This window comes from Photobacterium indicum (genome assembly GCF_003026215.1).
GTDB lineage: Bacteria > Pseudomonadota > Gammaproteobacteria > Enterobacterales > Vibrionaceae > Photobacterium > Photobacterium indicum.
Map to the genome: position 1 here is coordinate 229,408 of NZ_PYOC01000006.1, position 49,483 is coordinate 278,890.

The 49,483-nt window shown below is 42.9% G+C and carries 65 protein-coding genes and 1 rRNA gene (1 of these 66 cut by a window edge); 47 read left to right on the forward strand and 19 right to left on the reverse strand.

Annotated features, from left to right (window positions below; genetic code table 11):
- Window positions 1-287 carry the 5' end (the start) of a cAMP-activated global transcriptional regulator CRP gene (crp, locus tag C9J47_RS17160; protein WP_006233834.1) on the reverse strand. The gene continues 346 nt to the left of window position 1, outside the view, so only the first 287 of its 633 coding nucleotides appear in the window; it begins with the start codon at window positions 285-287; its stop codon lies off the left edge, out of view.
- Between the two features lie 249 nt (window positions 288-536).
- On the opposite strand from crp, the gene C9J47_RS17165 reads away from it, so the two are divergent.
- Window positions 537-941: an OsmC family protein gene (locus tag C9J47_RS17165; RefSeq protein ID WP_107254605.1), complete on the forward strand. Its 405-nt coding sequence runs from the start codon at window positions 537-539 to the stop codon at window positions 939-941.
- A gap of 88 nt (window positions 942-1,029) precedes the next feature.
- Here C9J47_RS17165 and C9J47_RS17170 read toward each other — a convergent pair whose 3' ends face one another.
- From C9J47_RS17170 to C9J47_RS17185, 4 genes are all read right to left on the reverse strand, one after another.
- On the reverse strand, window positions 1,030-1,899 hold the full coding sequence (locus C9J47_RS17170) for a phosphoribulokinase (protein WP_011217107.1): 870 nt from the start codon (window positions 1,897-1,899) through the stop codon (window positions 1,030-1,032).
- 121 nt (window positions 1,900-2,020) lie between these two features.
- Window positions 2,021-2,236, reverse strand: a complete 216-nt coding sequence (locus C9J47_RS17175) for a YheU family protein (RefSeq protein ID WP_107254606.1) — start codon at window positions 2,234-2,236, stop codon at window positions 2,021-2,023.
- 82 nt (window positions 2,237-2,318) lie between these two features.
- Entirely contained in the window at window positions 2,319-3,281 is a 963-nt protein-coding gene (locus C9J47_RS17180) for a hydrolase (protein WP_107254607.1), read from the reverse strand.
- Between the two features lie 37 nt (window positions 3,282-3,318).
- On the reverse strand, window positions 3,319-4,719 hold the full coding sequence (locus C9J47_RS17185) for an aminotransferase-like domain-containing protein (protein WP_107254608.1): 1,401 nt from the start codon (window positions 4,717-4,719) through the stop codon (window positions 3,319-3,321).
- A gap of 148 nt (window positions 4,720-4,867) precedes the next feature.
- Here C9J47_RS17185 and C9J47_RS17190 point away from each other — a divergent pair, with 148 nt between their 5' ends.
- Complete coding sequence (locus C9J47_RS17190) at window positions 4,868-5,467, forward strand: LysE family translocator (RefSeq protein WP_107254609.1); 600 nt, start codon at window positions 4,868-4,870, stop codon at window positions 5,465-5,467.
- Window positions 5,468-5,488: 21 nt separating this feature from the next.
- Here C9J47_RS17190 and C9J47_RS17195 read toward each other — a convergent pair whose 3' ends face one another.
- Both C9J47_RS17195 and C9J47_RS17200 read right to left on the reverse strand, forming a co-directional pair.
- Window positions 5,489-5,962, reverse strand: a complete 474-nt coding sequence (locus tag C9J47_RS17195; protein ID WP_107254610.1) for a TIGR02444 family protein — start codon at window positions 5,960-5,962, stop codon at window positions 5,489-5,491.
- Window positions 5,949-7,874, reverse strand: a complete 1,926-nt coding sequence (locus tag C9J47_RS17200) for an ABC transporter ATP-binding protein (RefSeq protein ID WP_107254611.1) — start codon at window positions 7,872-7,874, stop codon at window positions 5,949-5,951. The genes C9J47_RS17195 and C9J47_RS17200 overlap by 14 nt, the downstream gene beginning before the upstream one ends.
- Before the next feature lie 242 nt (window positions 7,875-8,116).
- Between C9J47_RS17200 and kefG the strand changes: the two genes are divergently transcribed.
- The 4 genes from kefG to slyD all read left to right on the forward strand — a co-directional run bounded on the left by kefG (window position 8,117) and on the right by slyD (window position 11,466).
- A complete protein-coding gene (kefG, locus tag C9J47_RS17205; protein WP_107254612.1) occupies window positions 8,117-8,716 on the forward strand; it encodes a glutathione-regulated potassium-efflux system ancillary protein KefG in 600 nt (199 codons plus the stop codon).
- Entirely contained in the window at window positions 8,706-10,508 is a 1,803-nt protein-coding gene (gene kefB / locus C9J47_RS17210; protein ID WP_107254613.1) for a glutathione-regulated potassium-efflux system protein KefB, read from the forward strand. The genes kefG and kefB overlap by 11 nt, the downstream gene beginning before the upstream one ends.
- A gap of 96 nt (window positions 10,509-10,604) precedes the next feature.
- Entirely contained in the window at window positions 10,605-10,814 is a 210-nt protein-coding gene (locus tag C9J47_RS17215; protein ID WP_006233822.1) for a YheV family putative zinc ribbon protein, read from the forward strand.
- A gap of 79 nt (window positions 10,815-10,893) precedes the next feature.
- On the forward strand, window positions 10,894-11,466 hold the full coding sequence (gene slyD, locus C9J47_RS17220) for a peptidylprolyl isomerase (protein WP_107254614.1): 573 nt from the start codon (window positions 10,894-10,896) through the stop codon (window positions 11,464-11,466).
- A 95-nt stretch (window positions 11,467-11,561) separates the two neighbouring features.
- On the opposite strand, the gene C9J47_RS17225 is transcribed toward slyD, so the two are convergent.
- Together C9J47_RS17225 and C9J47_RS17230 are read right to left on the reverse strand one after the other, a co-directional pair.
- Window positions 11,562-11,783 (reverse strand): SlyX family protein, encoded by a 222-nt coding sequence (locus C9J47_RS17225; RefSeq protein ID WP_107254615.1) that lies wholly within the window; start codon window positions 11,781-11,783, stop codon window positions 11,562-11,564.
- A 51-nt stretch (window positions 11,784-11,834) separates the two neighbouring features.
- Window positions 11,835-12,812 carry a WD40 repeat domain-containing protein gene (locus C9J47_RS17230; RefSeq protein ID WP_107254616.1) on the reverse strand — a complete coding sequence of 326 codons (978 nt, stop codon included), beginning with the start codon at window positions 12,810-12,812 and terminating at the stop codon, window positions 11,835-11,837.
- 180 nt (window positions 12,813-12,992) lie between these two features.
- On the opposite strand from C9J47_RS17230, the gene fkpA reads away from it, so the two are divergent.
- The 40 genes from fkpA (at window position 12,993) to C9J47_RS17430 (ending at window position 36,432) form a co-directional block, all read left to right on the forward strand.
- Entirely contained in the window at window positions 12,993-13,811 is an 819-nt protein-coding gene (fkpA, locus tag C9J47_RS17235) for an FKBP-type peptidyl-prolyl cis-trans isomerase (protein WP_107254617.1), read from the forward strand.
- A gap of 223 nt (window positions 13,812-14,034) precedes the next feature.
- Window positions 14,035-14,724, forward strand: a complete 690-nt coding sequence (locus tag C9J47_RS17240; protein WP_373456046.1) for a helix-turn-helix transcriptional regulator — start codon at window positions 14,035-14,037, stop codon at window positions 14,722-14,724.
- Window positions 14,721-15,113: a sulfurtransferase complex subunit TusD gene (gene tusD / locus C9J47_RS17245; RefSeq protein ID WP_107254618.1), complete on the forward strand. Its 393-nt coding sequence runs from the start codon at window positions 14,721-14,723 to the stop codon at window positions 15,111-15,113. The genes C9J47_RS17240 and tusD overlap by 4 nt, the downstream gene beginning before the upstream one ends.
- Before the next feature lie 37 nt (window positions 15,114-15,150).
- Window positions 15,151-15,507, forward strand: a complete 357-nt coding sequence (gene tusC / locus C9J47_RS17250; protein ID WP_107254619.1) for a sulfurtransferase complex subunit TusC — start codon at window positions 15,151-15,153, stop codon at window positions 15,505-15,507.
- A gap of 7 nt (window positions 15,508-15,514) precedes the next feature.
- Window positions 15,515-15,808 carry a sulfurtransferase complex subunit TusB gene (gene tusB / locus C9J47_RS17255; protein WP_107254620.1) on the forward strand — a complete coding sequence of 98 codons (294 nt, stop codon included), beginning with the start codon at window positions 15,515-15,517 and terminating at the stop codon, window positions 15,806-15,808.
- A 179-nt stretch (window positions 15,809-15,987) separates the two neighbouring features.
- On the forward strand, window positions 15,988-16,362 hold the full coding sequence (gene rpsL / locus C9J47_RS17260) for a 30S ribosomal protein S12 (protein ID WP_006233900.1): 375 nt from the start codon (window positions 15,988-15,990) through the stop codon (window positions 16,360-16,362).
- Window positions 16,363-16,454: 92 nt separating this feature from the next.
- Window positions 16,455-16,925, forward strand: a complete 471-nt coding sequence (gene rpsG / locus C9J47_RS17265) for a 30S ribosomal protein S7 (RefSeq protein ID WP_006233899.1) — start codon at window positions 16,455-16,457, stop codon at window positions 16,923-16,925.
- Window positions 16,926-17,003: 78 nt separating this feature from the next.
- Window positions 17,004-19,100 carry an elongation factor G gene (gene fusA / locus C9J47_RS17270; RefSeq protein ID WP_107254621.1) on the forward strand — a complete coding sequence of 699 codons (2,097 nt, stop codon included), beginning with the start codon at window positions 17,004-17,006 and terminating at the stop codon, window positions 19,098-19,100.
- A gap of 101 nt (window positions 19,101-19,201) precedes the next feature.
- Window positions 19,202-20,386, forward strand: a complete 1,185-nt coding sequence (gene tuf, locus C9J47_RS17275; RefSeq protein ID WP_107254622.1) for an elongation factor Tu — start codon at window positions 19,202-19,204, stop codon at window positions 20,384-20,386.
- A 241-nt stretch (window positions 20,387-20,627) separates the two neighbouring features.
- A complete protein-coding gene (locus C9J47_RS17280) occupies window positions 20,628-20,816 on the forward strand; it encodes a (2Fe-2S)-binding protein (RefSeq protein ID WP_107254623.1) in 189 nt (62 codons plus the stop codon).
- An 85-nt stretch (window positions 20,817-20,901) separates the two neighbouring features.
- Complete coding sequence (gene bfr, locus C9J47_RS17285) at window positions 20,902-21,378, forward strand: bacterioferritin (RefSeq protein ID WP_107254624.1); 477 nt, start codon at window positions 20,902-20,904, stop codon at window positions 21,376-21,378.
- A gap of 364 nt (window positions 21,379-21,742) precedes the next feature.
- Complete coding sequence (gene rpsJ / locus C9J47_RS17290) at window positions 21,743-22,054, forward strand: 30S ribosomal protein S10 (protein ID WP_006232338.1); 312 nt, start codon at window positions 21,743-21,745, stop codon at window positions 22,052-22,054.
- Window positions 22,055-22,066: 12 nt separating this feature from the next.
- Window positions 22,067-22,696 carry a 50S ribosomal protein L3 gene (gene rplC, locus C9J47_RS17295; protein ID WP_006232339.1) on the forward strand — a complete coding sequence of 210 codons (630 nt, stop codon included), beginning with the start codon at window positions 22,067-22,069 and terminating at the stop codon, window positions 22,694-22,696.
- Window positions 22,697-22,711: 15 nt separating this feature from the next.
- A complete protein-coding gene (gene rplD / locus C9J47_RS17300) occupies window positions 22,712-23,314 on the forward strand; it encodes a 50S ribosomal protein L4 (RefSeq protein WP_006232340.1) in 603 nt (200 codons plus the stop codon).
- Window positions 23,311-23,613: a 50S ribosomal protein L23 gene (gene rplW / locus C9J47_RS17305; RefSeq protein WP_006232341.1), complete on the forward strand. Its 303-nt coding sequence runs from the start codon at window positions 23,311-23,313 to the stop codon at window positions 23,611-23,613. Before rplD ends, rplW begins: the two co-directional genes overlap by 4 nt.
- 18 nt (window positions 23,614-23,631) lie before the next feature.
- Entirely contained in the window at window positions 23,632-24,459 is an 828-nt protein-coding gene (rplB, locus tag C9J47_RS17310; RefSeq protein WP_006232342.1) for a 50S ribosomal protein L2, read from the forward strand.
- A gap of 17 nt (window positions 24,460-24,476) precedes the next feature.
- A complete protein-coding gene (rpsS, locus tag C9J47_RS17315) occupies window positions 24,477-24,755 on the forward strand; it encodes a 30S ribosomal protein S19 (RefSeq protein WP_007469141.1) in 279 nt (92 codons plus the stop codon).
- A gap of 10 nt (window positions 24,756-24,765) precedes the next feature.
- Entirely contained in the window at window positions 24,766-25,098 is a 333-nt protein-coding gene (rplV, locus tag C9J47_RS17320; RefSeq protein ID WP_005302797.1) for a 50S ribosomal protein L22, read from the forward strand.
- Window positions 25,099-25,113: 15 nt separating this feature from the next.
- Window positions 25,114-25,803: a 30S ribosomal protein S3 gene (rpsC, locus tag C9J47_RS17325; protein ID WP_006232345.1), complete on the forward strand. Its 690-nt coding sequence runs from the start codon at window positions 25,114-25,116 to the stop codon at window positions 25,801-25,803.
- Window positions 25,804-25,814: 11 nt separating this feature from the next.
- Window positions 25,815-26,225 (forward strand): 50S ribosomal protein L16, encoded by a 411-nt coding sequence (gene rplP, locus C9J47_RS17330; RefSeq protein ID WP_107254625.1) that lies wholly within the window; start codon window positions 25,815-25,817, stop codon window positions 26,223-26,225.
- The gene (rpmC, locus tag C9J47_RS17335) at window positions 26,225-26,416 is read left to right on the forward strand and encodes a 50S ribosomal protein L29 (protein WP_006232347.1); all 192 of its coding nucleotides are present in this window, start codon (window positions 26,225-26,227) and stop codon (window positions 26,414-26,416) included. Before rplP ends, rpmC begins: the two co-directional genes overlap by 1 nt.
- On the forward strand, window positions 26,416-26,670 hold the full coding sequence (gene rpsQ / locus C9J47_RS17340) for a 30S ribosomal protein S17 (RefSeq protein ID WP_006232348.1): 255 nt from the start codon (window positions 26,416-26,418) through the stop codon (window positions 26,668-26,670). Before rpmC ends, rpsQ begins: the two co-directional genes overlap by 1 nt.
- A gap of 164 nt (window positions 26,671-26,834) precedes the next feature.
- A complete protein-coding gene (gene rplN / locus C9J47_RS17345; protein WP_006232349.1) occupies window positions 26,835-27,206 on the forward strand; it encodes a 50S ribosomal protein L14 in 372 nt (123 codons plus the stop codon).
- 11 nt (window positions 27,207-27,217) lie between these two features.
- On the forward strand, window positions 27,218-27,532 hold the full coding sequence (gene rplX, locus C9J47_RS17350; protein WP_107254626.1) for a 50S ribosomal protein L24: 315 nt from the start codon (window positions 27,218-27,220) through the stop codon (window positions 27,530-27,532).
- 17 nt (window positions 27,533-27,549) lie between these two features.
- Window positions 27,550-28,089 carry a 50S ribosomal protein L5 gene (gene rplE / locus C9J47_RS17355; RefSeq protein ID WP_006232351.1) on the forward strand — a complete coding sequence of 180 codons (540 nt, stop codon included), beginning with the start codon at window positions 27,550-27,552 and terminating at the stop codon, window positions 28,087-28,089.
- A 15-nt stretch (window positions 28,090-28,104) separates the two neighbouring features.
- Entirely contained in the window at window positions 28,105-28,410 is a 306-nt protein-coding gene (rpsN, locus tag C9J47_RS17360; protein ID WP_107254627.1) for a 30S ribosomal protein S14, read from the forward strand.
- A gap of 34 nt (window positions 28,411-28,444) precedes the next feature.
- The gene (rpsH, locus tag C9J47_RS17365) at window positions 28,445-28,837 is read left to right on the forward strand and encodes a 30S ribosomal protein S8 (RefSeq protein WP_006232353.1); all 393 of its coding nucleotides are present in this window, start codon (window positions 28,445-28,447) and stop codon (window positions 28,835-28,837) included.
- A 12-nt stretch (window positions 28,838-28,849) separates the two neighbouring features.
- A complete protein-coding gene (gene rplF / locus C9J47_RS17370; protein ID WP_107254628.1) occupies window positions 28,850-29,383 on the forward strand; it encodes a 50S ribosomal protein L6 in 534 nt (177 codons plus the stop codon).
- Window positions 29,384-29,392: 9 nt separating this feature from the next.
- Window positions 29,393-29,746, forward strand: a complete 354-nt coding sequence (gene rplR, locus C9J47_RS17375; RefSeq protein WP_107254629.1) for a 50S ribosomal protein L18 — start codon at window positions 29,393-29,395, stop codon at window positions 29,744-29,746.
- A gap of 13 nt (window positions 29,747-29,759) precedes the next feature.
- The gene (gene rpsE, locus C9J47_RS17380; RefSeq protein WP_006232356.1) at window positions 29,760-30,257 is read left to right on the forward strand and encodes a 30S ribosomal protein S5; all 498 of its coding nucleotides are present in this window, start codon (window positions 29,760-29,762) and stop codon (window positions 30,255-30,257) included.
- 5 nt (window positions 30,258-30,262) lie between these two features.
- Complete coding sequence (rpmD, locus tag C9J47_RS17385) at window positions 30,263-30,442, forward strand: 50S ribosomal protein L30 (protein ID WP_006232357.1); 180 nt, start codon at window positions 30,263-30,265, stop codon at window positions 30,440-30,442.
- A gap of 5 nt (window positions 30,443-30,447) precedes the next feature.
- A complete protein-coding gene (gene rplO, locus C9J47_RS17390) occupies window positions 30,448-30,882 on the forward strand; it encodes a 50S ribosomal protein L15 (RefSeq protein WP_006232358.1) in 435 nt (144 codons plus the stop codon).
- Between the two features lie 22 nt (window positions 30,883-30,904).
- A complete protein-coding gene (secY, locus tag C9J47_RS17395; protein ID WP_006232359.1) occupies window positions 30,905-32,221 on the forward strand; it encodes a preprotein translocase subunit SecY in 1,317 nt (438 codons plus the stop codon).
- Window positions 32,222-32,257: 36 nt separating this feature from the next.
- Window positions 32,258-32,371: a 50S ribosomal protein L36 gene (rpmJ, locus tag C9J47_RS17400; protein ID WP_006232360.1), complete on the forward strand. Its 114-nt coding sequence runs from the start codon at window positions 32,258-32,260 to the stop codon at window positions 32,369-32,371.
- Window positions 32,372-32,515: 144 nt separating this feature from the next.
- Complete coding sequence (gene rpsM / locus C9J47_RS17405) at window positions 32,516-32,872, forward strand: 30S ribosomal protein S13 (protein WP_006232361.1); 357 nt, start codon at window positions 32,516-32,518, stop codon at window positions 32,870-32,872.
- A gap of 19 nt (window positions 32,873-32,891) precedes the next feature.
- Window positions 32,892-33,281, forward strand: coding sequence for a 30S ribosomal protein S11 (rpsK, locus tag C9J47_RS17410; RefSeq protein ID WP_005370963.1), 390 nt, complete (start codon window positions 32,892-32,894; stop codon window positions 33,279-33,281).
- Between the two features lie 27 nt (window positions 33,282-33,308).
- A complete protein-coding gene (gene rpsD, locus C9J47_RS17415; protein WP_006232362.1) occupies window positions 33,309-33,929 on the forward strand; it encodes a 30S ribosomal protein S4 in 621 nt (206 codons plus the stop codon).
- Window positions 33,930-33,952: 23 nt separating this feature from the next.
- Window positions 33,953-34,942, forward strand: a complete 990-nt coding sequence (locus C9J47_RS17420; protein ID WP_006232363.1) for a DNA-directed RNA polymerase subunit alpha — start codon at window positions 33,953-33,955, stop codon at window positions 34,940-34,942.
- 33 nt (window positions 34,943-34,975) lie between these two features.
- Window positions 34,976-35,359, forward strand: a complete 384-nt coding sequence (gene rplQ, locus C9J47_RS17425; RefSeq protein ID WP_006232364.1) for a 50S ribosomal protein L17 — start codon at window positions 34,976-34,978, stop codon at window positions 35,357-35,359.
- A gap of 92 nt (window positions 35,360-35,451) precedes the next feature.
- Window positions 35,452-36,432, forward strand: coding sequence for a glycosyltransferase family 4 protein (locus C9J47_RS17430; protein WP_107254630.1), 981 nt, complete (start codon window positions 35,452-35,454; stop codon window positions 36,430-36,432).
- A gap of 56 nt (window positions 36,433-36,488) precedes the next feature.
- Here C9J47_RS17430 and C9J47_RS17435 read toward each other — a convergent pair whose 3' ends face one another.
- The 10 genes from C9J47_RS17435 to C9J47_RS17480 all read right to left on the reverse strand — a co-directional run bounded on the left by C9J47_RS17435 (window position 36,489) and on the right by C9J47_RS17480 (window position 48,568).
- The gene (locus C9J47_RS17435; RefSeq protein ID WP_107254631.1) at window positions 36,489-37,184 is read right to left on the reverse strand and encodes a CpsD/CapB family tyrosine-protein kinase; all 696 of its coding nucleotides are present in this window, start codon (window positions 37,182-37,184) and stop codon (window positions 36,489-36,491) included.
- Entirely contained in the window at window positions 37,181-40,135 is a 2,955-nt protein-coding gene (locus C9J47_RS17440; protein WP_107254632.1) for an SLBB domain-containing protein, read from the reverse strand. Before C9J47_RS17440 ends, C9J47_RS17435 begins: the two co-directional genes overlap by 4 nt.
- Window positions 40,132-40,914 carry an OmpA family protein gene (locus tag C9J47_RS17445; RefSeq protein ID WP_107254633.1) on the reverse strand — a complete coding sequence of 261 codons (783 nt, stop codon included), beginning with the start codon at window positions 40,912-40,914 and terminating at the stop codon, window positions 40,132-40,134. The genes C9J47_RS17440 and C9J47_RS17445 overlap by 4 nt, the downstream gene beginning before the upstream one ends.
- Window positions 40,911-41,222: an STAS domain-containing protein gene (locus C9J47_RS17450; protein WP_107254634.1), complete on the reverse strand. Its 312-nt coding sequence runs from the start codon at window positions 41,220-41,222 to the stop codon at window positions 40,911-40,913. Before C9J47_RS17450 ends, C9J47_RS17445 begins: the two co-directional genes overlap by 4 nt.
- 57 nt (window positions 41,223-41,279) lie before the next feature.
- A complete protein-coding gene (locus tag C9J47_RS17455) occupies window positions 41,280-43,073 on the reverse strand; it encodes a sugar transferase (protein ID WP_107254635.1) in 1,794 nt (597 codons plus the stop codon).
- Between the two features lie 24 nt (window positions 43,074-43,097).
- Window positions 43,098-44,171 (reverse strand): glycosyltransferase, encoded by a 1,074-nt coding sequence (locus C9J47_RS17460; protein WP_107254636.1) that lies wholly within the window; start codon window positions 44,169-44,171, stop codon window positions 43,098-43,100.
- A 10-nt stretch (window positions 44,172-44,181) separates the two neighbouring features.
- A complete protein-coding gene (locus tag C9J47_RS17465; protein ID WP_006232372.1) occupies window positions 44,182-45,609 on the reverse strand; it encodes a GumC family protein in 1,428 nt (475 codons plus the stop codon).
- 1 nt (window position 45,610) lies between these two features.
- Window positions 45,611-45,949, reverse strand: a complete 339-nt coding sequence (locus C9J47_RS17470; RefSeq protein WP_107254637.1) for a hypothetical protein — start codon at window positions 45,947-45,949, stop codon at window positions 45,611-45,613.
- Between the two features lie 63 nt (window positions 45,950-46,012).
- The gene (locus C9J47_RS17475; protein WP_107254638.1) at window positions 46,013-47,149 is read right to left on the reverse strand and encodes a glycosyltransferase; all 1,137 of its coding nucleotides are present in this window, start codon (window positions 47,147-47,149) and stop codon (window positions 46,013-46,015) included.
- An 84-nt stretch (window positions 47,150-47,233) separates the two neighbouring features.
- Window positions 47,234-48,568, reverse strand: a complete 1,335-nt coding sequence (locus C9J47_RS17480; protein WP_107254639.1) for an O-antigen ligase family protein — start codon at window positions 48,566-48,568, stop codon at window positions 47,234-47,236.
- A gap of 731 nt (window positions 48,569-49,299) precedes the next feature.
- Here C9J47_RS17480 and C9J47_RS17485 point away from each other — a divergent pair.
- Window positions 49,300-49,483: ribosomal RNA gene (locus C9J47_RS17485) — 16S ribosomal RNA — on the forward strand; the annotation flags it as partial.

Sequence of the window (49,483 nt, forward strand, 5' to 3'; positions counted from 1 at the left end):
GCCACTTCACAAGGTGATTTAGCACGTACCCATGCAGTACGTTCTTGGTCTTCTTCAAATAAGCCAAGCTCACCAATGAAGTCACCTTGATTAAGGTAAGAAAGGATCATTTCTTTACCTTCTTCATCTTTAATCAATACGGCAACAGAGCCTTTCACGATGTAATAAAGCGTTTCTGCTTTTTCACCAGCATGAATCAAAGTACTCTTTGAAGGGTACTTGTGGATGTGGCAATGGGAAAGAAACCACTCTAGAGTAGGATCTGTTTGAGGTTTACCTGGTACCATATTACTAACTTCCTCTGCGTTTGTTGCCCAACAACGACATCCCTATAGTTTGACGGTGGGCCTAACAATAGTATTGTTCGCTGATTAGGATATTCATTCAGCCGCTGTGCTGCAAGCTAACCTGAATAATTACCCTTGAGTTTATCTTTTTTCGACGGGTATTTCTTGATATTGATCTATCTGGAGCCGTCATTTGGTACTCATAAGTGTGCACATGATCACACAGTCATTAGTTAATTGGAGAATGCGATGAAATCACGCGTGAAATGGGTAGAAGGAATGACTTTCCTTGCTCAATCAAATTCGGGTCATAGTGTTGTGATGGACGGTAATAGTGGCGAAAAAGCACCAAGCCCAATGGAACTTGTTTTGATGGCTGCTGGTGGATGTAGCTCGGTAGATGTCGTCGACGGATTAAAATCTGCGGGACAAAAAATCACAGCCTGTGAGGCACAAATTGACGCCGAACGCCGAGAGCAATCCCCTCGATTATTTACCGGTGCGAATCTGCATTTTGTTGTAACTGGCTATGATTTGGATGAATCGCTGGTGGCTAAAGCGGTTAGTGATTCATTAGAAAAATATTGCTCAGTGTGCTTAATGTTAGGAAAAGGGGTTGAATTAACCCATTCCTATGAGGTCGTTAACGCCTAAAAAATCGAGTAACGGACTGATAGTGCCGTTACTCGTTTTTAGCTATTGTTTTTGTCAGATTTAATTGGCTATATTTAGCTAACGTCGTTTACCCGACTTTGCCGGTATCAATCAGTTGCTGGATGAGTGGACGGACAATAAGCTCCATCGCAAAACTCATTTTACCGCCCGGCACAACTAAAGTATTGTGGCGTGACATGAACGAGCCTTGGATCATCGACAGCAAATAAGGGAAATCGACATTCTCGATGCCACGGAAACGGATCACCACAAAACTTTCATCTAGGCTTGGGATCCCCTTGGCACTAAATGGGTTGGATGTGTCTACCGTGGGGACGCGTTGAAAATTAATGTGGGTACGAGAAAATTGTGGTGTGATGTAATTAAGATAGTCGTCCATCGACCTGACGATCGATTCCATCACGGCTTCACGTGAATGACCGCGATCACGGGTATCACGAACGATTTTTTGAATCCACTCTAAGTTTACAATCGGTACCATGCCGATTAGCAAATCAACGTGTTCAGCCGCATTTACCTCACCATCAACCACGCCACCGTGTAAACCTTCATAGAATAAGACATCGGTATTTTCTGGTAGCTTTTGCCATGGGGTAAAAGACCCCGGCATTTGATTGTACGGTACGGCTTCATCGAATGTGTGCAAGTAACGTCGGAACTGACCGCTACCATCATCGCCATATTGGCGAAAGAATTTTTCGAGTTGTGGAAAGTCGTTGGCCTCAGGGCCAAAGTAACTGATATGACGACCTTGCTCTTTCGCTTTGCGAATTTCAACATCCATTTCTGGACGGGTATAACGATGGAAGCTGTCGCCTTCAAGCCACGAGGCATTGATGTTCATCATATTGAACATTTTACGAAAAGCTTCAGAGGTGGTGGTGGTTCCCGCACCAGACGACCCTGTCACTGCAATAATGGGATGTTTTGCAGACATGAAATATCCTGTCGTTAAGATTACGCTACAAGTTATTAACAGGATGTTAAGTCTAGGTCAAGGTAAAGTCGTTCTCAAATATTGAAAATGCTATCAGTCGCATATCTTGAGTTGTTAATAACTACCCCAGTTCGCTACGTAATTTAATATCGACAGATTCATGTAATTCAGAGAATACTATCACCACATCTCCTGCATCTAATTGTTGGCGAACATGCTGTACTTTTTGCTCCATGGTGAGCTCATTATCACCGTAATCAGTGCCTTCACGTAGAACGAAATGTTCAATTAAGCTAGTAAGTGTATCAGGGGTAAGGTCTTGCCAAGGTATGATCATAATGCGCACAAATAAAGAGAGTGATTTAAGCTGACTATTTTATCAGTTGTTTTAGTTAGCTGTTAGGCTTCAGCGCTCGGTTTTAGCTTATATGTCGATGAAACCATTCCGGCACTGTTTTTTCTAACCAAAAGTTTGGGTTTCGCCACGAACCAGACACAAAGCCAACATGCCCACCATTAGGCGTTAAGTGGTAATCCACGTGAGAAGGCAGGGGTTGTGCTGGAATAACGGCCTCGGTCATGAAAGGGTCGTCTTTGGCGTGAATAACACGTAGCGGAATTTTGACGTGTTGTAATTTATCAATACCACTGCATTGTTGATAGTAATCAGCCGCATCTTTGAAGCCATGCAAAGGGGCGGTGACCAGTTCATCAAATTGCCATAACGACTGAATTTTTTCGACTTGTTGTGGAGCAATCGGCATTTCATCGGCTAGGTTCATAATCTTTTTGATTAGATTTTTTTTCATCGAGTTTAATAAATATTGCTGATAAACCTTAGAAAAGCCTTGTTGGATTCGTTCTGAACATGACGCTAAATTTAAGGGGGGTGAAATAACCTGTGCTGCGGTGAGCCCTGATTGGTCACCTGCGGCGGCTAAATAGTTCACCAGCATATTGCCACCGAGCGAGATCCCAACGGCAAAAAAGGGTCGGTTAGGAAATTGTTGTTTTAGCCATTGGATAAAAAATGTGGCGTCATTGATCTCACCTGAATGATAACTGCGAGGCTGGCGATTAATCTCTCCACTGCAACCTCGAAAGTGCATCATAACCCCGAGCCAATTTTGTTGTTTAGCAGCGTGCAATAAACCATTGGCATACGGGCTACCGAAACTGCCCTCTAAACCATGAAAAAGGATCATCAAGGGTTGTTGGTGATCGTTATTGGGTTGCTCTGTCCATGCTAAATCCAAAAAGTCTCCATCGGGTGTTTCGAGCCGCTGAGTAACGGGCGTAAACAATGGCTTGCGACGAATAAAACGCGGTAAAAGGGTTTGAAGGTGTGCGTTCTTGAGACCGCTCGCTGGCTTAAAAGGCATAGGGCTCTCCGTTTAATACATTAGCTCGTGTATAGATTCAGAGCGTGAAATCGTTAATGGGATCTTTTTTAAGTAACTCAGAAAGTATAAGCAATCCTTGTTCCAACTTCCTATGTGTAAATGGGGCACTGATGGCAAGTCTAATGGCTGGTGGAATGGTACTGCCTGGCGGCGAGAACAATTCCCCAGATTTAACCACGACACCTTGCTGATTAGCGACCTGAACAAAGTCGCTCAATAGCCAGTAGTCGGGCAGTGTCAGCCATACATGAAAGCTATGAGGGCTATGTTGAATATCAAAGTGCCCAAGGTGTTGAGCCACGAGTTGCTGGCGCTGAGTAATATCAGTACGTATTTGACGCAAGATACGATCAGCATCCCCGCTAATAATCAACTCACAGGCGATGCCTGTTAGCAAAGGGCTGATCATTAAGCTGTGATTATGCAAGGCGGCGTTTAAGCGTTTTTGTAATCGTGTGGGTACTTGAATATAACCAAGGCGCAATCCAGGAGCTAGACATTTAGATAGCCCACCAATATGGATCACTTGTTCTGAATTGATGTTCACCATTGGTGTCGGGCGCTCAGTTGGCAATAGCCCATTCACGTCGTCTTCAACAAATAATACTTGGTGCTGTTGGCAAATCGCGAGGATGTCTTGGCGGCGTTGCTCGCCCATCGTTACTGTTGTTGGGTTTTGTAAGGTTGGGGTGCTGTAAATAATACGCGGTTGATACAAACGGCAAGCGGCTTCTAAGCTTGCAGGTATGAGCCCTTCTTCATCCATTTCAACAGGTTTTATCGATATTTGTTGCTGGCGTGCCAAGCTTAAAAATCCGGGGTATGACACATGCTCAACCAATACCGTATCCCCACTACGGCAAAAAGCGGCGAGCACTAATTGGGCTGCATGCTGCCCGCCAGAGGTAAAATGTACGCGCTGTGGGTCAAGTTCAAATCCTTTCTGCTGAAGCCACCCACACACAATGTCACGGTGCTCGGCTAGCCCCTGCGGATCTTGATACAGCATCATTTGATTCAGTTGCTCAGGGTGCGCAGCAATATTCGCCATTGCGTGTTTGAGCATGTCCGATCGATCAAGGCGCGGGGGAATGTTGTAGCCGAAGTTACATTCCTCTTCTTCTTGCTCTGAATAGTTATAAACCCAGCTTGGTTGATTTGCCTGACACACATAAGTGCCTGCACCGATACGCGCTTCGACCAGACCTCGTCGCTCTGCTTCTGCATAAGCGCGGGTAATTGTTCCAACAGTGACAGTGAGCTGATCGGCTAATGCGCGATGGGTGGGCAATTTGCTACCAGGCTGTAATTGCCCAGAATCTACCTGCAATGCAATCGCATCGGCAATTTGACGGTAGATAGGATCACTTTTGTGCTCACTGGTAGTGGGTTTTAATACAATATTCATGATTGTCATGGTGACAATAAACCTTTTGATCACTGTTAAGCCAACTGTTAGGGTTAATTGTGCGTGAAAAACAATCAAAACACAAAGAGTACTTGAATTGTATCGATACAATTTGAGTTAGGTTGGTAATGAACCATAAATCAGGAGGGTGACAGTGATGTTAGAATGGCAGTTTATTATGTCTTTAGCGGCTTTTGCGGCAACGATGACCGGTACACCTGGTCCGAATAATTTGATGGTGACGGCATCGGGGGCGAATTTTGGTTACTGGCGTACGTTACCCCACATGATGGGGATCGGTTCTGGCTTAGTTTCGATGATTGTATTGGTTGCGGCTGGGCTTGGTGTTATGTTTACCCGTTTTCCGATTTTGCATGAAATCTTACGTTGGGCCGGTAGCGCGTACTTATTCTATCTCGCGTGGAAAATTGCGACTGCCAAGCCAAGCATCCGAGCGGATCAGCAAGATGGCGAGCCGATGACGTTTATGGCTGCGGCGATGTTTCAGTATGTGAACCCAAAAGCGTGGATGATGTCGGTAACGGCTATTAGTACCTTTACCATGGCGGGCGACAATTATTGGCAATCTGCAGGTTTGGTTGCGGTGATTTTTTTCTTAGTGTGTTTTCCGAGTGTATCTATTTGGGCAAGTTTTGGCACTTTGATTGGCAGGTGGCTCAATAGCCCTCAAACACGTCGTGTTTTTAATATTGCTATGGGTATATTAACTGCCAGCTGTGTGGTGATGATTTGGTAAGGCATTTATGTAGATAAGTGATTATTCGGCTTGGAGTTTAGATAGCAATACAGTCGCTTTTTGTTGCAAGCAGTAACGCTCTAAATTATTGGTAAGTAGTGAAGAGGAGATTACTTTTGGTGGTGAGACGTTAAATTGATTGAATTGGGTGATAAGTGCATGCTGTTGGTCTTGCTCCAGTGCTAGCTCAAATGCTAGTAACTGCTGGTAACCCACAAGATCTACTTGCGGTTTAAGCTGTTTACGCATTGCCCGGTACTGCTGCAACCGACAATCATTTGATACAAGGCTTACCACCAGAGAGTGTAGCTTAGCATCGCTAAGTTGAATCTTCTGGATATCAAACCAATGTAATAGCAGGGCAAGATTAACGTTGCCCTGATAGGAATCTTGCAACGTGAGACACGCAGGTTGCACCCCAGCCTGAGCATAATGGCTCAGGCTGAACTGCCAAAAATCCTGCGAGTTCAGTATTACAGTACTAGCTGTCTGCATTCAGCGCAGCTTCCATTGATTCCAGCTCTTCTTGCAGATCCATCCACTCCATCTCAACATCCTCTAATGTTGATTTAGCATCTCCCTGACGTTTAAGTTGCTCGTGCAGTAGGGCTTTATTATCTGCTTCATAGATAGTTGAATCAGCTAGCTTCTCTTCCGCATCGCTAATATCGGCACTGAGCTTTTCCATCTGCTTATCAAGTTGCGTGATTTTTTTGCGCAATGGTGCTGTTTGCTTACGTAACTCGGCTTCTAATCGTTTCTGTTCTTTACGTGATGCGGCACTGTTTTCTTTGCTTACTTCAGGCTTAGCGGCTTGTAGTTCTCGGCGCTCATTACGTTGCTGTTCGGTTAACCATTTATGGTAATCCGATAGATCACCATCAAATGGCGTTACTTGGCGATCATGCACCAGATACAGATCATCCGTTGTCGCACGTAATAGGTAACGGTCGTGACTAACGATAACCATCGCACCTTCATAAGATTGCAGCGCAAAGGTTAATGCTTGGCGCATATCCAAATCAAGGTGGTTGGTTGGTTCATCGAGTAGCAATAGGTTAGGGCGTTGCCATACAAGTAAAGCTAATACTAAGCGTGCTTTCTCGCCGCCGGAAAAAGGTCCGACTTTATCAAGGGCTTTTTCACCATTGAAACCAAAGCTACCGAGGTAATCACGCAGCTGTTGCTCGGTAGATTGCGGTGCGAGTCGGGCTAAATGCTGCAATGGCGTATCGTCAAGGCGCAGTGTTTCTAGTTGATGCTGAGCAAAGTAACCAATCTTCACACCTTGTGAATAGGTTAAATCACCGGCTTGTGCTGGAAGCTCACCCGATAACAATTTGATCAGAGTCGATTTACCGGCACCGTTACGCCCTAATAAGCCAATACGACTACCTGGTACGAGGTTCAGGCGGATTTTTTCTAAGATAAGGTTGTTGCTATAACCCGCAGCGACTTGGTCCATCATTAAAATTGGATTTGGTAACGCTTGTGGCTCTCGGAATTCAAACAAAAATGGGTTATCAAGCTGAGCTGGCAATACTTTTTCCATTCGGTCGAGCGCTTTAATTCGACTTTGTGCTTGGCGCGCCTTGCTCGCTTTGTAACGGAAGCGGTCAATATACGATTGCATGTGAGAAACTTGCTTCTGCTGTTTCTGATACATGGCTTGTTGCAGTACCAACTTTTCTGCCCGTTGTACTTCAAACGATGAATAGTTACCGGTGTAACTGTTTAGCGTTTGGTTTTCTACATGGATAATACGATTAACCACAGGATCAAGAAAATCACGGTCATGAGAAATCAGTACTAAGGTGCCGCGGTAGCTTTGTAACCATTTTTCTAACCACATAACAGCATCGAGATCTAAGTGGTTAGTCGGTTCATCGAGTAGGAGTAAATCGGAGCGGCATAGCAGTGCTTGGGCTAGGTTCAAACGCATACGCCAACCACCAGAAAACTGGGTGAGGTGCCATTGCATTTGTTCTTGGGAAAACCCTAGGCCGTCGAGTAATTCAGACGCGCGCGCATTGATTGTGTAACCGCCAATGGTATCTAATTTGGCATGGAGTTCGGCTACTTTAATGCCGTTATTACTTTCTTCAGCGGCGGCTAATTCACGTTCAAGTTGACGGTATTCACGATCACCGTCAATCACGTAGTCAATGGCATTGCGTTCAAGTGCGGGTGTTTCCTGTGCTACCCAGGCTAATTCCCAGTTAGATGGGAATTGGCAATTACCGGCATCTAGACTCAGTTCATTTTTTAATAAAGCAAATAAGGTGGATTTACCACAGCCGTTTTTCCCTACTAGCCCGACTTTGTCACCGGGATGAATTGTCGCCGTGGCGTTATCGAGAAGGACTTTACCGCCTCGTAAAAGTTGCATGTCCGAAAAGGTAATCATCGATAGTGTCGGGGTAGCCCGCTCCGCAAAAAAAAGTGCTCGAAATTAGCGGCAGTCTATACCAAACTGGCATTGACTGCTAACACCGTAATAATTATGCGGCTAAATCTAGTAAGAAGAATTGGGCAATCTCACGATCAATATCCCGTACAAGTTATAATTATGTATTATGTGCATATTAGTTAAGAATATTTTGGCTATATAGCAGAGCACTTTTACTCAAGGATATAGCAAGGGACGTTATGACCAAACAAGGACAGCCAAAAATTCTGGTGATTTATGCGCACCCAGATCCACAAGAATCGGTGGCGAATCAAGAGATGCTAGCAAGCATTGCCGACTTGTCGAATGTTACTGTCCATGATTTATATGCCGCTTATCCTGATTTCTTTATTGATGTGGTTTTCGAGCACCAGCTGCTGGAGCAACATGACATCATTGTCTTCCAACATCCACTTTATATGTATTCTTGCCCTTCTTTATTGAAAGAGTGGATCGATGTAGTGCTAAGCAAAGGCTATGCCCACGGTGAAGGGGTATCCACCAAAGGGAAATACTGGCGTTCAGTGGTCACAACCGGTGGCGCGGCAGAAGCATATACCCCTGACGGCTATAACCGATGCAGCATTGCTGAAATTCTACGACCGTTCGAACTAACGGCTGATTTATGCCAGATGACATGGATGGAGCCGTTGATTTTACACTGGGCTAGGCGTATACCGCTTGAAGAACGACAGCAGCATTGTGCAGATTATCGAGAGTGGTTACAGCATCCGTTAGTGGATAGTGAGCAAATTCCATCAGATGATGGAGAAGGTAAGGAGAATAACGATGGCGAATGATGTTTTGTCTGTAACCGTTATTTTCCTCGCGGCTGCCGTTGTTGCGGTGCCTATTGCTCAGCGTTTAGGGTTAGGTTCGGTATTGGGCTACCTTATCGCGGGTATTGCGATTGGTCCTTGGGGATTAGGGCTGATATCAGATGTGGAAGCGATCCTGCACTTTTCTGAATTTGGTGTCGTATTACTTCTGTTCTTGATTGGCTTAGAGCTAAACCCCAAAAAACTCTGGCAAATGCGCAGCCCAATATTGGGGCTGGGCGGCGGGCAAGTATTGGTGACGAGTTTAGTGATTGCAGGCATTGTTATGGCCTGCAGTAGCCTGATGCCTTCTATTTCTTGGCGAGATGCATTGGTAATCGGTATGGGGTTAGCACTTTCTTCTACTGCGATTGCATTGCGGGTTATTGAAGAGAAGAGCCTCGACGGTAGCGAAACCGGTCAATCGAGCTTTTCCGTTTTATTATTCCAAGATATTGCCGTAATCCCAATGCTGGCGGTACTGCCGATTTTAGCGGGAGGCGGAGGGGGCAGTTGGCTTGATTTTGCTTGGATGATCGGTGGTATTGCGGCTTTATTGGTTGGCGGTCATTTTTTATTGCGCCCATTATTTCGTTGGGTGGTACTTAGTGGGGTGCGTGAACTATTTAATGTCGCGGCACTCTTGCTGGTTATTGGTATTGCATTAGGTATGCAGTCTCTAGGGCTATCTATGGCACTAGGGGCATTTTTAGCCGGGGTGTTATTGGCTGAAAGTGAATACCGTCATGAATTAGAAATTGCGATCGAACCGTTCAAAGGGTTATTGCTGGGGCTGTTTTTTATCTCTGTCGGCATGGCGGTTAATTTGGGGCTGTTATTCGAGTTCCCTTTACAAATTTTAGCTGCAGTTGCTGCCTTAGTAATAGTGAAAGGTTTACTCTTGTACGGACTCGCTCGACTATTCGGTATTCGGGCTAAATCGCGTAGTCAGATGGCAGCAATTTTAAGTCAAGGTGGTGAATTTGCGTTTGTCTTATTTACCGCCGCTCAAGGTGAAGGATTATTAGGGACGCAGTTGTCGTCATTCCTATTAGTGGTTGTTAGTATTTCAATGATGACAACGCCTTTAATTCTCTTACTGCAAGACCGTTGGTTTATTCATACCTTTAAATCAGAAGATGAAGCTTTAGAAAGCGATGTGATTGATCGTGAGCCTCGAGTGATTATTACAGGCTTTGGGCGTTTTGGTCAGGTGGTAGGGCGTCTATTATTTGCCAATAAAATACGCGTTACGGTATTAGAGCGTGACCCTAGCCAAATTCAGTTTTTACGTAAGTTTGGCTACAAGGTGTATTATGGCGATGCAACTCAGCTGGATCTATTACGGGCAGCAGGGGCAGATAAAGCAGAAGCTATCATAATTTGTACTGATGAGCCCGATGAAGTGATGGAAGTCGTTACCCTTTGCCAGCAGCATTTTCCAAAGCTGAAAGTACTGGCGCGCGCACGCAGCCGGGTAGAGGCGCACCAGTTATTGAGTCATGGGGTTGATAACTTCTCGCGTGAAACTTTTGCTGGTGCTCTTGATTTAGGTCGACAAGCCCTCATATCTTTAGGCATGCACCCATACAAAGCCAAGCGCGCTGAAGCACACTTCCGTAAACTAGACACTACGGCATTACGAGATTTATTGCCGCAGCATTCGGAAGATGTTCATCTTGCTTCTCGTTCCAAAGAAGCCCGCAAAGAGCTCGAAGAAATTTTTGACCGAGAGATGCGTGGTGAGCGAGATAGACACAATGGCTGGGATTGATGTGTTTATAACAAGGCACACATCATACTCAATGCAGAATCGTTGTTATTCAGCGAGTTGTAGCAAAGGGACGCGTGCAATAAAGGGATGAGTAGTATGGCAAAGAAAAGATTTATTGCTGGTGCGGTATGTCCTGCTTGTAGCAAGCAAGACACCTTGCGCTGGTGGAAAGAAAATGAAATTGAGATTGTCGAATGCGTAGAGTGTCATCACGTAGATCGTCGTCTTCCTAAGTCTGTAGAGCAAAGTGAACACCTTGCTGAAGATAAGGGCCAGCAGGTTATCGGTATTTTTAAACCTGAATAGATCGCTTATGATTAGCATCTTGGTACAAGAATTCGGTATCATGCAGCCTTAACACCTAGCTCAAATTTTCGGAGTAAACATGAAAGTCGCTAAAGACATCGTAGTAAGCTTGGCATATCAAGTAAAAACTGAAGAAGGCGCTGTAGTTGATCAGTCAACTGTTGACGCACCACTTGATTACCTACACGGCCATGACAACCTAATCGTTGGCTTAGAAAAAGCATTGGAAGGCCGTGAAGCGGGCGACAAATTTGAAGTAACTGTTGCTCCTGAAGATGCATACGGCGAACACGTAGATGAAATGGTACAACGTGTACCTGCAGACGTATTCCAAGGTGTTGATGAAATCACTGTTGGTATGCGTTTCTTAGCAGATACTGATCAGGGACCAATCCCTGTTGAAGTAACTGAAGTTGATGGCGACGAAGTTGTTGTTGATGGTAACCATATGCTTGCAGGTCAAACACTGACTTTTACTGCTGAAGTTGTTGCTGTTCGCGCAGCTACGGAAGAAGAGATTTCACACGGTCACATTCACCAAGGTGGTGGTTGTTGTGGCGGTGGTAGCTGTGGCGATCACGACCACGGTGAAGAAAAAGAAGAAGGCTGCTGTGGCGGCGAAGACAAAGGCGGCTGTGGCTGTTCTCACTAATAGCTTTATTTATTAAGTATTACTCTTAATGAACAACAAAAAACGGGAAGCATTTGCTTCCCGTTTTTTTATTTGAATTTTGCTTGCGAGAACACTTAATAGTGTGGCGGCGGAGTCTCTTCCGATTCTTCGGCCATATTTGATGACTGAAAGCCTTTAACCTTACCCACCAAGAATTTAAGCTGAACCTGCATTTTATCAAATTGAAATTGTTGATCCGTTAGTGCTTCATTAAGATCATCGATTGTTTGTTCTTGAAAAGCTTGCTTCATTTCTAGCTCGTCAACTTGAGCTTGTAGTTTTTCAATATCAGTCATGAGGTTAGGTACCAAAAATGTTATACCGCTCAGAGAATACTCTGATGGGATTTAATCTGTTGTCCAGGTTTGGGCAATACCAGCTGATGTACCAGAGACTACCTGCCCTGAAGGCGAAATAGCAACATCATACACCACTGCTGACGGTGGTCGAGCATCTTGTAGTGGTGCCGCTTCCCATCGGCCTATGTTCTTGCCTGTTGTGGTATCCCAAAGTTCCACCCTGCGAGAAGGGGTGCCAGTTGCTAACCTTGTTCCATCATCAGAAAAGCGTGCGCTAGATAAATTTTGTTGACGTAAATGAATGGAAAGCGCTGTTTGTTTCTTCCCTGTTTGCAAATCCCAAATAAAAATATCATTCCCCCCATCTGCCGTCATCGCTAATTTACCATCACGCTGAAGGGCGACTCGATTTATTCGTGAAGTATGCTCAAAGGTATGAATGATCTGCCCTGAACGGGTATCCCATAGATAAGCAAAGTAGTCATTTCCGCCTGATAGCACATATTGCCCATTGGCAGAAATCGCGACTGAGTTCACTTTTTCTTGATGAGCAAGGAACTCTAAGCGTCGCCCAGTGCCCAAGTCGATGTATAAGGCTTTACCGTTAGATAAAGCTAATACAACATGCTGACCATTGTTAGCGATATCAACATCACGAATAACGCCATCAGAAAGAGACCATAATCCGTCAGACTTTCCCCATGCTAAATCCCATACGGCAAAGTTTTGGGCTGTGGCGGTTATGGCGAATTGGTTGTTATCAGAAATACTACTAGAAATGACGGTATTGTGATGTGGGTCTTGAGAACCAAAATCAGCTAACTTTTTGTTTTGCTGTAAGTCCCATAGCAAGATACCTTGTTTAGTTGAGTGTAATAAAGCGAAGCGACCATCACGGCTGAGACTAAAGCTGGTGGCACCATCAGAGGCTAATACCCAACGGTTAACCTCTGACGATGAAAAAAAACAGCCACTAAGTGATGTGAGTGCCAAAATGAAGCCTACTATAAGGAATACTTTGCGCATTAAGGTCTGGTTCCGGTTCACTTTATTATTATGTAAGAAAATATTATTTGATTAACGTACTGACTAAGCAGCAATTTAATCAGATTGGTATTAGTATATTAATATGGCAAGTTTTTCACATCTACAGTGAAAGGCAAAGCGAGAAATGAGGGTAAGCCTCATCGAATGACGGAGAAATACATGAAACCTGTTCTAAAGATGTCTCTTTTGGCTGCAACTATTTTATTAGCTGTTGGCTGTCAAGATGAAAAAACGACGGAAACAACACCTGCAGAGCCTGCAAAAGTAGAGCAGGTAGCAGCTGAAGCAACCTCTGAGAAAGCGACAGAAGCGTTTGCATCTGAAGATCAAAAATCAGCGTATGCTATTGGTGCATCACTTGCACAATACTTATCAGCTAATTTAGACCAGCAGAAAGAACTTGGTTTAGAGCTAAATCGTGATGATGTACTTGCTGGTGTGAGCGATGTATTCGCTAATAAGAGCCGTATGACGCCAGAAGAAACACAACAAGCGCTTCAAGATCTTGATAAGCGTGTATCTGATATTGTTGCTGAGAAAGCAAAAGTAGAATCAGAGAAAAGCATTAAAGCGGGTGAAGAATTCCGTGCCGAGTTTGAAAAACAAGAAGGCGTAGCAAAGACTGAATCAGGTCTACTATACCAAGTAGAAAAATCAGCTGAAGGTGAGAAACCAGCAGCAACAGATACTGTTCAAGTTCACTACAAAGGTACATTAACTGACGGAACTGAATTTGATAGCTCATATAAGCGTAATCAACCAGCAACGTTCCCGCTGAATCAGGTGATTCCTGGTTGGACTGAAGGTGTTCAATTAATGCCTGTTGGTTCTAAGTTTAAGTTTGTTATCCCGCCTGAATTAGCATATGGCTCACAAGCAAACCCAAGCATTCCAGCAAACTCTACTTTAGTATTTGAAGTTGAATTATTGCAGATTGTTAAAGCGGATAAACCAGCTACAGAGCTTGAAACGCAATAAATTGTGTAATCAAAGCTAATTTTATTAGCATATAGTTTGATAAGACCCGACTCATGTCGGGTCTTTTTTTATATATATTCTGATAAACTTACTAACAGGATTTGATTTTATGTCCATTCTATTGATTATCTCTTAATGCACATTAGGCAGATTATGAATGTAATGGATATTTGCAATGGAAGAATTAGCAGTGGCATCTACAGATAACTTTGGCTCTGAAGTCATGATTGAACATGATTTAGTGGAAACGCGCACTTTTACTGAGCATGACTACATCATTTTGCGTTCATACGAAGCCGTTGTTGACGGTCTTGCAGCCTTGATCGGGCCTTTTTGTGAAATTGTTTTGCATTCTTTGGACGATCTCAATACCTCTGCAATCAAAATTGCTAACGGTGAAAATACAGGGCGTAAAGTCGGTTCGCCAATTACAGATCTAGCACTACGTATGCTGCGTGATATTGAAGGGTCAGAACGTAATTTCTCGCGTGCCTATTTTACACGGGCAAAAGGTGGCGACTTAATGAAATCCATCACTATTGCGATTCGCAATGGTGAAGACCGCATCATTGGTCTGTTATGTATTAACGTTAATTTAGATGCTCCTTTTTCGCAGATTCTGCAATCGTTCATGCCAACAGATGAAGCAAAACAAGCGGCATCAACGGTTAACTTTGCAAGCGATGTGGATGAATTAGTCGATCAAACTGTAGAGCGAACAATCGAAGAAATTAACGCCGATAAAAGTGTTTCAAATAATGCCAAGAACCGTCAGATAGTGATGGATCTCTATGATAAAGGTATTTTCGATATTAAAGATGCGATTAACCGTGTGGCCGATCGTCTGAATATCTCTAAGCACACAGTGTATTTATATATTCGCCAGCGTAAGACTGAGGATGGCGAAAAATGACATTGAATTACGTGTTGGTGGTTAATGGCCCCGTTTATGGTACACAAGCAGCACGTTCAGCTTATCAATTTGCATTGGCATTATTAGCGCAGGGGCACCAGTTATCACGTATCTTCTTTTACCAAGAGGGGGTACAAAATGGCTCTGCGTTGACGGTACCCGCCTCAGATGAATTTGATCTTGTTGCCGCTTGGCAACAGCTTTCAATTACGCATTCAATCGAATTACAAACGTGCGTAGCTGCGGCATTACGCCGCGGTGTTGTCGGTAAGCAAGAAGCAGCACAAAACATGTTATCAGCAGATAACCTAGCAACAGGCTTTGAACAGGCTGGATTAGGTGGGTTAGCTGAATCTATGTTAACTGCAGATCGGGTTATTCAATTCTAAATAACACTTTGTTTAAGCTGCATTTTAAGAGAGCAACATGAAACCATTAGGCTTTGTATTTCGAACTGCACCTCACGGCGTAAGTAATGGTCGAGAAGGGTTAGATGCGGTATTGGCGACATCGGCTTACAGTGAAGACCTGCATTTATTTTTTATGGATGATGGTGTATTTCAATTAGTAAAAAATCAGCAGCCTGCTCTTGTTTTGTCGCGTGATTATATTGCGACGTTTAAAATGCTTGAGTTATACGATATTGATAATATTTACGTCTGCCAAGATTCAATGAATATGCGTGGGTTAACTAAAAATGATTTCATTATCGACATTATTGCCCTCGATGAAATTGGTATAAAAACAAAATTACAGCATTGTCAGCGTGTTCTAAGTTTCTGAGGGTTTTATGCTTCATACCGTCACCACATCACCTTTTCATACCCAGTCTTTGCAAAGCTGTCTACGCTATATAAGCCAAGATGATGAGATTTTATTGCTTCAAGATGCAGTTTTTGCCGGATTACGAGAAAATATTTGGTCTAAAACAATAAAAGTTTCAGGTGTAAAAATATATTTACTGAAAGAAGATCTCTTGGCGAGAGGAATTGCCGATAAAGTTGACGAGTGTTTTGAAGTTGTTGATTATACAGGGTTTGTTTCGCTGTCTGTTCAACATGAAGCACAGATGAAATGGGAGTAAAATCCCACTTAGGATAGGGTGAACTGTCAAATTTCATGATTGTTTAAGAAATGATCACCTGATTGTTCGTTGTATACATCTTGACACCCTAATGTGCGACGCCTAAAATTTCGCGTCCTCCTGTTGTTGGGAGGCAGATTTTTCACATTTTACGAAAGTAATATTTCAGGAGCTATTTAATGGCAACTATTAACCAGCTGGTTCGCAAGCCACGTGTAAAGCAAGTTGTAAAAAGCAACGTGCCTGCACTAGCAGCGTGCCCGCAAAAGCGTGGTGTATGTACTCGTGTTTACACTACTACACCTAAAAAACCGAACTCAGCGTTACGTAAAGTATGTCGTGTTCGTTTAACTAACGGCTTTGAAGTTACTTCATACATCGGCGGTGAAGGTCACAACCTTCAGGAGCACTCAGTTGTTCTTATCCGTGGTGGTCGTGTTAAAGATTTACCAGGTGTGCGTTACCACACCGTTCGTGGTGCACTTGACTGTGCAGGCGTAAATGGCCGTAAGAAAGGTCGTTCTAAGTACGGTGTTAAGCGTCCTAAGTCTTAATGGATTCCGTTAAGTAAGGCCAAACATTTAAATTAAATTTGAAAAAACTGAAAAGTTTTGGATAACCTGAAGAAGACAACGGAGATATATCCATGCCACGTCGTCGCGTAATCGGCCAGCGTAAAATTCTATCTGACCCTAAGTTCGGATCTGATCTGCTGGCAAAATTCGTTAACATCCTTATGGTTGACGGAAAGAAATCTACTGCAGAAAAAATCGTTTACACTGCACTAGATACTATGACTGAGCGTTCTGGTGAAGAATGTTTATCAGTATTCGAAAAAGCTCTTGAAAATGTACGTCCAGCGGTAGAAGTTAAATCTCGCCGTGTGGGTGGTTCAACTTACCAGGTGCCTGTAGAAGTACGTCCAGTACGTCGTAATGCACTAGCTATGCGTTGGTTAGTTGAAGCTGCGCGTAAGCGTGGTGAAAAATCTATGGCTCAGCGTCTTGCAGGCGAAATGCTTGATGCGGCTGACAACAAAGGTACTGCTGTTAAGAAACGTGAAGACGTTCACCGCATGGCAGATGCGAACAAAGCATTCGCACACTACCGCTGGTAATAGCGAATGGATGCAGCAGGCGTTTCCTGTTGCATCTAAACCATACTCTAAGGTTTCCCTTAGTAAGAGGATACAACCGTGTCTCGTAAAACACCTATCGAGCGATACCGTAATATTGGTATTTGTGCTCATGTTGACGCTGGTAAAACAACGACTACCGAACGTATTCTGTTTTATACAGGCCTATCTCACAAGATCGGTGAAGTGCACGATGGCGCTGCTACAATGGACTGGATGGAACAGGAGCAAGAGCGTGGTATAACTATCACTTCTGCTGCTACTACTACGTTTTGGCGTGGTATGGAAGCCCAGTTTCCAGAGCATCGCATAAACATCATTGATACCCCTGGACACGTTGACTTCACTATCGAAGTTGAACGTTCTCTACGTGTACTCGATGGTGCTGTTGTCGTTTTCTGTGGTTCTTCAGGCGTTGAGCCTCAGTCTGAGACTGTGTGGCGTCAAGCTGATAAATATGAAGTGCCACGTATGGTTTTCGTAAACAAGATGGACCGTGCTGGTGCCGACTTCCTGCGTGTTGTTGACCAGATCAAAACCCGTCTTGGTGCGAACCCAGTGCCAATCCAGCTTAATATTGGTGCTGAAGAAGAATTTAAAGGTGTAATCGACCTGTTCAAGATGAAGGCTATTAATTGGTCTTCTGAAGATCAAGGTATGACTTTTACCTATGAAGACATTCCAGCAGATATGCAAGACCTTGCTGATGAATGGCGCATGAACTTAGTTGAGTCGGCTGCAGAAGCAAATGACGAACTAATGGAAAAATACCTTGAAGAAGGTGAGCTGTCTGAAGAAGAAATCAAGGCAGGTCTTCGTCAACGTACATTGAATAATGAAATCGTTTTGGCAACGTGTGGCTCAGCATTTAAGAACCAAGGTGTTCAGGCTGTGCTAGATGCCGTTATTGATTTCTTACCTTCACCAACTGAAGTGAAAGCTATCACTGGTGAAGACGAACTGGGTAATGCTGCAGAGCGTCATTCTAATGATGATGAACCGTTTGCAGCCCTTGCGTTTAAAATCGCAACTGACCCGTTCGTAGGTACATTGACATTCATGCGTGTTTACTCAGGTGTTGTAAAATCTGGTGATACTGTCTACAACTCTGTAAAAGAAAAACGTGAACGCTTAGGTCGCATCGTTCAGATGCACGCAAATAAGCGTGAAGAGGTCAAAGAAGTTTGCTCTGGTGATATCGCTGCAGCAATTGGCCTTAAAAGCGTGACTACTGGCGATACTCTGTGTGATTTAAATAATAAAATTATTTTAGAGCGCATGGAATTTCCTGTACCAGTAATCCAGATTGCGGTTGAGCCAAGATCTCAAGCTGATCAAGATAAGATGGGGATTGCGCTAGGTAAACTAGCGGCAGAAGATCCATCTTTCCGAGTGGAAACCGATAATGAATCAGGCCAGACTTTAATCTCTGGCATGGGTGAGCTTCACCTTGATATCATTGTTGACCGTATGAAACGTGAATTCAGTGTTGACTGTAACGTGGGTAACCCTCAAGTTGCATACCGTGAAACAATTCGTGGTACAACTAAATCTGAAGGCAAGTTCATACGTCAATCAGGTGGACGCGGTCAGTTTGGACATGTTTGGCTGAAGATCGAACCGTCAGAACCTGATGAAGGTTTTGTTTTCGTTGATGAAATCGTGGGCGGTTCTGTACCAAAAGAATTTATTGGTGCAGTAGCTAAAGGCGTTGAAGAGCAAATGAATAGTGGTGTGCTTGCGGGCTTCCCTATTCTTGATGTCAAAGCGACACTCTTCGATGGTTCTTACCATGATGTAGATTCTAGCGAAATTGCGTTTCAAATTGCTGGTTCAATGGCCTTCAGGGACGGTGCATTAAATGCAAACCCTGTGATCCTTGAACCAATGATGAAAGTTGAAGTAACTACACCTGAAGATTGGATGGGTGATGTTGTTGGTGACATTAATCGTCGCCGCGGCATGATCGAAGGTATGGATGATGGCCCGGCGAATCTTAAGATTCTTCGTGCTCAAGTACCTCTTTCTGAAATGTTCGGTTACGCAACTGATTTACGTTCAGCAACACAAGGCCGCGCGTCTTATTCTATGGAATTTAGCGAATATGCTGAAGTACCAAAGAATGTTGCTAATCGTATAATCGCAGAGCGAACATAATTTCATTATTGCGTCTACAGTTGTAGACGCATAAAATACAAACTTCGGACGCGTCCCCTAACCTAGTGGGGGGCGTATCTTAACTAGGAAGGAACACGAACGTGTCTAAAGAAAAATTTGAACGTCTAAAACCGCATGTTAACGTTGGTACAATCGGCCACGTCGATCACGGTAAAACAACTCTAACTGCTGCTATCTGTACTACACTTGCAAAAGTGTACGGTGGTGATGCAAAAGACTTCGCTTCTATCGATAACGCTCCAGAAGAGCGCGAGCGCGGTATCACAATCTCTACTTCTCACGTAGAATACGATACTCCTACTCGTCACTACGCACACGTTGACTGTCCTGGACACGCCGATTATGTTAAAAACATGATCACTGGTGCTGCTCAAATGGATGGTGGTATCCTAGTTGTTGCTGCAACTGATGGTCCTATGCCACAAACACGTGAGCACATCCTTCTTGGTCGTCAGGTTGGTATTCCTTACATCATCGTATTCATGAACAAATGTGACATGGTTGATGATGAAGAGCTACTAGAACTAGTAGAAATGGAAGTTCGTGAACTTCTTTCTGAATACGATTTCCCAGGCGATGATTGCCCAGTAATCATGGGTTCTGCACTTGGCGCACTTAACGGTGAAGCTCAGTGGGAAGAGAAAATCGTTGAACTAGCTGAAGCTCTAGATAACTACATCCCAGAGCCAGAGCGTGCAATCGATCTTCCATTCATCCTTCCAATCGAAGATGTTTTCTCAATTCAAGGCCGTGGTACTGTTGTAACTGGTCGTGTTGAGCAAGGTATCGTACGTGTTGGTGAAGAAGTTGCTATCATCGGTATCAAAGAGACTATCACTACTACATGTACTGGTGTTGAAATGTTCCGTAAGCTTCTTGACGAAGGCCGTGCTGGTGAGAACGTTGGTGTTCTTCTACGTGGTACTAAGCGTGATGAAGTTGAACGTGGTCAAGTTCTTGCTAAGCCTGGTTCAATCACTCCACACACTACTTTCACTTCAGAAATCTATGTTCTTTCTAAAGATGAAGGCGGTCGTCACACTCCTTTCTTCAAAGGTTACCGTCCACAGTTCTACTTCCGTACAACTGACGTAACGGGTACTATCGAATTGCCAGAAGGCGTTGAGATGGTAATGCCTGGTGATAACATTTCTATGACTGTTACTCTAATCGCTCCTATCGCGATGGACGAAGGTCTACGTTTTGCTATCCGTGAAGGTGGCCGTACTGTAGGTGCTGGTGTTGTTGCAACAATCATTGCTTAATTTGCAATAATTGAACAACGCAAAAAGGGAGCTTAGGCTCCCTTTTTTTATATCTAAATTTCTACATTGAGCTGTAGATATGCTATTCGTATAAGCTTCTGAATTTAAATCTTATTCTAAATAACCCATAAATGAACATTTTCAAGAACTAAATCATCTATCAAACTTCTCTATTCTTAATGGAAATGCAAACGATTCTCGTTTATATTGTTTGCGTAATTCATTACTATGTGAGAGCACGATGTACGTTTGTGTATGCTTTGGTATTTCCGATAAAAAAATCGTTATGTTAACCCAAGAAAACAAAGTCAGCGATATACGAAGCATTCGAGAAATTACGTCATTAGGCTCCCAATGTGGTAAATGTATTCGCCAAGCAAAAAATATTATCGAAGAAACAACAGCGATAAGCTTTGAAAAAGCCAGTTAGCCCTCTGTAGCCGCTATCCCGCAACCTTTGACACCCTTAAAATCGGTTCTATTCTTAGATGAACTGATAGAGGAGTGCCTTCCCAATGAAAGCCGATCCAAAAATCATTCAACACTTAAATAAAATATTAGGCAATGAGCTCGTTGCGATAAACCAGTACTTCCTACATGCCAGAATGTATAAAGACTGGGGATTAAAGCACCTAGCAGATAAGGAATACCACGAATCGATTGATGAGATGAAACATGCAGATCATTTAGTTGAGCGTATTTTGTTTTTAGAAGGGCTGCCTAATTTACAAGATTTAGGAAAGTTGAACATCGGGGAAGATACTCAAGAAATGATTGAATCTGACTTAGCATTAGAAATGGCAGCCATTCCCGATCTGCGTGATGCAATTGCTTATTCTGAAGAAGTTCGAGATTATGTTTCGCGTGATTTATTTCAAGATATCTTGGAAGAAGAAGAAGAACATGTCGATTGGTTGGAAACTCAATTAGGCTTGATAGATAAGATGGGTATAGCGAACTACAATCAGGCTCAAATTGTCGATGAAGATTAACTTATATATCAATACAATATGGTAATAATGAGGCTGATTTAGGTTTTCTATTATGGGTATCAATTACTATTTAGCACTTCTGTTTGATTATTTTCCGAACAAGGCTTGCACTCTAAAGTGTGATCTGTATAATGCACCGCACTGTCCTTATAAAGACAGTTGTGAACCAATAAGCATTGAGGAAGAAGTCATCTATATATGACTTAACAATGTATACTCTGACTTATGTTCGCAGTCATTAAATTGACTGACAACGTGCCCAAATGGGGCACTACGGTTTCACATAAATCAATCGGCATTCATTCGTTTATTCGAATTAGAATGGCGATATTGTTTGTGTAAATTTTAATTGGAGCTCTGTCTCATGCAGAACCAACGTATTCGTATCCGCCTTAAGGCGTTCGATCACCGTCTGATTGATCAGTCAACAGCGGAAATCGTTGAAACAGCTAAGCGTACTGGCGCGCAGGTTAAGGGTCCTATCCCTCTTCCTACACGTAAAGAACGCTTCACTGTTCTTACTTCTCCACACGTCAATAAAGATGCACGTGATCAGTACGAAATCCGTACTCACAAGCGTCTTATCGACATCGTTGAGCCAACAGATAAAACTGTTGATGCTCTTATGCGTCTAGATCTAGCTGCTGGCGTTGATGTCCAGATCAGCCTAGGTTAAGGGGAGTAAGAAATGATTGGTCTAATCGGTCGTAAAGTGGGCATGACCCGCATCTTTACCGAAGAAGGCATTTCTATCCCAGTAACAGTGGTTGAAGTTGAAGCTAACCGTGTAACTCAAGTTAAATCTCTTGAGACTGACGGTTACAACGCAATTCAGATCACTACTGGAACTAAGAAAGCTAACCGTGTATCTAAACCAGCTGCTGGTCACTTCGCGAAAGCGGGTGTTGAAGCTGGACGCGGTCTTTGGGAATTCCGTCTAGAAAATGGTGAAGAGTTTACAGTTGGCGCTGAGCTAAATGTTGAACTGTTCAACGAAGTTAAAAAAGTAGACGTTACTGGCACATCTAAAGGTAAGGGCTTCCAAGGCGCAATTAAGCGTTGGAACTTCAGTACTCAAGATATGACCCATGGTAACTCCTTGTCTCACCGTGCACCGGGTTCAATTGGCCAATGTCAAACTCCAGGTCGCGTATTTAAAGGCAAGAAAATGGCTGGTCACATGGGAGCTGAGCGTGTTACGACTCAGAACCTAGAGATCGTACGTGTTGACGCTGAGCGCAATCTGCTTCTTATTAAAGGTGCAGTACCAGGCTCAATCGGCGGCAACGTGATCGTTAAACCAGCTGTTAAAGCGTAGGTCGAGGAGTTAGTAATGGAATTGGTAGTCAAAGGCGCTGATGCGCTAACTGTCTCCGAAACTACTTTTGGACGTGATTTCAATGAAGCTCTAGTACATCAGGTAGTTGTTGCTTACGCAGCAGGTGCTCGTCAAGGTACTCGTGCTCAGAAAACTCGTTCTGACGTTTCTGGCGGTGGTGCAAAACCATGGCGCCAGAAGGGTACAGGCCGTGCACGTGCAGGTACTATTCGTAGTCCTTTATGGCGCACCGGTGGTGTAACTTTCGCAGCTCGTCCACAGGACCACAGCCAGAAAGTTAACAAGAAAATGTACCGTGGTGCAATGAAGAGCATTCTTTCTGAGCTAGTTCGTCAAGAGCGTTTAATCGTTGTTGATAACTTCTCTGTAGAAGCACCAAAAACAAAAGAACTAGCAGCTAAGCTTAAAGAGCTTGATCTGTCTGACGTTCTTATCGTAACTGGCGAGTTAGATGAAAATCTATTCCTTGCAGCACGTAACCTTTACAAGGTAGACGTTCGTGATGCAGCGACAATCGACCCAGTTAGCTTGATCGCTTTTGACAAAATTGTGATGACTGCTGCTGCAGTTAAGCAAGTTGAGGAGATGCTAGCATGATCACTGAAGAGCGTATTTTAACAGTTCTACGTGCTCCGCACATCTCTGAAAAAGCAACAATGGCTGCAGAAAGCGCGAATACTATCGTGTTTAAAGTAGCGATTACTGCGACAAAAAGAGAGATTAAAGCAGCAGTTGAAAAACTGTTCGAGGTTGAAGTTAAGTCTGTAAATACTCTTGTTGCTAAGGGTAAGACCAAAAGTCAAGGTGCACGCCAAGGCCGTCGTAGTGACTGGAAGAAAGCGTACGTTATCTTGAAAGAAGGTCAAGACATCGACTTCGCTGGTAGTGCAGAGTAAGGCTAGGAGCAAAGAAGAATGGCTATTGTTAAATGTAAGCCGACTTCCCCGGGTCGTCGCCACGTAGTAAAAGTGGTTAACTCTGACCTGCATAAGGGTAAGCCGTACGCACCACTTTTAGAGAAAAACTCTAAGTCTGGTGGTCGTAACAATAACGGTCGTATCACAGTACGTCACATCGGTGGTGGTAATAAACAACATTACCGTCTAATCGACTTTAAGCGTACTAAAGATGGTATCCCGGCAAAAGTAGAGCGTTTGGAATATGATCCAAACCGTAGTGCAAACATTGCACTAGTACTTTATGCTGATGGTGAACGCCGTTACATCATCGCACCTAAGGGTGTGTCAGCTGGTGACATGATCCAGTCTGGCGAAGATGCTGCAATCAAAGTTGGTAACACGTTACCAATGCGCAATATTCCTGTAGGTTCAACAGTACACTGTGTTGAGCTTAAGCCAGGTAAAGGCGCTCAGTTGGCTCGTTCAGCTGGCGCTTACGCTCAGATCATTGCACGTACAGGCACTTATGTGACTCTACGTCTACGTTCTGGTGAAATGCGTAAAGTTCTTTCTGAATGTCGTGCGACACTTGGTGAAGTTGGTAACTCGGAACACATGCTACGTGAGCTAGGTAAAGCTGGTGCTTCACGTTGGCGTGGTATCCGTCCAACTGTACGTGGTGTTGTAATGAACCCAGTCGATCACCCACACGGTGGTGGTGAAGGTCGTACATCAGGCGGTCGTCACCCGGTATCCCCTTGGGGCGTACCAACTAAGGGTTACAAGACTCGTTCGAACAAACGCACCGACAAGTACATTGTACGTAGTCGTAATAAAAAATAATTATCAGAGGATAAGCCATGCCACGTTCTCTCAAGAAAGGTCCTTTCATTGACCTGCACTTGCTGAAGAAGGTAGAGAAAGCGGTGGAAAGCGGAGACAAGAAGCCTGTAAAGACTTGGTCCCGTCGCTCAATGATCATCCCTCAGATGATCGGTTTGACCATCGCTGTCCATAATGGTCGTCAGCACGTACCTGTTTTCGTTTCTGAAGAAATGATCGGTCACAAGCTAGGCGAATTTGCACCAACACGTACTTATCGCGGCCACGCTGCAGATAAGAAAGCTAAGAAGCGCTAAGGAGTAGGATATGGAAGCTATTGCTAAACATCGTTTTGCTCGTATTTCGCCTCAGAAAGCACGTTTGGTAGCAGATCAACTGCGCGGTAAGCCAGTTGCACAGGCTCTAGAAATTCTTAACTTCAGCAACAAAAAAGCTGCTGATTTAATTAAGAAAGTTCTAGAGTCAGCTATCGCTAACGCAGAACACAACGAAGGCGCAGACATTGATGATCTTAATGTTGCAAAAATCTTCGTTGACGAAGGTCCTACCATGAAGCGTATTATGCCTCGTGCTAAAGGCCGTGCCGATCGCATCTTGAAGCGTTCTAGCCACATCACTGTTGTTGTAGCAGACCGCTAACTAGGAGAGAAAGCAATGGGTCAGAAAGTACATCCTAATGGTATTCGTCTAGGCATCGTTAAGCCTTGGAATACCACTTGGTTTGCTAATAGCCAAGAATTCGCTGACAACCTAGATGGCGACTTCAAGGTACGTCAGTTTCTTATTAAAGAACTGAAAAAAGCGTCTTTATCTCGTGTTGTTATCGAGCGTCCAGCGAAGAGCATCCGTGTGACTATTCACACTGCTCGTCCTGGTATCGTTATCGGTAAGAAAGGCGAAGACGTAGAAAAACTACGTGCTCATATTTCAAAGATCGCTGGTGTTCCAGCTCAGATCAACATTTCTGAAGTACGTAAGCCAGAGCTAGACGCTCAATTAGTTGGTGACAGCATCGCGTCTCAACTAGAACGTCGTGTTATGTTCCGTCGCGCTATGAAGCGTGCAGTTCAAAACGCTATGCGTCTTGGCGCTAAGGGTATCAAAGTTCAAGTAGGTGGTCGTTTAGGCGGCGCTGAAATCGCACGTTCAGAGTGGTACCGTGAAGGTCGTGTACCTCTACACACTCTTCGTGCTGACATTGATTACGCAACTTCTTCGGCTCACACCCAATACGGTGTTATCGGTATTAAAGTTTGGATCTTCAAAGGTGAAGTTCTAGGCGGTATGCCAATTGAAGAGCCTAAGGCTGACAAGCCTAAGAAGCAGCGCAAAAGCCGTAAATAAGGAGTTTATTGATGCTGCAACCAAAACGCACTAAATTCCGCAAGACTTTTAAAGGTCGTAACCGCGGTCTAGCGAACGGTACTGACGTAAGCTTCGGTACATTTGGTCTTAAAGCTGTTGGTCGTGGTCGTTTGACTGCTCGCCAAATTGAAGCTGCTCGTCGTGCCATGACTCGTCATGTGAAACGTCAAGGCCAAATCTGGATTCGAGTTTTCCCCGACAAGCCTATTACAAGCAAGCCGTTGGAAGTTCGTCAGGGTAAGGGTAAAGGTAACGTTGAGTACTGGGTTGCCCAAATCCAACCAGGTAAAGTTCTTTATGAAATGGATGGTGTTCCTGAAGTACTAGCACGTGAAGCATTTAAACTTGCTGCACGTAAGCTACCAATCAAGACAACATTTGTAATTAAGGCGGTAATGTGATGAACGCTGTAGATCTACGCGCTAAAAGCGTTGAAGAACTAAATGCTGAGCTTGTGAGCCTACTACGTGAACAGTTCAACTTGCGCATGCAAGCTGCAACTGGTCAACTACAGCAGACTCATAACCTGAAAGCTGTACGTCGTGATATCGCACGTGTTAAAACCGTTCTTACTGAGAAGGCTGGCGCATAATGAGCGAACAAACTCGTATCCAGCTTGGTCGTGTAATTAGCAGCAAGATGGACAAGTCTATCGTTGTTGCTATCGAACGCATGGTGAAACACCCAATGTACGGTAAGTACATTAAGCGTACGACTAAGCTTCATGCACACGATGAAAACAATGAGTGTAACCTAGGTGACACTGTTGAAGTTCGTGAATGTCGTCCACTATCTAAGACTAAGTCTTGGACATTGGTACGCGTAGTTGAAAAAGCTCGCGGTTAAGCGAACTTAGCAACTAAATGATTAAGCGGCCCTGAAAAATATTGGGGCCGTTTATTTTTTGTCTACCCATCGGTCGAAAATGGTGTTATTATTCGCCGCCTTTGAAGAAAAGGCATATCGATCCGTAGTGGGTCTAGATGTTTTAAAATAAGCGGAGCACTAACATGATCCAAATGCAAAGTACGCTTGACGCAGCCGATAACTCCGGCGCTCGTCGCGTAATGTGTATTAAGGTTCTGGGTGGTTCTCACCGCCGTTACGCACACATCGGTGATATCATCAAGATTACTGTGAAAGAAGCAATTCCTCGCGGTAAAGTTAAGAAAGGTGATGTTCTGAAGGCGGTGGTTGTACGCACCCGTAAAGGCGTTCGTCGCCAAGACGGCTCTGTCATTCGCTTCGACCGTAATGCTTGCGTATTATTGAACGATACTACAGAGCAACCGATCGGTACTCGTATTTTTGGCCCAGTGACACGTGAACTTCGTAATACGAAATTCATGAAAATCGTATCACTAGCGCCTGAAGTACTGTAAGGAGTAACAAAATGGCAGCTAAGATCCGTCGCAACGACGAAGTTATCGTTCTTACCGGTAAAGATAAAGGTAAGAAAGGTAAAATAACTAAGGTTCTAGCAACCGGTAAAGTTATCGTTGAAGGTATTAACCTTGTGAAAAAACACCAGAAGCCTGTACCGGCAATGGGTGTACAAGGTGGCATCGTTGAACAAGAAGCAGCTATTGATGCTTCTAACGTTGCAATCTTCAATGCTGAAACCGGCAAAGCAGACCGTGTAGGCTTTCGATTTGAAGACGACAAAAAAGTTCGTTTCTTTAAATCTAATGGCTTAACTATTAAGTAATTTTGGAGTAGTACACTATGGCGAAACTGCATGATTACTACAAAGAGACTGTTGTAAAAGAGCTTGCTGAAAAGTTCGAATACAAGAGTATCATGCAAGTCCCAAGGATCGAAAAAATCACACTTAACATGGGTGTGGGTGAAGCGATCAACGACAAAAAGCTATTAGAAAATGCTGCTGCTGACATGACTGCTATTGCAGGTCAGAAGCCGCTAATTACTAAAGCTCGTAAGTCTGTTGCTGGTTTTAAGATCCGTGAGGGCTACCCGATTGGCTGTAAAGTAACCCTACGTGGCGAACGTATGTGGGATTTCTTTGAACGTCTAATTTCAATTGCTGTTCCTCGTATTCGAGATTTTCGTGGTCTAAACCCGAATTCTTTCGATGGTCGTGGTAACTACAGCATGGGCGTTCGTGAGCAGATCATCTTCCCAGAAATCGACTACGACAAAGTAGATCGAGTGCGTGGTCTTGATATTACTATCACTACTTCTGCTGCTTCTGATGAAGAGTCAAAAGCTCTGTTATCTGCTTTTAACTTCCCATTCCGTAAGTAAAAGTAAGGGTTACATATGGCTAAAGAATCAATGAAGGCACGCGAAGCTAAACGTGCCAAGCTAGTAGCTAAGTTCGCTGAAAAGCGTGCATCGCTAAAAGTTATTATTAGTGACGTGAATGCGTCTGAAGAAGACCGCTGGAACGCAGTGCTTAAGCTTCAGTCTCTACCACGTGATTCTAGTTCATCTCGTCAGCGTAATCGCTGTAACCAGACTGGACGTCCACACGGTTACTTACGTAAGTTCGGCTTAAGCCGTATCAAGGTTCGTGAAACTTGCATGAAAGGCGAGATTCCGGGTCTACGTAAAGCCAGCTGGTAATTAGTTACCAATTTAGAATCACGGAGTATTGACTATGAGCATGCAAGATCCGATTTCGGATATGCTGACCCGTCTTCGTAACGGTCAAACAGCAAAGAAAGTTGCTGTTAAAATGCCATCTTCTAAGCAAAAAGTTGCAATTGCGGCTCTTTTGAAAGAAGAAGGTTTTGTGGCTGAATTCACTGTTACAGGTGAAGTTAAGCCAGAGCTAGAAGTTACTCTTAAGTACTTCGAAGCTAACCCAGTTATCGAGCAAATCCAACGTGTTTCACGTCCTGGCCTACGCATCTACAAGAAAAAAGATGCGCTACCGTCAGTGATGGGTGGCCTTGGTATTGCTGTTGTATCCACTTCCAAGGGTCTTATGACCGACCGCGCTGCTCGCAAAGCGGGTCTTGGCGGTGAGATTATCTGCTACGTAGCATAATAGGAGTAGGACATGTCTCGTGTTGCAAAAGCACCTGTAGTACTTCTTGCTGGCGTAGAAGTTAAACTCAACGGTCAGGAAATTACTGTTAAAGGTCCTAAGGGCGAATTAGCTCTTGTTGCCAATAACGCAGTAGTTTTAACTCAGGAAGAAAACACCATCACATTTGGTCCACGCGAAGGCTTTGATAAAGCTTGGGCACAAGCAGGTACTGCTCGTGCATTAGTGAACAACATGGTTGTTGGTGTTACTGAAGGCTTTACTAAGAAGCTAACCCTTAAAGGCGTAGGTTACCGTGCAAATGTTGCTGGTAATACTGTTAACCTTACTTTGGGCTTCTCGCACCCAGTAGCGCATGAATTGCCAACTGGTGTTAAAGCTGAATGTCCAACACAAACTGAAATCGTACTTACGGGTACTGATAAGCAGGTAATTGGACAGGTAGCGGCGGATATTCGCGCTTACCGTAGCCCTGAACCTTATAAAGGTAAAGGTGTTCGTTACGCCGACGAAGTCGTGCGTACTAAAGAAGCTAAGAAGAAGTAAGGTAACACTATGGATAAGAAAGCATCTCGTATCCGTCGTGCGACCCGAGCACGTCGTAAGATTGCTGAACTGGGCGCAACTCGCCTAGTAATACACCGTACTCCACGTCATGTGTATGCTCAGGTAATTGCACCGAACGGCTCTGAGGTTATCGCTGCCGCTTCTACCCTAGATAAAGTGATCCGTGAGTCAATTGCGAACACCGGTAACAAAGACGCTGCTGCAGCTGTAGGTAAAGCTATTGCTGAGCGCGCGATTGAAAAAGGCATTTCTAATGTTGCTTTCGATCGTTCTGGTTTCCAATACCACGGCCGTGTAGCTGCTCTAGCAGAAGCTGCTCGTGAAGCTGGACTGAAATTCTAAGGTAGGCGGAAAGATGGCTAACGAAAAGACTCAATCAGATTTGAATGAAAAGCTAATCGCTGTTAACCGTGTTTCAAAAACGGTTAAAGGTGGTCGTATTTTCAGTTTTACTGCACTAACAGTAGTTGGTGACGGTAACGGTCGCATCGGTTTTGGTTACGGTAAGGCACGTGAAGTTCCTGCTGCAATCCAGAAATCAATGGAAAAAGCACGTCGTAACATGATTACAGTTGCGCTAAACGACGGTACTCTACACCACGCTGTTAAAGGTCGCCACACTGGTTCTAAAGTGTACATGCAACCTGCTTCAGAAGGTACTGGTATCATCGCCGGTGGTGCAATGCGTGCAGTGCTAGAAGTTGCGGGTATCCGTAACGTACTAGCTAAAGCATACGGTTCTACTAACCCAATCAACGTTGTTCGCGCAACAATTGATGGTTTAGGCGGAATGAACTCTCCAGAAATGATCGCTGCAAAGCGTGGCCTTTCTGTTAAAGAAATTCTGGGGTGATCGACATGGCAAATACTATTAAAGTAACACAAACAAAGAGCTCTATCGGTCGTTTACCGAAGCATGTAGCTTGTTTGCGTGGTCTAGGCCTTCGCCGTATCAACCACACTGTTGAGCTTGAAGATACTGCCTGCGTACGCGGCATGATCAATAAAGTTCACTACATGGTTAAAATTGAGGAGTAATCAGTATGCGTTTGAATACTCTATCACCGGCTCCGGGTTCTAAGCCTTCTGCGAAGCGCGTAGGCCGTGGTATCGGTTCTGGTCTGGGTAAAACTTGTGGCCGTGGTCACAAAGGTCAGAAATCACGTTCTGGTGGTTCTGTCCGTCCAGGCTTCGAAGGCGGTCAAATGCCTTTGAAACAGCGTCTACCAAAATTCGGTTTTACTTCTCGTAAGAGCTTGGTAACAGCTGAAGTTCGTCTAGGCGAACTGGCGAAAGTCGATGGTGACGTGATTGATCTAGCTACACTGAAAACAGCAAACCTTATCACTAAAGACATCAAGTTTGTAAAAGTTGTCCTTTCTGGTGAGATCGCTCGCTCAGTAACAGTTAACGGTCTTCGCGTGACTAAAGGCGCTAAAGCTGCAATCGAAGCTGCCGGCGGTAAAATCGAGGAATAATTAACTCGAGGATGAGGTACAGATGGCTAAACAACCAGGAAAAGATTTTCGTAGTGCACAAGGTGGCCTAGCAGAGCTTAAGACACGCCTTCTATTCGTATTAGGTGCGATCTTAATTTTCCGAGCAGGTTCTTTTGTGCCTATCCCTGGTATTGACGCTGCTGTACTTGCCGATTTGTTCGAACAGCAAAAAGGTACCGTTATTGAACTGTTTAACATGTTCTCTGGCGGTGCACTCGAGCGTGCTTCTATCTTAGCACTAGGTATCATGCCGTATATTTCGGCATCGATTATCGTACAGTTGCTAACGGTAGTTCATCCGGCATTAGCCGAGTTGAAGAAAGAAGGTGAATCTGGTCGTCGTAAGATTAGCCAGTACACCCGATACGGCACGCTTGTTTTGGCAACTTTCCAAGCAATTGGTATTGCTACAGGGTTACCAAGTATGATTCCTGGTCTGGTAATTAATCCAGGCCTTGGTTTCTACTTTGTTGCGGTTGTTAGTTTGATCACTGGTACCATGTTTTTAATGTGGTTAGGTGAGCAAATTACTGAGCGTGGTATCGGTAACGGTATATCAGTGATTATTTTCACTGGTATTGTAGCCGGTTTGCCACCAGCTATCGGACAAACTGTTGAGCAAGCACGTCAAGGTGAATTGCACGTACTTCTTCTACTGTTAATTGCGGTTATATCTTTCGCTGTAATATATTTTGTAGTGTTTATGGAGCGTGGTCAGCGTCGTATCGTCGTTAACTATGCCAAGCGCCAACAAGGCCGTCGTGTCTTCGCAGCGCAAAGCACTCATTTGCCATTGAAAATTAATATGGCAGGTGTAATTCCAGCGATTTTTGCATCAAGCATTATTCTGTTTCCAGGCACGCTGGCTCAGTGGTTTGGACAGAACGAGAACCTTGGTTGGTTAAGCGATATTTCGCTTGCTCTTAGCCCAGGTCAACCGCTTTATGTAATGCTTTATGCAGCTGCGATTATTTTCTTCTGTTTCTTCTATACCGCGTTGGTGTTTAACCCTCGCGAGACAGCTGATAACTTGAAGAAGTCTGGTGCATTCGTACCTGGTATTCGTCCGGGCGAACAGACTGCGAAATATATTGATAAAGTTATGACACGCTTAACCTTAGCGGGTGCGATGTATATTACCTTTATCTGTCTGATCCCCGAGTTTATGATGATTGCATGGAATGTACGCTTTTATTTTGGCGGTACATCACTACTAATCGTAGTTGTAGTTATTATGGATTTCATGGCTCAAGTTCAGACACACATGATGTCTCAACAATATGAGTCTGTTTTGAAAAAGGCTAACCTCAAAGGCTAAGTCCTTGATGTTAGATAACCTTTACGGAGTTTAGCAATGAAAGTTCGTGCTTCCGTTAAGAAAATCTGCCGTAACTGTAAAGTTATTAAGCGCAACGGTGTTGTGCGTATAATTTGCATTGAGCCGAAGCATAAGCAACGCCAAGGCTAATTAGCAGAAATATTTCTTGCAAATTGAAGGTAGGTTGGCTAAATTAGCCAACCAATCTTTTGTGTGTGCAAAGAATTGTACCACCACTGCGTATCCTAAACGGGCTCTGCAGTGGTTATTCTTGTAAAGTACTAGGAGTGAATAGTGGCCCGTATTGCAGGCATTAACATTCCTGATCAAAAACATTCTGTTATCGCGCTTACCGCGATTTACGGAATCGGTAAAACTCGTTCTAAGGCTGTTTTAGCTGAAGCGGGTATTGCTGAAAGTGTTAAGATCAGTGAATTATCTGAAGAGCAGATCGATCTACTGCGTGATGGTGTAGCTAAATACACTGTAGAAGGTGATCTACGTCGTGAAGTTTCTATGAACATCAAGCGTCTTATGGACCTTGGTTGTTACCGTGGAATCCGTCACCGTCGCAGTCTACCTCTACGTGGACAGCGTACTAAAACCAACGCACGTACCCGTAAAGGTCCGCGCAAGCCGATCAAAAGATAGTCGGATAAGGTAGAGTACAATGGCAAAGCAACCAACTCGCGCTCGTAAGCGCGTACGCAAGCAAGTAGCTGATGGCGTAGCGCACATCCATGCTTCTTTTAACAACACAATCGTAACCATTACAGACCGTCAAGGTAATGCTCTTTCATGGGCAACTGCAGGTGGTTCAGGTTTCCGTGGTTCTCGTAAATCTACTCCGTTCGCTGCACAGGTTGCTGCTGAACGTTGTGGTGAAATGGCCAAAGAATATGGCGTAAAGAACCTGGAAGTTATGGTTAAGGGACCTGGTCCTGGTCGTGAGTCTACAATCCGTGCATTAAATGCAGCGGGTTTCCGTATCACTAACATTGTTGATGCGACTCCGATTCCTCATAACGGTTGTCGTCCACCTAAGAAACGTCGCGTATAACGTTCCTAGGAATATTGGAGAAAGAACATGGCAAGATATTTGGGTCCTAAGCTGAAGCTTAGCCGTCGCGAAGGCACTGATTTATTCCTTAAATCAGGCGTACGTGCGATTGATACCAAGTGTAAAATTGATAACGCGCCGGGCCAACATGGTGCTCGACGTGGTCGTCTGTCTGACTACGGTGTTCAGCTTCGTGAGAAGCAGAAAGTTCGTCGTACATATGGCGTATTAGAAAAACAATTCCGTAACTACTATAAAGAAGCTGCTCGCCTTAAAGGCAACACAGGTGAAAACCTGCTTCAGCTTCTTGAAGGTCGTTTAGATAACGTAGTTTACCGTATGGGTTTTGGTTCTACACGAGCTGAATCACGTCAACTGGTAAGCCACAAAGCGATTCTAGTTAACGGTACAGTCGTAAACGTTCCTTCTTTCAAGGTAGCGGCAAACGACGTTGTTAGCATTCGTGAGAAAGCTAAGAACCAAGCACGCATTAAAGCAGCTCTTGAAGTTGCTACACAGCGTGAACTACCGACTTGGGTCGAAGTAGATAACAGCAAACTAGAAGGTACTTTCAAGCGCCTTCCAGAACGTTCTGATTTGTCTGCCGACATCAACGAACACTTGATCGTCGAGCTTTACTCTAAGTAAAGCTATAGTTAAGAGAGGACACAATGCAGGGTTCTGTAACAGAATTTCTTAAGCCGCGTCTTGTTGATATTGAACAAGTTAGCACGACGCACGCAAAAGTAACTCTAGAGCCACTAGAGCGTGGTTTTGGCCACACGCTAGGAAACGCTCTTCGTCGTATTTTATTATCTTCAATGCCAGGTTGTGCTGTAACTGAAGTAGAAATCGATGGTGTGTTACATGAGTACAGCACCAAAGAGGGAGTTCAAGAAGATATTCTCGAGATCCTTTTAAACCTTAAAGGTCTAGCCGTTAAGGTTGAGGGTAAAGATGAAGTTATTCTTACTCTGAACAAGTCTGGTGCAGGCCCTGTTGTTGCAGGTGACATCACCCATGATGGTGATGTTGAGATTGCGAACCCAGAGCACGTAATCTGCCACCTTACTGATGACCATGCTGAAATTAGCATGCGCATCAAGGTAGAACGTGGTCGTGGCTATGTACCAGCATCAGCTCGTATTCACACTGAAGAAGATGAGCGTCCAATTGGTCGTCTGTTAGTTGATGCAACTTACAGCCCAGTTGACCGTATTGCTTACGCTGTAGAGGCAGCTCGCGTTGAACAACGTACTGACCTTGATAAGCTAGTAATCGATATGGAGACAAACGGTACACTTGATCCTGAGGAAGCTATCCGTCGTGCAGCAACTATTCTTGCTGAGCAACTGGATGCATTTGTAGATCTTCGTGATGTACGAGTTCCTGAAGAGAAAGAAGAGAAGCCAGAGTTCGATCCGATCCTACTGCGTCCTGTAGACGATCTTGAACTAACTGTTCGCTCTGCTAACTGTTTGAAAGCAGAAGCGATCCATTACATCGGTGATCTCGTTCAGCGTACTGAGGTAGAGCTTCTTAAGACTCCAAACCTTGGTAAGAAGTCTTTGACAGAAATCAAAGATGTGTTGGCATCACGTGGTCTTTCTCTAGGCATGCGCTTAGAAAACTGGCCGCCAGCATCAATCGCTGAAGATTAATAGTTACTGATATCTAGTTAGAAGGATTAGGTCATGCGCCATCGTAAGAGTGGTCGTCAACTCAACCGCAACAGCAGCCATCGTAAAGCGATGTTCAGCAACATGGCTAGCTCTTTGGTAAGTCACGAAATTATCAAGACTACTTTGCCAAAAGCAAAAGAGCTACGTCGCGTAATTGAGCCATTGATTACCCTAGCAAAGACAGACAGTGTTGCTAACCGTCGTCTTGCTTTCGCCCGCACGCGTGATAACGCAGTGGTAGCGAAATTGTTTACTGAATTAGGTCCACGCTTTGCTAAGCGTCCAGGTGGTTACACGCGCATTATGAAATGCGGTTTCCGTACTGGCGATAAAGCCCCAATGGCTTACATCGAGCTAGTAGATCGTCCTGCTCAGGAAGCTGCTTCAGCTGAATAAGCTTTAGTTTGCTAAATTAAGAGAAAGCCGAGTTTAAAACTCGGCTTTTTTTTTGCATGTAATATTCTTCATAGCATGGAGAATAGAATTAGATGATTTATTTATTTATCGACAGTTCAGGCTTTGGTGGTATAGAAAGTCACATATTGCAATTTGCTCTTCTGATTAAGCAACAAAACAGAAATGTTGAAGTTTTGTTTGTTGATCATTATCCCGATCACCCTCTCTATCAACGTCTCTGCACCAATAAAATTAAGTACCGTTTTTTATCTGATACAGCTCCGTCTTTATTCTTTAGTCTGCTTTTACCCTCTGATGTTGTTCATGCCCATGGTTATAAAGCCTCTTTACTCTCTCGATTCTATCGACTTAGATATTCATTTCGTGCAATAACTAGTTTCCATGCGGGAGAGAAATTAAGTGGAAAACTGGCGTCTTATGAGTATTTAAATCGAATAACAAGTTTTCTGTCCTATAATTTTGCCGTCAGTTCTAGGATTAAGCGTACTGTTCCTTTTCGTTGTCATTTGCTGAATAATTTCATTATGCAATTACCGGTGTTTAAAATGCGTTCCAAACATCAGGTTCTACAAGTCGGTTTTGTTGGTCGCCTGAGTCATGAAAAGGGAATTGATCGCTTTATTGAGTTGAGTGACCTGCTTACAGGCTGCCAGTTTCATATTTTTGGCGATGGTGATGAACAATCTCAAGTCATAGCTAAAAAGAATATTCATTGGTATGGTGCAGTTGACTCTATGGATGAACATTGGTTTTTGATTGATGTGCTTGTAATTAGTTCACGGGCTGAGGGGTTACCAATGGCGGCGCTAGAAGCGATGGCACATGGTGTTCCGGTTATCGCAACAAATGTGGGTGATCTTAGTAAATTAGTTGCTAGTGATTGGATTGTTGAAGAATCGGATTGGAAAAGATTATCTATTTTAATAGACAAGTTGGATGCTTACGATAATATCGCGTGGAGAGCGCTTTCAAAAGATTCGCATGCCAAAATTATTGATAATTTCAGTGGGGAAAGTCGCTGGGAACAAATAGAAAAAGCCTATCAATTGTGATCTCTCATCAGACTTCTCTGAAATTGCGCTTGCTGAATTTATTGCATCTATTACATCTATTGATATTTGCCTTGTAGCATTGAGTTTTGATTCAGATAGTGGGTGAGCCCTATTTTAATCTTTTTGGGAAGCCATGATGCTTTTGTGTCTAAAATTCGTAATATTTCACAGGCCAGCGATGGGTTATGTTGGTCATTCACGATACACCCTAATAAATTCACCCCTCCTTGTTTTAGCCGATCGATACTTGTAAGTACTTCACTTTCAGTTGTTTTTGCTGCTGCTATACATAAGATAGCAGCATCGCTAGCATGACAGATGTTTGCTGCTGGAAGGTTACGCCAGTTAGCCGCTGAAACAGTACCTGCATCAAAAATAATGTAGTGATAGGTTTGTTGCCAGCGCTGGATAGTATTTAACAGTGTTTGTGGTTGTCGTAGAGCCATTGTGGTTTCTTGATTTTTCGGAGGGGGAAGAATATCGAGTTGTGATGTTTTATGAATAATCGCACCCATTTCACCTGAGCCATTCGTTTCCCAGTCTGTGGCGTGATTTCCTTGTCCTGATCCCGACAGGTCAAGATCGATCAATAAAACTTTATTGTTATCTTCAGCGCAACGTCTAGCAAGCCAATAGCACATTGTTGAACTTCCACATTGTGGGCTAGCACCAGTAAAGCTAATGACTCGCGCTTCTTGTTGATGAATTTGTTGGAATAATTGGTCATATTCTTGGCTTAGCCACGGCTTCATAAGGCTGCCCCTAATACAATTAACGTGATAATGCCTAGTGCATCCCTTATCCCTTGGCGAAACTGCTCTGTTACTGAGTCATCTTGATCTGGGACGTACACCGTATCACCAGGGCGGAGTAGAGGGAGTGGGCTACGACTGGGATCATTAACATAATCTCTTAAGCTAAATGTTTGTGATTTATCACCGCAGCATGATGTATTTACGATCATTATTCTGTCGATATAGGCTTTATCTGTTGGCCCACCAGCTTCAGCAAGCAAATCTAAAATATTCATTTGTGTATTGAACGAATAGCGCCCCGGCTTATTGACGGCCCCCATTAATCGAACAACGCGTTCTGCAGGTTTATCTAGCCAATCACCTTGACGTCGGGGTACATATATCACATCTCCAGGCACAACCTTGGGGATCAATGATTCATCACCTGTTTCAAAGTATAGCGATAGATTTAATTGAGTGACTTTGGTCTTATTGCCATCACGATGACTGATTCTAATTTGACGTAAGTCTGCTTCACCGTTGGGGCCATCAGCTGCAGATAATATATCGAGAAACCCTAATTCGTGGTTAAAAGCGTAACGCCCAGGAACGCCAACTTGACCGAATACATAAATCGAATCATCTGATGATTGGCGTATCCAACTTGCTTTATTGTCGGAAGGGTCGCGAGGTAATTCATCAATAACAATAGTATCGCCAGCTTCTAATCGAGGAAGACCTGCAAAATTTCCCCCTTCATTTATAAAGCTCTCTAGATCAAAATAAATGACATTTTCTTTCCCAACTCGGCTCTCTTTAATTATGCGAATATTACTTATATTGGCTTCCTGTTTTGGGCCGCCAGCCATCGCGAGTAAATCAAGAAAGGACATTTGGCTATTCCATTTATAACGTCCAGGAGTATTGACTGCACCAATGACTTTGACTGCTTTTGTGTCTGCAACACTTTCAGTTTTTGGCACATAAATAACATCGCCAGCATTCACTTTTGGCAACACCTTTTCATTGCCTGTTTCAAAGTATCGAGCTAAATCAAAACGTGTAACTCGACTTGTTTTACCGTTTCTGTGACTAATTAATATTTCTTGAATGTCAGCTTTACTATTAGGACCATCGGCTGCAGAAAGAATATCTAAAAAACCAAGTTCTTGGTTAAAAGCATAACGCCCAGGTGCACCTACTTCACCAAAAATATAAATGGAATCTTTAGCTGCCTGCCTAATCCAACCGGCTTTATTATCGGTAGGATCATGAGGTAATTCATCGACGATGACAGTATCGCTGGCATTTAAATTAGGAAGTAAATTTGTTGGGCTTCCTTGTTTTGTAAACGCTTGTAAATCGAAAAATTGAACTTCGTGCCCTTTATTTTCAGCAGTAGATTCTTTAATTATTCGAATATTACTGAGATTAGCTTGTTGTTTTGGGCCTCCAGAGTGAGCGAGTAAATCCATGAATGTCATACTGTCATGCCATTCGTAACGACCTGGTTTATAGACAGCTCCCATAATTTTGATTGCACGATCATTGGTCACTTTTAGCCATGACTTTTCATTAAGATCAACTTTTTCCGGTATGAAAACTACATCACCGGGGGACATTGCTGGAAGGGTATATTGGGCTGGGTTCTGTGCATATTCAACCAAGTTAATTGCGATCGGAGCCTTTGTATTGCTTAATATTTTTATATTCGTTGTATCAGCAAAACGAGTTGGCCCTCCTGCATTCGCAAGAACATCGATGAAACTTGTACCCGGTGATGTTTCATAGGGCCCTGCGGCTTTTACCTCGCCCATCACGTAGATGGTTCGTGAGGTTGTGTTGATATCTTTTATTTCAATAGGAACAAAAATAATAGTACCTGGTTTAACTTCTGGCATGTTGTCTGTTTTACCAGTATCAAGGTAGGCTTTTAAATCAAATTGGCTGGGAACATTATCTGTTATGACGCGTATTTTCGTGACATCAGCATAGCGGGTAACACCCTCTGCCCGCATTAGTGCGTCGACGACATTCATGTTTGGTTTGAAGCTGAAGGTGCCTGGCTTATGCAATTCACCAAAAATGGTGACACCTTGGATATCATCGGTACTCGTTTTTTCAGGCGCTTCAATTGGGGCGAAAATGGTTGTACCTGGTTTTATTGGAGGAAGATTACTGGTATCTCCAGTTTCAAGGTAGGTACTTAAATTGAATCGATAAGACATCCCATTGGTAATCACGCGTATTTTTGTTACATCGGCATAACGAGTAACACCGTTGGCTCGCATTAATGCATCGACAACCGTCATATTAGGCTTGAAGCTGAAAGTACCTGGATTGCGCAACTCTCCGAAAATAGTTATGCCTTGTGCCTCGTCGGCATCTCCTCTTTCATGTATCGACATATCATCAAAATTCATTTCGATGTTGCCTAATAATGGAGAGGCAGGGATGAAAATAGTATCGCCACCTTTAAGGCTGGGTAGCAGAGTCTGGTCGCCAGAATCTAGATAGGCTTTATAATTGAATATTTTGGTACTGCTATTACGTAGTAACTTGAACTTATCTAATTGTGCTCCTGGTCTTGCCCCGCCAGCAGCGGAAAGCGCCATTTGTACATTGCTTCCAGGTTTAAGTGATACTGTTCCTGGCTTTTCTACATAGCCAAGCACCTTAATTCGAATCAGCTGCTCCATTATCGTGAGTTTAAATTCATCAAGGTTGCGATATATAGATGCAAGTTTTTGACGTACATGCTGTTCGGCGTCTATCACGGTTAACCCTGCAACATTGATTAAGCCTACTTCAGGTAACCGTAATTGTCCTTGGTCATTAATCGTGTATGGGGTATCAAAAGCCGCTTCACCTGGAACTTGTAAAAAAACCCGATCGCCGGGTGTTAATGTATCTCCCCATACGTAAGAGAAAGGCATTATTAGCAGAAGAAGTAGGAACATTCTTCTCATAATGATTCTCGTACTGCGTTCCAGTCTTTTAGTGAGTACACACGGTGTAAAGATTGTGCGTGATGTTCAACAAGAACTTGTGCCTCAACTTTTCTATTTGCAAGGCGTTGGGTTCGTGAGTGAGTGTCATCCATAGCCATACTTTCTCCTGCACTAAATACCGCTATTTGGTTTGATTTAACCCCCTGTTCAATCAGAAATCGTTTAACGGCTGAAGCTCTTTTCATTCCTAGTTGGATGTTGCTATCACTAGTACCTAATGAGTCGGTATGACCTGTAAGTTGAAGGTGCCAATGAGATTGGCGCTTCAATATTGTTGCGGCATAACGTAATGCTTGTTGATAATCAGGTAAGAGCTCTGCACGATTTAACGCAAATTGATTATCAAGAGCCATGAAAACAAGGAGTTTTTCTTTTAGCTCAACTTCTGAATAGCTATGGTCAAAGCATGTGGTGTGATATTCAAGCCAATCCATTTGCGTTTGAATAACAGCTTGTTGAGTCTGGTATTGAAGTAGGGTGATTTCAGCATCTTTATCAAACCCTGCTTTTGCCTCATCGCGCGCTTTTAAATAAAGGTATTCAAGCTTTTGATATTGACCCGGTAAACAAAGCTTGGCACCACGAGTTGCTAATATTTGTAGTTCAAAACTGTGATGCTCTAGTTGGCGAAGCTGTACTTGAACCGGAGGATCTGGATCATTATCCTCTACAGGCGGCCATAAAGTGCAGCCTCCTAAGGCTAATGGTGTAAGCAAGCAGATCAGTCTCCATATCATAAAAACTCCGCAGAAGTGACCAGAGGGATAACTTTATCTATTCGTAGCATTTGGATGAGCTTTCTAGGTTGACCATTAACATTGAGTAGACACAAATTTTTATTACGACTTTTTAGACGTTTGTATAAGAAAACAATGGCACCGATTCCACAAGAGTCAATAAATTGTACGTGTGTCATATCAATTACTAGCTCATTTTTTTCTGTATTACTTAAGGTTTCAAATTCAACTTCTAGTTGCCTAGCACTCTGGACATCGAATTCGTGCTCTAAAGAAAGTGCTACTGCTGGCTGGGAAAGAGTTAACATATAACCGCCTTATATAAAGATTTGGACTCATAAGGAGTAATACAAAGTGTGTGCCAGTTATTGCCCTCGCTTGGCAAACATGATGTAAGATGTTTTGAATAGAATATACAAATCCATTCGAAGCCACTGTATTGGTGAACTTAATGCGATGGCGTAAGCGTGATCCCAAGCTATTTTATTTTTAACATCCTCAAGATCATTGTCGTAGCCACTATTAACCTGCGCTAAACCGGTTAGGCCTGGTCGAAGTCCTGTCGTTCTTTCTAAATAAAATGGCAATGCATTTTGCAAATTACCGCACATTTCTGGTCGTTCAGGGCGGGGGCCGATTAAGGACATGTCGCCTCTTATTACATTAATGAATTGTGGCAGTTCGTCCAAACGTGTTGCTCGTAAAAAACGGCCAGTATTGGTTATTCGAGGGTCATCTTTTGTCGCCCATACCGCACCCGATTTTTTTTCTGCATCATTTGTCATGGTGCGAAATTTAAAGATTTCAAATAACTCTACTTTTGTTTCACTTATCTGACCGACTCGTATTTGACGATAAAATATAGGACCTGAGGAATCATATTTAATGGCGAAGGCGATGAATGGCCATAGTGGCAGTGTCAGAGTAAGACCAATACAGCTAAAAATGATATCGCTCATTCGCTTTATCGTTTGGGTCGATTGTGTTTGATAGTTACTCAGGGGCGGTAAGTGGCGCCACCCTTGCTTAAATTGTCCGTTCAAATACCGTAGCATGCCAAGTAGAGAGGAATAGTATGCCCCGACAATGTAATGAACTTTATCGATAACCTTTGAATGGATATTGATTAGCGGTAGAGATGCAATACCGTATATGGATAATTGACTAATCACCATACCCAAGGCCAATGCCGAGCCTTGTAATGCCATTAATACTGAAGTAATAAAATAACCCACGAATAGGAATGGCATCACTGTGCGAAGGCCTTTTCCGGAAGTAAACAACCAACGGACTCTCAGGTTTTTGTGGGTGAAGACGAATTGACAACGTATTAATTGTTGTAAATTACCGGCTCCAATCCTTTGTCGTCTTTGATGGTTTTCATTTTGACTTGTCGGGGCAATCTCAACACTGTTGATATTTTGATTAAAGATAATGTTAAAGCCTTGCTTTAATACCATCATCGGTAAAATGAAATCATCATTTATCGTATCTTCGGGAAGGGGAGAGTAGAGATGAGATCTCATGGCATAAAATGCCCCATTTCCTCCGATAACACTGCCCAATTGAGACTCGGCAAAACGGATATTATTTTGCCATTGCCAATATTGGTTTTCACCTTCAGAAGGAGAAGCCAGTAAATAGCTGCAAGTAATTGCACCTGTTTCTTCATTTTCAAAACTTTTAGCAACTTGTTTTAAAGCATCAATCGATATTAACGCTGAGGTATCGGTAAGAGAAATAATATCGGTTTCATTTTTTGCGTAAGTCATTAATTCATTGAGGCGAGCTAATTTTCCTCGGTTGCTTTTTTTGACCCAGAATTTAAGGCGTATTCCAGCTGCGGTAAATTGTGATTCATACTGTGCAATAATTTCAGCGGTATTATCACTACAACCATCACAGCAGATTAAAACCTGTAACTTTTCAGACGGATAATCGAGCATTAATATATTCGCGAGCTTGGCTTCAATGTAAGCCTCTTCATTATGAGCGGGCATGATGAGAGAGATACTGGGAAACATTAATGGGTCTTTGTGCTTTTCTTTTATTTCATTTTTTCTTTTATTTCCCAACCAAACTAACGCTGCGGTATAAACAAAATGGTGATAGATAATAACGGCAGTTATTACAAATAAAATGATCCATCCTAAAATCATGACAGCCTCGAGTTTAAGGTTTATTTAACAAGATAATGCTTCATATGCAGCAGTCATGGCTCTCACGTCTGCTTGGTGTTGAATGAACTGTACTGTTTGATTCGCTGCATTTTGGTCTTGCTCTAACACTTGTATTAATGCTTTTGTAAGCGCTGTTTCATCATCAGGCGGAACTAGTATTCCTGTTTGTGGGCAAATAAGATCTGGTATTGCGCCTACCGTCGTAGCAACAATACTATTGCCACAAGATTGCGCTTCCAGTAATGCAAGAGGGAGCCCCTCTTGACGGGATGGCATACAGAAGACATCAATCGCACGGTAGAAATTACGCATTTGAGCGCAATAACCAAGCCAATGTATACGATCCGTAACCAGCCATTTTTGTACTTCTGCACGTAATTGTCGAGATTGAGGACCATCACCAGCTATAACAAGGTGGTGATCTTTAGGTAGGTCATGAAGCGCCCTTATTAATGTATCAATCCCTTTTTCTTTAACCAGTCGACCGGCACAACCGATTAATTTCTTATCTAACGGTAGGTTAAATTGTTTGCGTGCGATGAGCTGATTACCTGGCGTGAAATACTGAGTATCAATTCCATTACAAATCACATGATCTGGGCTGAGTAATAATATCTTTTCTAGTTGATAGGCAACTCTTGGTGCATCAGCAATGAGTTTTACTCTATTGGTATTGAGTAAGTAACGCGTCATGCGGCACTGTTTTTTATCGGCGAGATGCCAACTATCGTGTTCAGTATGTATGTGTGTTGCTTTATGCCCCAGCAATGCTAGTCGGCTATAAAACAAAGGCCCGATATGGTGTGAATGAAGCATTGTTACATTCAGTTTTGCTATCAATTTCTTTAACTTGATAACTGTTGAAAGGTTCATACCGATAGGCTTGTTGAGAAAAAATAATTGTGATTCGAAAGTGCGTAATTCAGGCCACTGCTTTATGGCTGTTTCTTTATTGCCTTCTAGCGCGACGATATAAACTTTGTGGCAAGGGGAGGCAAATCGAGCGAGATTTAACACGAGCTTTTCTATTCCTCCAGGTTGTAGATGTTGCACAACTTGTAATGTGATGTGTTCCATTAGACTCCCCCTAAAACAGAGGTACTCGAACCAGTACCTGTGATTGTGTTAATTTGGCAATATGGTCGGTTTGATAAAGGCGTGTATCAAAGAGGATGACAACTCCTGCAAGGGAAGCGCCTAATCCAAAACCAACAACAATACCTAAGCAAAAATTGATCCACCATGGCCAATTCAGTGGTCTCTTAGGTTCTATTGGCTGCACAATCACTTTTAATTTTTCGGGTTCTTCAAAGCGACCAAGGTGTCCTGTTACTTTTGCCATCTCATAACGTTCAAATAGCTGGTTGTAAACGTTTGATTTTACATCGTAGTTTCGCTGTAATATTTTCAGTTGTTTTTCTAAATCAGCGAATTCCATCCGCTTTTCTGATAGTTCGTTGGTTTGCTCTTTTAATAAGGTAAGTTCTTCGCTTAATGCTTGTATTTGGCTTTCTGCATGTTGTAATTTTTCAAATTGACTTAATAATATCGGTTGCTTAGTTGGGTCGTTACTTTGATTACTGTTTGCGATTCGCTGCCACAGTTGATTTATTTCCTGTGGATTTAACGTTTGTTGCTCATCAACTAGACGGGATCTTTCCTGCTTTAAGCGATTAAGTCGTCGGATCACACCTTTGACGGACGAGTGTTGGTCTGTATAACTCGCGCGTAATATTGCAAGTTCAGCTTCAGATTTGACTATCTCTTGTTCTAAGATGCCAACGATAGGGTTCGTGCTCGCTAGCCTTTGGTAGAGATTTGCTCGCTTACTTTTAGCTTGTAGTAAATTCAGTTCAGTTTCACGGGTTTGATTGGCTAGTTGGAGGTCATTTTGTGCATTTGCACCTTGTAATTGAGGTAGGTTATTAGCGTTGGCTGCTTTGAATTTCGCCAGTGCACTTTCAGCTAATTCGAGATCCAATTGGGTTGTTTCTAATTGTCGTTGTAAAAAGAGTTCTGAACCATCAACAGATGCTCGTCCTGGCGCGCGTAATTTTTCTTTAAAAACATCAGAGACTTTATTTAAAATCAAAGGGATTTCTGATGGCGTTTTCCAGGTTAGGCTAAGTTGAACAAGATCATTACCAAGTAGCGATAAAGATAAGTTTTTACGCAGTAGGTTAATCATATTATCTGTTTGTAGTAAGTCATCAGGTGGTGCTAGATTTAAATCATGAGTGACATTTTCTAAAATATTTCGACTATGAATGATGACTTGCAACGCTTTAATGCGTTGTTTTAAGTTGACCGAAATTGAGAGGTCTTCCAAAAATGGATTTAGCAGTGCAGACTCTTGTACTAAAATTGTTGTCTCGGAATAATATCGCTTAGCTTTAAATAAGCCGCCCGTTGTCATTAGAATCGGCATGATAATGATCGGAATTAAAACTAAATACCGATAGCGCCATAAGGCATGAAGCAGAGGGTAGAGCCGAGCAAACAATAAATGTCGCATTTTACTGGCTCTGAATTAACAGCGTATCGGCTGCTTGCTGTGGTGCAAACTCCAACCGCATTGGTATATCTTTCATTTGTGATAATTTGTTCACCGCTTTAATACGTTTTTGGCTTTGTAATAAAGCTTTGAATTTATCGTCTAAGTTTGCAGGGCCAACGTAGACTGTTAGTTGGTTATAAGGATTGTTGTCTAAAAAAACGTTTATTTTTCGTGTTTGTTCTGCTGTTAATGATATTTGTTCTGGGCTAAAAAATAGCTCTAGTTCTTGGCTTGTTTGTGGTGAACTTGCACAACCCCATAAGAATGACATTAAAATAACGTACCCAATCCATTTCATCTTTCTCTCCTTTTTGTTTACCGCATACAGAAAGGTTTAGCAAAAAAAATGCCTAATGTGAGGTTAACTTGAATATTTCTTTTGTTTTAAGGCAGATGAAATTAATTGGAGTACTTCTTGGGCCCTATTTTCCCAGCTTTCATCTTTCACTTTATCTTGTGCTCTATTCGCATAATGTTGTCGTTCTAATTCTGATAACTGACTTAACTTATCGATTGCCTCAAGCCATTGATTAACAGTTGTTGCAATGGTGACCAGTGGTTGGTATTCCGTTGCGGCCGGAAAGTTGGAGCTAATTACTGGGCATCCAGAAGCGAGGTATTCCCTTAATTTTAAAGGATTACAAGCTTGTATTTGGGGATTGTTAACAAAAGGTAAAATGGCAATAGACCAATGTTGTAAGTACCCTGGTAGTTGATTGTGAGGACAGGCGGGTAAAAAATGGATATTCGAGAGTTGTTTTAGTTCAAAGGGGTCAACATCTTTTCTACCTACCAGGTAAAAATTCATGTGTGGGCGAGATTCTGCTAAACATTTTAGCAGTTTTATATCTAACCAATTGTTAATACTGCCATAAAATCCAATGCTAGGCTGATTGTTACATATTTCAGTAGGCTTAGAGGTCGGTTGTTTAAAGTTATTGATAGCCACACCATGAGGAAGAAGCCAGGTTTTATCTGGTGGGAACTTTTGTTGCAGAGTCGGGCTAGCGGTAAGGATGATATCGGATAGTTGAATAAGGCGCTGCTCAGCTTCTGTGACATATTGATGGTCAACACCTGCAAGGGCTGAAAAATCATCACCACAATAATAAATGACCAAATCGCTTTCACTTATCTCGAGATAGTCAACTGCTGTAGGTAGGGCTGCCCATATGATTCGATGGTATTTCTTTGGTGGAATTTGTCGTCTTAATAAAAACTGATTTATTATTTGCATGTTAGCGCTTTTAGCTAAAGGCCATACTAAGGGTTTGATTATTTTCCTTGGCTTTATAGATACTGCTGGTGGTTCATAATTTGTGAGTGCGGTAGTGATCTTTTCATTAATGCGTTTTAAATCTCGCATTGTAAGGTTGGGTTGCCTTAATCCTATGGAGTTTATCCAAGTTACAGAATGATCATGCATTAGTACTGAAAGTAAGTGTTGGCTACTTGAAGGGTGGCGCCCCCAATCTTCACCAAATACGAGAAATTCCATAAATATTCCTTAGTTTTTTTGTACTTCCGTTTTTGCAAATTGCAATTTAAGCCTTAAATTGGGTGAACTCTGCCGTAAAGGTTGTCATTGTGCCGATATTGAGTGTGCGGTCGTGACATTACTTGTCAGCCTGTCTAAGGCGATTAATAAGCTAATCAATATATATAACGGCCATGTTGTTCCTTGGGTGAGAAAGGTGCCACTAACACAAAAAGTGATCAGCCCTATCCATAACCCTTCTGCGATAGGTTTCATTTCATGATTGCGTAGGCGGTTTAGTAACCGATAGCTCAGTGTAAAAGTTCCTACAAGTAAGCAAATAAACAAAAGAAAGCCAATAAAGCCGGTTTCACCTAAAATTTGAAACCATGTACTGTGTACAGCATGATTCTTGCCGTCCCAGTGGGTAGAATAAAAAAAGTAGTTAAAATAAAAATTATCAAGTCCAACCCCTGATAAAGGGTTTGCTAGTGCCATTCTAAATGCTGCTTCCCATGCAAATAAGCGACCCATTGAAGACTCATCAATCCCTTCTTCTCCTGATCCTCCTGAAGATCGATCGCTTATACCTGCAAATACCACGAGGAGTATTAATCCAATACCACTGATTATTGAGGGAATGACAATTGAGCGGCTGCGTAGCAACATTAAAGTAAAGAAGGCGGAAGTAATACCAAGTAATCCACCTCGGCTTTGAGTGGCTATTATACCGCTGACCAAAATGATCATAAACAAGGCGGTCATAGTACGCTGTGCTTTGCTGCCTTGAAAAATATTCGTTAATGCAAAAGAAAGAGGGAATAGAAGAGCAAGAGATAAATCATTTGGATCACCTAAGATAGAACCGATATCTCGCCCAATAGTGACGCGAGTACCTTCTACTAACCCAATACCGTTGATCCGATTATATAAAGCAAGAAGAGAGAGGCTGACACCACAAAGTATTAATAAAATAGGTATCGGCTTTAATTGTTTTTGTTTAGTCGGTAGCCAGCTAATAGCAAAAACCATAATGATTATTTTAATAAAGCTATTGTTAAATGTTGCGAATGCCTCGGCTCGATTCGTCGCCAACAAACATGAGATAAAGACCCAAAAACTGAATAGTAAAAAAAATGTCTGCAACGAATGCCAATGAATCTCGTCACGCTTTAACCATAGATGGATGCATAAGCCAGCAATGCTAAATGTTGCGAGTAGCAATGGAATATGAAGTGGCATTAAAATAGGAAACGCTTCATGTAAGCGAAAATAAGAAAAAAGAATAAAGAAGACGCATATAGTAAATGAGTGATTGATGATAAATGGAAAAAGAATGATTGCGCAGAGCAATAAGCTATCAGTACCCAACAGAGCCCACGCGACATAGGTTAAGATGCACCCGCCAAACGCTAACCATAATTGATTGCATCGTTTCATTGTGCTTAGGCTCTCTCTATATATAGTGGTATATGATGGCTAAAGTGGTTTGATGTTAATGTCGGAGATGGGCAATGCTCGATCCTTCCTAAAGCATATCGTTGCGATAAGTTCATCCTAGTATTCCTTTTTGATAAGCCGCAGTATCTTTACTCATTTGCAATACTATTGATTAAGTCTGTTTCATCCTTAGTAGCCATACAATCTTGATGCCAGAATATAGGTACTCATTATTTAGCTTTTTGACAGACTCCCTCGTAAAGTTCTTTAAATAATAGCGTTGAAATTGTTCAACTTGGTGTGATAATGCCAACCTTGGTGGGAAAGTAGTCAGTTGGTTTTTTTTTGTCTTTTTTTACTTGCCAATAGTTTCAGATTATCTATAATGCGGCCCATCGAAACGGTGAGCAGCCGGTTAATCGATGCACGGATAATGAATCATTACAAAGTGCTTGACACGGTAATGCATTTGGATAAAATGTCCGTCCACTTCAAAGGATGGTTGGTGCTAAGGCGCTAATCTGATTTTTAAGTGTGTTCTTTAACAATTTGACCATGCAATCTGTGTGGGCACTCGTGAAATTTTAAGTCGAAAGATTTATCAATGAACTGAGTGACCTTAATCATCGCAAGATGACACAGTCAATTTATGCTTCATTTCTTCGTAAGAAGAACGAAACAAGAATATCAGTAAAAATCATTGAGCCGATTCGAAAGAATCAACAAAACTTTAATTGAAGAGTTTGATCATGGCTCAGATTGAACGCTGGCGGCAGGCCTAACACATGCAAGTCGAGCGGTAACAGAAAGAAAGCTTGCTTTCTTTGCTGACGAGCGGCGGACGGGTGAGTAATGCCTGGGAATATGCCTTAGTGTGGGGGATAACTATTGGAAACGATAGCTAATACCGCATAA

What these genes read in the sequence shown, in the direction of transcription:
- C9J47_RS17165 (WP_107254605.1), top strand. Translation starts at nt 537, where the DNA reads ATGAAATCACGCGTGAAATGGGTAGAAGGAATGACTTTCCTTGCTCAA.
- C9J47_RS17170 (WP_011217107.1), bottom strand. Translation starts at nt 1,899, where the DNA reads ATGTCTGCAAAACATCCCATTATTGCAGTGACAGGGTCGTCTGGTGCG.
- C9J47_RS17175 (WP_107254606.1), bottom strand. Translation starts at nt 2,236, where the DNA reads ATGATCATACCTTGGCAAGACCTTACCCCTGATACACTTACTAGCTTA.
- C9J47_RS17180 (WP_107254607.1), bottom strand. Translation starts at nt 3,281, where the DNA reads ATGCCTTTTAAGCCAGCGAGCGGTCTCAAGAACGCACACCTTCAAACC.
- C9J47_RS17185 (WP_107254608.1), bottom strand. Translation starts at nt 4,719, where the DNA reads ATGACAATCATGAATATTGTATTAAAACCCACTACCAGTGAGCACAAA.
- C9J47_RS17190 (WP_107254609.1), top strand. Translation starts at nt 4,868, where the DNA reads ATGTTAGAATGGCAGTTTATTATGTCTTTAGCGGCTTTTGCGGCAACG.
- C9J47_RS17195 (WP_107254610.1), bottom strand. Translation starts at nt 5,962, where the DNA reads ATGCAGACAGCTAGTACTGTAATACTGAACTCGCAGGATTTTTGGCAG.
- C9J47_RS17200 (WP_107254611.1), bottom strand. Translation starts at nt 7,874, where the DNA reads ATGATTACCTTTTCGGACATGCAACTTTTACGAGGCGGTAAAGTCCTT.
- kefG (WP_107254612.1), top strand. Translation starts at nt 8,117, where the DNA reads ATGACCAAACAAGGACAGCCAAAAATTCTGGTGATTTATGCGCACCCA.
- kefB (WP_107254613.1), top strand. Translation starts at nt 8,706, where the DNA reads ATGGCGAATGATGTTTTGTCTGTAACCGTTATTTTCCTCGCGGCTGCC.
- C9J47_RS17215 (WP_006233822.1), top strand. Translation starts at nt 10,605, where the DNA reads ATGGCAAAGAAAAGATTTATTGCTGGTGCGGTATGTCCTGCTTGTAGC.
- slyD (WP_107254614.1), top strand. Translation starts at nt 10,894, where the DNA reads ATGAAAGTCGCTAAAGACATCGTAGTAAGCTTGGCATATCAAGTAAAA.
- C9J47_RS17225 (WP_107254615.1), bottom strand. Translation starts at nt 11,783, where the DNA reads ATGACTGATATTGAAAAACTACAAGCTCAAGTTGACGAGCTAGAAATG.
- C9J47_RS17230 (WP_107254616.1), bottom strand. Translation starts at nt 12,812, where the DNA reads ATGCGCAAAGTATTCCTTATAGTAGGCTTCATTTTGGCACTCACATCA.
- fkpA (WP_107254617.1), top strand. Translation starts at nt 12,993, where the DNA reads ATGAAACCTGTTCTAAAGATGTCTCTTTTGGCTGCAACTATTTTATTA.
- C9J47_RS17240 (WP_373456046.1), top strand. Translation starts at nt 14,035, where the DNA reads ATGATTGAACATGATTTAGTGGAAACGCGCACTTTTACTGAGCATGAC.
- tusD (WP_107254618.1), top strand. Translation starts at nt 14,721, where the DNA reads ATGACATTGAATTACGTGTTGGTGGTTAATGGCCCCGTTTATGGTACA.
- tusC (WP_107254619.1), top strand. Translation starts at nt 15,151, where the DNA reads ATGAAACCATTAGGCTTTGTATTTCGAACTGCACCTCACGGCGTAAGT.
- tusB (WP_107254620.1), top strand. Translation starts at nt 15,515, where the DNA reads ATGCTTCATACCGTCACCACATCACCTTTTCATACCCAGTCTTTGCAA.
- rpsL (WP_006233900.1), top strand. Translation starts at nt 15,988, where the DNA reads ATGGCAACTATTAACCAGCTGGTTCGCAAGCCACGTGTAAAGCAAGTT.
- rpsG (WP_006233899.1), top strand. Translation starts at nt 16,455, where the DNA reads ATGCCACGTCGTCGCGTAATCGGCCAGCGTAAAATTCTATCTGACCCT.
- C9J47_RS17280 (WP_107254623.1), top strand. Translation starts at nt 20,628, where the DNA reads ATGTACGTTTGTGTATGCTTTGGTATTTCCGATAAAAAAATCGTTATG.
- bfr (WP_107254624.1), top strand. Translation starts at nt 20,902, where the DNA reads ATGAAAGCCGATCCAAAAATCATTCAACACTTAAATAAAATATTAGGC.
- rpsJ (WP_006232338.1), top strand. Translation starts at nt 21,743, where the DNA reads ATGCAGAACCAACGTATTCGTATCCGCCTTAAGGCGTTCGATCACCGT.
- rplC (WP_006232339.1), top strand. Translation starts at nt 22,067, where the DNA reads ATGATTGGTCTAATCGGTCGTAAAGTGGGCATGACCCGCATCTTTACC.
- rplD (WP_006232340.1), top strand. Translation starts at nt 22,712, where the DNA reads ATGGAATTGGTAGTCAAAGGCGCTGATGCGCTAACTGTCTCCGAAACT.
- rplW (WP_006232341.1), top strand. Translation starts at nt 23,311, where the DNA reads ATGATCACTGAAGAGCGTATTTTAACAGTTCTACGTGCTCCGCACATC.
- rplB (WP_006232342.1), top strand. Translation starts at nt 23,632, where the DNA reads ATGGCTATTGTTAAATGTAAGCCGACTTCCCCGGGTCGTCGCCACGTA.
- rpsS (WP_007469141.1), top strand. Translation starts at nt 24,477, where the DNA reads ATGCCACGTTCTCTCAAGAAAGGTCCTTTCATTGACCTGCACTTGCTG.
- rplV (WP_005302797.1), top strand. Translation starts at nt 24,766, where the DNA reads ATGGAAGCTATTGCTAAACATCGTTTTGCTCGTATTTCGCCTCAGAAA.
- rpsC (WP_006232345.1), top strand. Translation starts at nt 25,114, where the DNA reads ATGGGTCAGAAAGTACATCCTAATGGTATTCGTCTAGGCATCGTTAAG.
- rplP (WP_107254625.1), top strand. Translation starts at nt 25,815, where the DNA reads ATGCTGCAACCAAAACGCACTAAATTCCGCAAGACTTTTAAAGGTCGT.
- rpmC (WP_006232347.1), top strand. Translation starts at nt 26,225, where the DNA reads ATGAACGCTGTAGATCTACGCGCTAAAAGCGTTGAAGAACTAAATGCT.
- rpsQ (WP_006232348.1), top strand. Translation starts at nt 26,416, where the DNA reads ATGAGCGAACAAACTCGTATCCAGCTTGGTCGTGTAATTAGCAGCAAG.
- rplN (WP_006232349.1), top strand. Translation starts at nt 26,835, where the DNA reads ATGATCCAAATGCAAAGTACGCTTGACGCAGCCGATAACTCCGGCGCT.
- rplX (WP_107254626.1), top strand. Translation starts at nt 27,218, where the DNA reads ATGGCAGCTAAGATCCGTCGCAACGACGAAGTTATCGTTCTTACCGGT.
- rplE (WP_006232351.1), top strand. Translation starts at nt 27,550, where the DNA reads ATGGCGAAACTGCATGATTACTACAAAGAGACTGTTGTAAAAGAGCTT.
- rpsN (WP_107254627.1), top strand. Translation starts at nt 28,105, where the DNA reads ATGGCTAAAGAATCAATGAAGGCACGCGAAGCTAAACGTGCCAAGCTA.
- rpsH (WP_006232353.1), top strand. Translation starts at nt 28,445, where the DNA reads ATGAGCATGCAAGATCCGATTTCGGATATGCTGACCCGTCTTCGTAAC.
- rplF (WP_107254628.1), top strand. Translation starts at nt 28,850, where the DNA reads ATGTCTCGTGTTGCAAAAGCACCTGTAGTACTTCTTGCTGGCGTAGAA.
- rplR (WP_107254629.1), top strand. Translation starts at nt 29,393, where the DNA reads ATGGATAAGAAAGCATCTCGTATCCGTCGTGCGACCCGAGCACGTCGT.
- rpsE (WP_006232356.1), top strand. Translation starts at nt 29,760, where the DNA reads ATGGCTAACGAAAAGACTCAATCAGATTTGAATGAAAAGCTAATCGCT.
- rpmD (WP_006232357.1), top strand. Translation starts at nt 30,263, where the DNA reads ATGGCAAATACTATTAAAGTAACACAAACAAAGAGCTCTATCGGTCGT.
- rplO (WP_006232358.1), top strand. Translation starts at nt 30,448, where the DNA reads ATGCGTTTGAATACTCTATCACCGGCTCCGGGTTCTAAGCCTTCTGCG.
- secY (WP_006232359.1), top strand. Translation starts at nt 30,905, where the DNA reads ATGGCTAAACAACCAGGAAAAGATTTTCGTAGTGCACAAGGTGGCCTA.
- rpmJ (WP_006232360.1), top strand. Translation starts at nt 32,258, where the DNA reads ATGAAAGTTCGTGCTTCCGTTAAGAAAATCTGCCGTAACTGTAAAGTT.
- rpsK (WP_005370963.1), top strand. Translation starts at nt 32,892, where the DNA reads ATGGCAAAGCAACCAACTCGCGCTCGTAAGCGCGTACGCAAGCAAGTA.
- rpsD (WP_006232362.1), top strand. Translation starts at nt 33,309, where the DNA reads ATGGCAAGATATTTGGGTCCTAAGCTGAAGCTTAGCCGTCGCGAAGGC.
- C9J47_RS17420 (WP_006232363.1), top strand. Translation starts at nt 33,953, where the DNA reads ATGCAGGGTTCTGTAACAGAATTTCTTAAGCCGCGTCTTGTTGATATT.
- rplQ (WP_006232364.1), top strand. Translation starts at nt 34,976, where the DNA reads ATGCGCCATCGTAAGAGTGGTCGTCAACTCAACCGCAACAGCAGCCAT.
- C9J47_RS17430 (WP_107254630.1), top strand. Translation starts at nt 35,452, where the DNA reads ATGATTTATTTATTTATCGACAGTTCAGGCTTTGGTGGTATAGAAAGT.
- C9J47_RS17435 (WP_107254631.1), bottom strand. Translation starts at nt 37,184, where the DNA reads ATGAAGCCGTGGCTAAGCCAAGAATATGACCAATTATTCCAACAAATT.
- C9J47_RS17440 (WP_107254632.1), bottom strand. Translation starts at nt 40,135, where the DNA reads ATGAGAAGAATGTTCCTACTTCTTCTGCTAATAATGCCTTTCTCTTAC.
- C9J47_RS17445 (WP_107254633.1), bottom strand. Translation starts at nt 40,914, where the DNA reads ATGATATGGAGACTGATCTGCTTGCTTACACCATTAGCCTTAGGAGGC.
- C9J47_RS17450 (WP_107254634.1), bottom strand. Translation starts at nt 41,222, where the DNA reads ATGTTAACTCTTTCCCAGCCAGCAGTAGCACTTTCTTTAGAGCACGAA.
- C9J47_RS17455 (WP_107254635.1), bottom strand. Translation starts at nt 43,073, where the DNA reads ATGATTTTAGGATGGATCATTTTATTTGTAATAACTGCCGTTATTATC.
- C9J47_RS17460 (WP_107254636.1), bottom strand. Translation starts at nt 44,171, where the DNA reads ATGGAACACATCACATTACAAGTTGTGCAACATCTACAACCTGGAGGA.
- C9J47_RS17465 (WP_006232372.1), bottom strand. Translation starts at nt 45,609, where the DNA reads ATGCGACATTTATTGTTTGCTCGGCTCTACCCTCTGCTTCATGCCTTA.
- C9J47_RS17470 (WP_107254637.1), bottom strand. Translation starts at nt 45,949, where the DNA reads ATGAAATGGATTGGGTACGTTATTTTAATGTCATTCTTATGGGGTTGT.
- C9J47_RS17475 (WP_107254638.1), bottom strand. Translation starts at nt 47,149, where the DNA reads ATGGAATTTCTCGTATTTGGTGAAGATTGGGGGCGCCACCCTTCAAGT.
- C9J47_RS17480 (WP_107254639.1), bottom strand. Translation starts at nt 48,568, where the DNA reads ATGAAACGATGCAATCAATTATGGTTAGCGTTTGGCGGGTGCATCTTA.